This is a genomic window from Nocardioides ginsengisoli (assembly GCF_039537225.1).
Taxonomy (GTDB): Bacteria; Actinomycetota; Actinomycetes; order Propionibacteriales; family Nocardioidaceae; genus Nocardioides; species Nocardioides ginsengisoli.
In genome coordinates this window covers 1-47,799 of the sequence record NZ_BAABAC010000006.1, presented here as the reverse complement: position 1 = coordinate 47,799, position 47,799 = coordinate 1, and the positions used below count along the sequence as shown (strand labels likewise).

The window sequence follows — 47,799 nt, the reverse complement described above, 5'->3', positions numbered from 1 at the left end:
GCGCCGACGCGGTACCGGGTGCTACGTGACGACGAGCTTGTACGTCGGGCTGGTGCTGGCGGCGACCTTGGCGTTGCCGCTGAAGACGACCTTGATCCGGTGGGTCCCGGCCTTGCGCTTGGGCAGGGTGATCGTCAGGCGGCCGCCGTTGGCCGCGGTCAGGGCGACCTTCTTGATCGCCTTGCTGCCGTCGTAGACGGTGAAGCTGCCCGTGAACGCCGCGGCGGGCACGCCGGGCGCGGTGACCTGGGCGGTGATCTTCGGCGCCTTGGTCCGCTTGATCTTCACGGCGGCGAGCCGGCCGGTCGTCGTGGACCGGGCGGCGACGACCTTGACGCTCAGGGCGCCCTGGCTCGCGGCCGCGTCGGCGGTGCCGCTGAAGGCGACGGTCAGCGCGTGCGTCCCCGGCGCCAGCGCCAGCGCGCCGATCGGGATGTCGATGATGCCGTCGGCGTCGAGGGCCTTGGTCGCCAGCGTGGTGGCGCCCGTCTTGACGGCGACCGTGCCGCCCGCGGCACTGACGCCGGTGACGGTGGCGCGGACCGTGAACGCCTTGCCGTACGACGAGGTGGCCGGCGCGGTGCCCGTGGTGTGCGTCGCGGCCGGCTCGACACCGGCCTCCGGCCCGGCGACGACGGCCCAGTCGGCACCGGTCACCTTGACGTAGGCGGAGGCGTAGCGGTCGGACACGCCCTTGCTCGCCGCGCTGGTGCGCAGCCGCAGCTCGTAGACGCCGCCGAAGCTGCCCTGGCCCGAGCTCGAGAAGTCCTGGACGACGTCGGCCAGGCCGTAGCCGCCGGCGGTGCTCACCACGGGATGCCCGGCGAGCGGTGCGGGCACGGTGACGGCGCCCGGTCCGCTGAACCGGTCGGTGCCGGTCGCCTGGACACCGGGCCACGCCCCCGCCGCGGTGCCGGACTGGGCGGCGTGGACGAAGAGCGTGGCGTGGGTGTCGTCGGCGCGGACGGCGCCGTCGGCCGCCGCGAACGCCGGCAGGCCCGCGGCGACCGTGCCGGAGGTGACCACGGCGCCGTCGGCGTCGTAGAGCCGGAGCGGGACGTCACTTCGCGCCGGGTCGGCGACGGTGGCGTTGTCGCCGACGTACCAGTCGAGCGTGGTCGGGTCGCCGGTGAAGCTCGGCGCGGCAGCCGCCAGGCCGCCGATGGCGGAGGCGACGAGCGCCAGTCCGAGGACCGCGCTCCACCTCCTGGGGTGGGTGTTCAACATGTCTGTCTCTCCTAGGTCTGTGCTGACCGAACGGGTCAGGAACCACTGGTGGTGACGGCGCGGTCGACGCCGCGGCAGGACGCGTGGCCGCCCCGGACCAGCTCCCACGAGTCGCCGTCGACCCTGATGTCGGCGGTGTCGTAGTGGTCGGTGGCGCTGCCGTGCGCCGGCGAGCCGAGGATCAGCCGAAGCTGGACGTAGCCGTCGAAGCCGGCCGGGAAGGCGGTGACGAAGTCCTTGATCGACCACGCCTGCGCGGTGACCCGCGCGGCGGGCCGGCTCGGGTCGGCGTACGGCGTGGCCGCGGTGATCGGCGAGCCGCTGTACTCCTCGGGCGAGACGCCCTCGCGGGGCTGGTAGGCGAACAGCGTCGCCACCGCGCCCTCGCGGTCGGCGCCGGCCGGCGCGGTCTCCCCCACCACCACGTCCGCGAAGGGACGGTCGGCGATCCGGCCGCCGGTCACCGCCTTGCCCGTGGCCGAGCAGAGGGTGATCCCGCCCGTGGACGCGGCGTCGACGTACGGCGCCTCGGCCCGGTGGGAGAGCCGCCAGACGACGGCGGCGACGACGACCGCGACGACGAGCACGGCCGCGGGCAGTGCGGCGCCGAGGCGCCGCCGCGAGGTCCGCGGCGCCGACGACGAGGACGCCGAGGGCGTGGTGAGGGTTGCCATGGTGGGTTCCTGATCAGCCGCGCCGTCAGTCGACGGCGATCTCGGCGTTGTCGGTGCCGAACACGTGGTAGTCCGGCGTCACGCCGGCTGCCTCGAGCAGGGCCTGGCCGGCGGGGGTGCGCACGAACGGCAGCGGGCCGTCCGGGTTGTAGAACAGCGCCTGCACCCAGTTGAGCGTGCTGCCGGGCTGCCACGGCTCGTTCGAGGTCAGGTCCGACTCGCGGATGAGCGCGTTGTAGGCGAAGTTGCCGCCGTACGGCGCGGTCGGGGTGTTGTTGTCGGTGTTGCTGTCGCCGTCGAGCAGCTTGATGCCCGCCGCGTTCGCCGCGGTGCGGTGACCGTCCTCGGTGTTGTAGTTGTTGGTCTTCTGGCCGTCGAAGGTCTGCGTGTAGTAGCCCTTGTTGAGCGTGCGGTAGCGACCGCGCGGGAAGGGCACGATGGCGTTCTTGCGCTGGGCGTCGGTGAGCCCGGTGATCGCCGTCGGGTCGTTCTGCTGGACGTTGAACGAGTTGGGGTTGTCGCGGCCCGTGAAGGTGCTGTTGCCCGGGTTCTGGCGCTTGACGTTGGCGAGGAAGGTGTTCCACATGCCCGCGTCCGAGGGCAGGGTCAGCGGGACGATCGTCTCGCTCGGCGCCGGGCCGTCGTAGCCGGGGATCTGGCCCCACGTCGTCCACTGACCGGAGTAGATCTTCAAGATCGCCTCGGCCGTCAGCGTGCTGGGCGCGTTGGTGGTCGTGGCGGTCGCGATCAGCTGCCGGTCGGTCGCGATCTGGACCCGGTAGAGCTTGGTGCCCTGCTTGGCGAAGATCTGGGCCTGGTGGTCGGCGGTGAGCGGGTCGGGGCTGCGGCCCACGTCGATCCAGTCCTGGTCGTCGTTGATGATCGCGTCGCGGCCGCCACCGCCGCCGCCGGTGGGCCGGACGACGAGGTCCTGACCGGCGCGCAGCGCGATGGTCGGGTTGAGCAGCTTGATGTCGCCCTGCTTGACGTACTTCACGCCGTTGTCGCCGACGGTGCCGTTGCCGGTGATGGTCGGCAGCTGGCGCGGGTCGGTGTAGGCGCTTCGCCCCTGCGCGTCGCCGGAGGAGTCGAAGTTGACGAACCGGAAGCGGTTGCCGGCGGTGTTGTAGCCGGGCAGCTCGTGGTAGCCGTCGGCCAGGAAGTTGAACGAGTTCTGGATGATGTCCGACCCGGTCGCGACGACGTCGTGAGGCTGGGGTGCGGGATCGGCGTGGGCCGGGGCGAGGGACAGCGTGAACGCCGCGGCGGTGGCCGCGCCCACGACCGCCAGGGAGGCGGTCTTGCGACGAGTGAGCATCGGGAAAACCTATCTGTAGTAATCCAGTAGAAATACTCCCGAGCGTGCCGAGGACGCTAGGGGAACTGCGGTGCGCGATCGGCCCGGATCTCGGGATGCGAGACCGATGCGCGCCGGTGCAAGGTGAAGCGAGGCGGGGTGCGAGGTCACAGCAGGGCAGGCAGCAGGCGGGACGCGATCGACGACGTGAGCCAGAGCACGGCGACCGCCGCCGGGGCGCCCGCGATCCAGGCCGCGGCACGCGACCAGCGGCTCCACGCCCACACCAGCCCCGCCAGGACCGCCGTCAGGAGCAGCAACGCCAGCGCGATCTCGGCGAGCGTCCCCGCGTCGACGTGGGACGCGAGCAGGGTGGGCTCCGGGTCGGGGGCGGAGCGCGGCCCGGCGGCCACCGCACCCGACGCGAGCGTCGCGTCGACGTACAGCGTCTGCGACGGACGGAGCCGGGCCAGCCGGCTTCCGGTGCCCGCGGCCGTGATCAGCGTGAGCCGCCCCGAGCCCGCGGTCGGTGCGGGCGGCGCCGGGTCGCCGGCACGTCGCAGCCCGGTGACCCGGTACTCGAAGTGACCCTGCGCCGTCGTGACCGAGACCAGTGCCCCGACGCGGATGTCGGGGAGCCGGGCGAACGGCCGGCCGTAGGAAACCGCGCGCCCGGCCACCACGCTCACGCCGAGCTGGCCGGGCAGCACCGTGCCGCGACGGTGTCCCGGGCCGCTCTGCAGCTGGCGTGCGCGCGTCCCCTCGACGACCACCACGGGGTCGAGGTCGAGCGACGGGATGCTGAGCAGGGCGACCGGCGCTCCCGCGTCGATCGGCGCGCCGGTGGGCGCGGTGCCCTCGGCGAGCTCGGTGCGCAGCTCGCCGTACAGCGCGCTCTGGGCGTGGTGCTGCTCGAAGTCGCTTAGCACGAGCAGGTGGAGGAGGCACCAGCCCAGCACCAGCGAGAGCGCCATCAGCGCCCGGCCGCCGGCCACCCGGATGCTCGCCTCGCCACCGCCGGTCGGCGGCGGCGACGCGTCGATCTCGCCGGCATGGAGGATCGTCATCGCGACCTCCTCGGCCGTGCGGTCCAGACCGCGGCGAGGCCGGCGCGCAGTACGTCCAGCCAGCGCAGGACACCGCCCGCGACGGCGCTGAGTGCCGCGAGCAGCACCAGTGTGGGCATGCCCACCCGGCCCAGGGCCGACTGCTCCCCCGCCGTCAGCGTCGTCTGCGCCTCGACGACCGGCGTGCCGGTCGGCGCGGCGACGGCCGGGGCGGCGTCGGGTGCCGCCGCGGGAGGCGCTGCCCCGGGGGCGCCGGCAGGTGCGACCGGCTGCGCGGTCGGCTTCGGCGCCGGGACCGCGGCCTTGGAGAAGTCACAGGCCTTCGTGAGGGACGGCGACGTGGCCGCGGCCGCGTCGACCCGCGGCACGGCGCCGTGCTGGCCCCGCACGGCCACGACCGCGTTCGCGAGGTAGGTCCGCTCGGAGGTGAAGCCGTCGGCGTCGGTCACCGGCAGATAGCCCGCCGGGAGCGAGCCGTTCGCCTGACCCGGACGCTGACCGGCACCACCGGCGTAGCAGAGGAACCGGGCGAGCTTCCCGGCCGTCGCGGCGTCGATGCCACTGGTCGGCAGGACGGCGTAGACGGGCAGCGCACCCGGATAGGCCTGCGCGCCGGCGCCCGTGAGCCCGCGGTAGTCGAGCACCCAGGTCCCCGCCTCGGCGTCCGGCGCCAGTAGCGGCACGGCGGCCTTGAGCCCCGCCGTGTCGGCCGCCGCGAAGGTGCGACCGTCCGCGTTCGCGAAGGTCGCGCCCGGCGCCACGGACGACGTCGTCTGCAGGTCCGCGGTCCGCAGGTTGTAGCGGCGGGCCGCCGAGAGGGAGACCAGGCCGATGACGAACCGGTGGCCGACCGCCTGCCGCCCCTCGGTCCGCAGCGGCAGCGTGGTGTGGTCGAAGCCGTCGTAGCGGCACACGGTCGCGACGGCGGAGTTGGCGAACTGGAGGTTCAGGCTGACCGCGGCGAGCCCGGACAGTGGGTTCGCGACCAGCTGCAGGTACGGCGTCGGGCTGTTGCGGTAACAGGCGTTCTGGTCGATGTACCACTGCGGCGCGACGTACTCGTCGAGCAGCGGCCAGCTCTCGACCGGCAGGTCGATCCCCCGGTAGGCCGGGTTGACCTTCATGCCCCACGGGTCGGGGGTGCCGTCGAGCCAGGCCCGGGCCTCGGGGTCGGCGTCGATCCAGCGGGTCAGGGCCCACACCAGGTCGGAGTTGGCCGAGAAGACCTGCAGCGCCGCCGCCGACTCCAGGGTGGTGCTCTCGGGGATGCCCGGGTTGAGCGCCTGGAACTCGGGGTCGACGGTGAGGTTGTAGGGGTTGCCGGTGAGGCCCGCGTGGCCGCTGCGCACGAAGGACGTCGCCGGGTACGACGCGCTGAGCAGCTTCGCGACCAGTCGGGCGTTCAGCCGCAGCCGTTCCTTGCGCTGCTTGTCCGTGCCGTCGATCGAGAAGGCGATCGCGAACCCGCCGAAGGCGATCGGCGCCTGTACGACGGGTCGCTGGTAGCCGCCGTCCTGGGGCGCGGAGCTGAACGCGCCGGTGATCTCGCCGCGCTCGAGCAGGCTCCGGGCCAGGGACTCCGACTGCTGCACGTGGGTGAAGGAGAAGAGCGACGGGGTCGTGCAGAACGTGGGCCGCCACGACGCGGTGAGCTCGTTGAGCGTCACCGAGCCCATCAGCTCGACCGGAGTCTGGTCCGAGTCGGCGGGACACACCTCCGCCGTCGGCGCGAACGAGAGCGGCACCGAGATCCGGTTGCGCCAGTTGGACGCCGACCACCACAGGTTGCCCCGGACCGCCTGGTCCGAGCTGCGGCTCGTGGCCGGCTCGCCGGGCGCATAGCTGCCGGTACGGCGGCAGGTGGCGTCCGCCGTCGCGAGCTGCGTCGCCGACAGCGGCACGCCCGCCTTGGTGGTCTGCGGCTGCCTGGCCGGCAGCTTGGTGCCGAACGCGTCGCAGCTGACGCCGACGATGGGCACCGCGACGAGCGCGCACGCGACGGTCGCCGAGCAGCCCAGCGAGGCGTTCTCCGCCTTGGTCCAGACCGCGAAGTCGGCGACGCCCTTGCCGTCGGGACCGGTGATCCCGTACGTCGTGTTGCTCGGCACCCCGCCGCGCTCCGCGGAGTCGGACTCGGGCGCCGTGGGGGTGCAGCCCGCGTCGGGGTCGGGGCCGCCGTAGTAGGTGGTGCCGCCGGCCGCGCGGAACGGCAGCCAGCGGGCCGTCGTCGGCTGGGCCAGCTTCGCGCAGGCGTCGGGCAGGTCGGCCGGCTCGCCCACGACGGGCCCGCGGTCGGCGGCGTCGGCGTAGGCGTCGAAGCGCCAGGCCGGCGTGCTCGACGCTGCGGCGACGTAGCGCTCGGGCGAGGTCTGGGTCCAGCAGGTCTCGGGGGTGAGCCGCGCCTGTCCCTTCGGCACCGACGCCGCGTCGACGCCGCGGCACTGGAGCAGCACGAAGGGATACTCCTGGTTGCGGCCCTCGGACGAGTTCGGGTCGGCGACCACGGCACCGGTCGGGGTCGCGCCCTCCCAGGTCACCCGGATCTCCTGACGCCCCCGCAGGTCGGTGTTCTGGGAGACGTGCAGCCGCACGTCGTGGGTGCTCTGCACGGTCTCCGTGCCGTCGGCGTCGACGAAGACCCGCCGTGCGGTGACCGACGCGGTGATGCCCTCGGCGGCGCCCGCAGGCCCCGATCCGGCGGGCAGCACCAGCGCCAGGGTCCCGAACACCAGCGCCAGCGCGAAGAGCACGCGCACCGCCGTGTGCCGCGGCGAGGGCGCGGCGTGCCTGCCCGCGCTCATCGGCGTCCCTTGCTTCGGCCGACGACCTGGGCCACGACCGGCGGAATCACCAGCACGCCGCCGAACAGCCCGATCACCAGGGCGGCCAGCACCGTCGGCGGTCCGCTGCCGGAATCGGGGTCCAAGGTGGCGGCGACGACGGAGACGTCGGTGCTCGTCGTACCGGCTCCGGCGCCGTCGTCCGCCACGGGCGCGCCCGCCGGGGCGGCCGCGTCGGGGACGCCGTCCCCGTCGGTGTCGACGGACGGCGGCGCGCCCGCCGCTCCGGGCGCCGGGGCCCCGGCGCTCGGCTGGCCGGAGGGCTTGGCGCCCGTGCCCTTGTCGCCCGGGTTGAGGTTGAACGAGCCCACGCCCTCGGCGCAGGGGCCCTGGCCCGGCCGGTCGCACGCGGCCGGCATCGGCGCGATCTTGGCGAGGTAGTTCTCCGACGGCTTGCCGGGCACGAACGTCGGGTTGTGGCAGTCCTTGACGTTCTTGATGATCGAGGCGTCGAACTGCACGTTGGGGTCGGCCAGCTTCAGCTTGTTGACCTGGGTGAAGCTCGCCTGGACCAGGTTGACCGGCAGCGGCGAGTAGCCGATCGGGCCGATCGCCGACTGCCCCACGCAGATCGAGTGCTTGAGGAAGTCCACCAGGGCCTGCCGCTTCGCGGTCGTCATCCGCGAGTCGTTCGACGCGGTCGGGATGATCGCGTAGACGTACGACGACAGCGGGTAGGTCCGCTTGTCCGGGTTGACGTAGACGCGGTCGAGCTTCTGCGTGAGGTAGTTCGGGTCCTTGGGATCGTCGTTGATCTCGGCCTGGGTGAGCGCGACCGCGACGTTGTACTGCGTCGGGAGCGTGTAGTAGCCCGCCTTGTTGAGCAGCTTGGCGACCGGGTAGTCGGCGGCCAGCGGGTAGGAGTACTCCTCCATCGCGATCGCGCCGACCGAGCCCTTGGACTTGAGGAAGTTCATCACGCCGTCGGAGCCGGTCTGCGCCCGCTGCTGGCCGCGCGCGGCGCCGCAGTTGAGCGGGAAGTAGTCGGTCGGCACGGCCTTGCCGCCGTTGCAGTCGCGCCAGAGCGTGGCGTACTGGCTGGTCATCCAGGTGCTGAACTGGTTGGTCACGCCGGCGCCGTCGGCGCGCACCACCGGGATGATCGGGATCGACGGCAGCGCCTTGCCGTTGTTGTCGGACGTGATCGCCGGGTCGTTCCAGTTGGTGATCTTGATGGTGAAGATCTTCGCCAGCGTCTCCCCCGACAGCCGCAGGGTGCGCACCTGCTTGCCGCCGACCTGGAGGTTGTAGGGGAAGGCGGTGCCGCCGGCCACGACCGGCAGATAGGCGAACGAGCGTCCCAGTGAGGAGTCGACGGCGCCCGTCGACGGGTCCTTGCCACGGTACGGCGAGTCGGTGACGCCGAAGTCGGTGGACTTGTTGGCGTAGTCCTTGCGGCCCTGGGCGGCGCCGTTGGCGGTGTAGACGACCTTGAGGTCCTTGGCGTCCACCTCGGCCACCCACTGGTTGACGGCGTTGGCCGCCCAGGAGGAGCCCGAGCCCTGGATCAGCGCGTACGTCGGAGCGGCCGCGGTCGCGGCTCCGGGGCCGGAGAGCAGGGCGAGGTAGCCGGCCAGTACGACGACGAACGGGCGGACTCCGCGACGGAGAAGCGGGATCATCGGTTCTTCCTTCCCCTGGCAGCCAGGCGGGCGAGCAGGAACAGCGAGAGCACCACGGCGAGGAGCACCGTCGCGCCGGCATAGGCGCGCTGCTCCATCTGCGGGCTCCCGGTGCTGACCGCCGCGTAGACGAAGAGCGGCAGCGAGTTCATCGGGTTGTGGGTGGGATCGGCGTTGAAGAAGGTCGACGCCCCGGAGGTGAGCAGCAGCGGCGAGGTCTCGCCGACGGCGCGGGCGACGCCGAGGATCAGTGCTGTCGCGAGGCCGGGGCGGGCGGTCGGGAGGACGACCTTCCAGACCGTCTGCCAGCGTCCCGCGCCGAGGGCGTACGACGCCTCGCGCAGGCCGTTCGGCACGACGCGGAGCACGACCTCGCTGGCGCGCGCCATGATCGGCAGCGCCATCACCGCGAGCGCGAGCGCCGCGGCCAGTCCGCTGGTCTCCATGCCGAGGTTGACGATCCAGACGGTGTAGACGAACAGGCCGGCGACGATGGACGGCAGCGCCGTCATCGCCTCGACGACGGTGCGGACGAGGGCGGCGCCCTTGCCCCCGACCTCGGAGATGTAGACCGCGGCCGCCAGGCCCAGGGGCATCGCGATGACGACGGCGATGCAGACCTCGATGACCGTCCCCAGGATGGCGTGCGCGACGCCGCCCCGCGTGAACGGGTCGTCGGCCTTGACCCCGGCCATGTCGTGGGTGAGGAAGCTCAGGTGGCTCAGGGCGGGCAGGCCCTTCCACACCGTCGTCGCGACCGTGCTCAGCAGGGCCATCCCGATCAGCGCGGGCGCCGCCATCACGATCGAGGCGACCACCCGGTCGATGACGATCCGGCGCGGCTGGGTGAGCGCGGTCAGCCCGGCGTAGAAGACCACGAAGGCGGCGTACCAGACGACGAGCAGGCCGATCGTGCTCTGGAAGGCGAGCAGTCGCGCGCAGAGCAGCCAGGCGGTCGCCGCGGAGCCGACGACGGCGCCGGCCAGCGTGAGCAGGTCCTCCCGGGTGCGGTGCCCAGCCCGGCGCAGGGTCTCCTCGGGCGCGGGGCTCGGCGTCGCGAGGTGGCGCGGCGCCTCGGGCGGCGCGGTCGTGACGCTCACAGCTCGGTCACCCCGCCACCGCGCGAGCGGGCCACGACGACGGCGGCCAGGCTGTTGACGACGAGGGTCATCACGAAGAGCACGAAGCCGGCGGTGAGCAGCGCCGAGAGCTGCGCAGGCGAGGCCTCCTTGAAGCCCGAGGCGATGAGCGCCGAGATGGTCGCCGTGCCGGACTCGAGCACGTAGGGCTTGATCTCGAAGGCCTGCGAGATGACCATCACCACCGAGATCGTCTCGCCGAGCGCGCGGCCGAGCGCGAGCATCGTGCCGCCGATCATGCCGCCGCGGCCGAACGGCAGCACCACGGTGCGCACCATCGCCCAGCGGGTCGCGCCCAGCGCGAGCGCGGCCTCCTTCTCCCCCACCGGGGCCTCCGCGAACACCTCGCGCATCACCGAGGTCGCCATCGGGAAGATCATCATCGCCACGGCGAGCGCGGCGATCGCGGCCGAGCCGGCGTACGACGGGTAGCCCGGCGCCTGGTCCCAGATCGGGTAGTCGACGTCCGTGCGCACGTGGAAGAACGGGATCCAGCCGAAGTGCTTGCTGATCCAGTGCGTGACGACCGTCGCGTGCGGCTGGACCACGATGAGCACCCAGAGTCCGAACACGATGCCCGGCACCGCCGCCATCAGGTCGACCAGGCGCACCAGCAGGGGGCGCGCCCACGCCGGCGCCCAGTCGGTGATGAACAGGGCGGTGAGCAGGGCCAGCGGGACCGCCAGGAGCAGCGCGATGACGGCCACCTGCAGCGTGCCCAGCAACACGGCGGCGATCCCGACGACGTCCTGGCTCGGCAGCCAGCGGTACTCGGTGAAGAACGACAGCCCGTAGTGGTGCAGCGTCGGGATCGACTGGTAGCCGAGGAACAGCCCGATGCTCGAGGTGATGGCCAGGACGACGAACGCCAGCGCGCGCACCGCGTGCAGGAAGGTCCGGTCCTGCAGTGAGTAGCGGACGGCGATCGGTCGCGGCTCGTCCTCGACGGCGTCCGGCGGCGGATCCTCCGCGGACGCCTCAGGCGGCAGGACAGCGTGATACGGCATGACAGGGCACCCTCAACCGCTCAGGGCCCCCGATGGCCGATCGACTAGTGGCCAAAGACTAGTAGATCGGCTGTATTAAGTTGTTAGGTGGGGATCAAATGGTGGACGCGCCGCCCTCGGGCTCGTCGTTCGCGGCCTCGGCCTCGTCGTTCGCGGCCTCGGCCTGGACGGCGGGCGCGCGCCCGTCGACGTACACGCTCTCCTCGCGACCCGGCCGGTTCTTGGTCGCCCACGCGAAGTAGGCGGCGGCGAGGACGAAGAGCACGATCGAGGTCCACACGTTGAAGCGCAGGCCGAGGACGTTGTTGAGCTGGACGTCGTCGATGCGCAGGTCCTCGATCCAGCCGCGGCCCAGCGTGTAGGCCATGACGTAGACCGCCATCACCCGGCCGTGCCCGAGGCGGAAGCGCCGCTCGAGCCAGATGATGAGCGCGAAGGCGAGCAGGTTCCAGATGCACTCGTAGAGGAAGGTCGGGTGGAAGGTCGCGAACTCCGGCGCGATGCCGCCGTTGGCCGCCACCGCGTCCTGGTAGGAGTCGCTGGCGAGGTAGGCGCTGCTGAAGTGGGCGCTGTCGATCTTCAGCCCCCACGGCAGGTCGGTCGGGCGGCCGTAGAGCTCCTGGTTGAACCAGTTGCCCCAGCGGCCGATCGCCTGCGCGACGAGGACGCCGGGCGCCAGCGCGTCGAGCAGCGGCAGCAGCCGGATGCCCTTGCGGCGGGCGCCGATCCAGGCGCCGAGCGCGCCCAGGCCGACACCGCCCCAGATGCCGAGGCCGCCGTGCCACACGTAGAGCGCGTCGACCGGATGGCCGCCGGAGCCGAAGTACTTCTCCCAGTCGGTGGCGACGTGGTAGAGCCGGGCGCCGACGACGCCGAAGGGCACCGCCCACACGGCGACGTCCTGCACCTCGCCGATCGTGCCGCCGCGCGCCTGCCAGCGCTTCTCGCCGATCCAGATCGCGACGATGATGCCGAGGATGATGCACAGGGCGTAGCCGCGCAGCGGGAACGGGCCGATGTGCCACACGCCCTGGGCGGGGCTGGGGATGCTCGCGGTGATGATCTGGGGCAGCACGTCGGTCCTCGCTCGGTGGTCTCAGTCGTCGTTCAGCAGCGCGTGGAAGTCGGCGGCGAACTCGATGCTCGACGTCTCCTGGCTCCACAGGGCCACGGCGTGGTCGCCGCGCATGCCCAGCGTGAAGGTGGAGTGGCCGCCGAGGTCGTAGCCGCCGGTGGGGAGCTTCACGCCGTCGTTGACGTAGACGTGGAGCGGCTCACCCGCCTCGATGATGGTGGGCAGCGGGCCGGTCAGGCCGATGAAGTCCTTGCCGTAGCCGTCGAGGTACTTCCGCAGCGTCTTCTCGTCGTCGCGCGCCGGGTCGGTGGTCACGAAGACCACGTCGACCTTGGCCCGGTCGGCGGAGTCGAGCCGGTTGAGCGCCGCGGACAGGTTGTTCATGACCAGCGGGCAGTAGTCGGCGCAGTGGGTGTAGCCGAAGAAGACGATGGTGAGCGGCTTCCTCGAGTCCTTCGCCAGCGAGTACGGCGCGCCCGCGGTGTCGGTGAGCTCGACGTCCGGCGCCGTGTAGGGGTTGTCGAGCCGGGTGCCGGTGAACTTCTCCGGCGTGCTGCCGCAGGCGGCCAGCAGCAGGCCGAGCACGGCCACGACGGCCGCCAGGGTCAGCGGCCGACGGCGCGACTCAGGCACGAACGCCTCCCTTGACCCCCTGCGCGAGGTCCTCGGTGAGCGTGCGCAGCGCGGCCAGCCCGGCGGCCCGATCGCCGGGGTGGTCGAGCAGCGTGCGCACGAAGGCGGAGCCGACGATCACCCCGTCGGCGTACGACGCCAGGTCGGCCGCCTGCGCGCCGGAGCTGACCCCGACGCCGACGCCGACCGGCAGGTCGGTGGTCGCCTTGGTGCGGGCGATCAGCGGGGCCACGCCCGCGGCCGTCGCCTGCTTGGTGCCGGTGACGCCCATGATGCCGGTGGCGTAGACGAAGCCGCGGCAGGCGGCGGTGGTCATCGCGATCCGCTCCTCGGTCGACGAGGGCGCGACCAGGAAGACCTTGTCGAGGTCGTGGCGGTCGGCGGCCTCGATCCACCCGGGCGCGAAGTCGGGCGTCAGGTCGGGCGTGATCAGGCCCGCTCCGCCGGCGTCGGCCAGGTCCTGGGCGAACCGGTCGACACCGTAGCGCTCGACCGGGTTCCAGTAGGTCATCACCAGCGTCGGCGTGCCGGTCGCGGCGACCGCCTCGACCACGCGGAGCACGTCGGTGGTGCGGATGCCGGCGTCGAGCGCCTGCTGGGCGGCGGCCTGGATGATCGGGCCGTCCATGACCGGGTCGCTGTAGGGCAGGCCGATCTCGATGACGTCGCAGCCGGCCTCGACCATGGTCTTCAGCGCGGCGATGCTGCCCTCGACGTCGGGGAAGCCGGCGGGCAGGTAGCCCACCAGGGCGGCGCGGCCCTCGGCCTTCGCCTTCGCGAAGGCGACGCTGCTGCTGGTCACTTGCTCCCCCCCGCCTGGCCCAGACCGAAGTAGTCGAGGGCGGTGCCCATGTCCTTGTCACCGCGGCCCGACAGGTTGACCAGCAGCGTCTGGCCGGGGCGCTCCTTCGCGAGCCGCAGCGTGCCGGCGACGGCGTGCGCGGACTCGACCGCCGGGATGATGCCCTCGGTGCGGGCGAGCAGCGCCATCGCGTCCATCGCCTCGGCGTCGGTGACAGGCAGGTAGGTCGCCCGGCCGGCCGCCGCGAGCGCGGAGTGCTGCGGGCCGACGCCCGGGTAGTCGAGGCCCGCGGAGATCGAGTGGGACTCGATGGTCTGGCCGTCCTCGTCCTGCAGCACGTAGGTGCGCGCGCCGTGCAGGACGCCGATCGAGCCGGCGAAGATGGTGGCCGCGTGGCGACCGGTCTCGACGCCGTCACCGCCGGCCTCGAAGCCGTAGATCGCGACCTCGGGGTCGTCGAGGAAGCCGGCGAACAGGCCGATCGCGTTGGACCCGCCGCCGACGCACGCGGTGACCGCGTCGGGCAGCGCGCCGTACTGCTCGAGGCACTGGCGGCGCGCCTCGTCGCCGATGCCGCGCACGAAGCTCAGCACCAGGCTCGGGAACGGGTGGGGGCCGGCGGCCGTGCCGAAGAGGTAGGCCGTCTCGTCGACCGTCGCGACCCAGTCGCGCAGCGCCTCGTTGATGGCGTCCTTGAGCGTGCGGGAGCCGCTCTTGACCGGGATCACCTCGGCGCCGAGCAGCTGCATCCGCGCGACGTTGAGCGCCTGGCGTTCGGTGTCGACCTCGCCCATGTAGACCGTGCAGTCGAGGCCGAGGTAGGCCGCGGCGGTGGCCGAGGCGACGCCGTGCTGGCCGGCGCCGGTCTCGGCGATCACGCGGGTCTTGCCCATCCGCTTGGTGAGCAGCGCCTGGCCGAGGACGTTGCGGATCTTGTGGGCGCCGGTGTGGTTGAGGTCCTCGCGCTTGAGCAGGATCCGCGCGCCGGCGACCTCGGAGAGCCGGGTGGCGTCGTAGAGCATGCTCGGGACGCCGGCGTAGTCGGTGAGCAGCCGCTCGAACTCGCCCGTGAACGCCGGGTCGGCCATCGCGTCGCGCCACGCCACGTCGAGCTCGTCGAGCGCCGCGATCAGCGCCTCGGGCATGAACCGGCCGCCGAAGGCGCCCGCGCCCCCGAACCAGCCGAGCGGGTCGGCGTCGTACGTGCTCATCGCGTGATTCCTGTCATCCGTCGTACTGCCTCGCGCGGTCCGCCGCTGCCGGACTCGCGCACGAGCGCCTCGCCGACGAGCACCACCCGGGCGCCCTCGCCGACGAACCGCTCGACGTCCTGGGGCCCGAAGATCCCCGACTCGGCGACCTTCACCCGGTCGTCGGGGATGAGGGGCGCGAGCCGGCCGAAGACGTCGAGGTCGACCTCGAGCGTCTTGAGGTTGCGCGCGTTGACGCCGATCAGCTCGGCGCCGACCTCGACCGCGCGGGCCGTCTCGTCCTCGTCGTGCACCTCGAGGAGCACGGTCAGCCCGAGCTCACGGGCGTAGTCGTGGAGCTGCGCCAGCCGCGCGCCCGGCAGCGAGACCGCCATCAGCAGCGCCAGGTCGGCGCCGGCCGCGCGGGCCTCGAGCAGCTGGTACTCGGTGACGATGAAGTCCTTGCGCAGCACCGGGACGTCGACCGCGGCGCGGACCGCGCGCAGGTCGTCGAGGCTGCCGCCGAAGCGGCGCTGCTCGGTGAGGACGCTGATCGCACCGGCCCCGCCGGCGGCGTACTCGCTCGCGAGGAGGGCCGGATCGGGGATGTCGGCGAGCTCGCCCTTGCTGGGGCTCTTGCGCTTCACCTCGGCGATGACGCTCGATCCGGGGCCGCGGAAGTGGGGCATCGGGTCGCGCGGCGGGTCGACGTCGGCGAGGGCGGCCCGCAGGTCCGCCTCCGAGATCGTCGCCTGACGCACGGCGAGATCCTCGAGCACTCCGGCGACGATCCCGTCGAGCACCGTGGGCTGGGGAGCCTGGGGGGCCGACATTGCGCCTCCGTCACGTTTAGCTGTTGGGCAGGGATGGGCATGAGCCGACGGCATCGCAACACACCGACGGAACTGTGTCGAGTGTGGCACGCGGCCGTTAGGGTTCCACACACCGCCCGGAACTCGGCCGGCCGAACGACACCCCGGAAATCCAGGAGGATCCCACGTGAGCTACAACGAGCCGCCCAACTACGGCACTCCTCCCCCACCGCCCACCCCCGGCTTCGGCGCCGGCGGCTACGGCGGTGGCGGTGGCGACCACCCGCAGGGGACGACGATCCTCATCCTGGGCATCCTCAGCATCGTCTGCTGTGGCCCGCTCGGCATCGCCGCCTGGGTCATGGGCAACAAGGCGATCAAGGAGATCGACGCCAACCCGGGCGCCTACAACAACCGCGGCACGGTCAACGCCGGCCGGATCTGCGGCATGATCGGCACGATCCTGCTCATCGTCGGCGTGGTGGCCTACATCATCCTGTTCGCCGTCGCAGGCTCGGTGAACTTCAGCACCAGCTGAGGCCGACCTCCTCAGCACGTCGCGAGGCCCCCTTCCGCAGCCGCGGGAGGGGGCCTCGTCGTTCGCGAGCGTGCGGGCTACGGCGCGAGCCAGGCGCCGAAGGACGTGTTGCGGACGACGGCGAAGGCCACCATCAGCACGAGCATCACCGCCGACCAGCGCGCGACCGTGCGACTGTCGGGATCCCAGGCGCGACCGGTCCAGCGGCCCGCGCTCCAGCGCCAGAAGATCCAGACGAGCAGCGGGATCGAGGCCACGAAGAGCAGATTGCTCGACGCGGCGTCGGCGACGTGCAGGTTGCTGAGGTCGTTGACGGCGCGCAGGCCGCCGCAGCCGGGGCAGTAGATGCCGAGCGCGGCCGACGGGCACAGCCCCCAGCTGCCGTGCTGGTGCGGGTCACGCAGGTGCAGAGCGACCGTCGCGGCGGTGACCCCGCCCACGACGAGGAGCGGCGCCAGCATCCGCCGTCGGCGCGAGGTGGCGCCGGCGTCGCGGACGGCCTGCGCCGCGAGGGTCATCGCAGGACCGGGCTCAGTGGCCCGGCTCGTGGAAGCCCATCTTCGCCATCACGAGGAACACCACGCCGCCGGCCAGGACGATGGCGGTGCCGATCCAGAACAGCGGCCAGTTGAGCGGCGAGAGGGACATGCCGATGGCGCCCACGACGAAGCCGGCCAGCGAGACGAGGACGGCGGTCCAGGCAGCAGGGGTGTTGCCGTGGTTGTCGGCCATGGAAGAGCTCCTCGAAGAGTCAGATGACAGGCGGTTCGGGGTGGTGCGGGTCGATTCTAGGGCCAGCCGACCCTCAGTCGGCGGTGGGGTCGTCGCCCTCGTCGAGGGACTTCCACAGGTCGAGGTTCGACTGCTCCTCCGGCTCCTGGACGGCCGCGGCCGGGCTCGGCCTGGTGCCGGCCGCCGAGCCGCCGACGGTCGGGGCGTCGTAGCGGGCGCCCATCTCGGGCCAGGAGCGGACGTTGCGGACGGCGGCGACGCTCGCGACGAGCGCGAGGACGCTGCCGACGAGCGCGATCCACAGCCAGGCGGTGCGGTCGAGCGGCACCGGCGCACCGCCGAGACCGAGGCGGGTGCTCATGTCGGCGGCGGCGTCGTCGTTCTGGACGAAGCCGCCCAGGACGGCGACAGCGAGCATGCCGGCGGCCGCGACCGCGGACAGCACCGCGACGACCCGTCGTACGACGCCGCGGGTGACGAGCAGGACGCCCCAGCAGGCGAGGGCGACGAGCGCCAGCGCGCCGGCGAGCGGGAACTGCACGCGACTGGAATCCTGCCCGGCGAAGCCGGTGAGACCGGCGGTCGCGAGGTACTTCGGCGAGACCTCGAGCATCGCCCGGTGGCCGGCGACGGCGACCGCGCCGCTGGCCGCGAGGCCGAGCAGCACGACCGGTCCGAAGGTACGGCGAGCGTCGCGCTCAGCCACCGATCAGCCCGTCGTCGAAGCACGTCCGCGCCCCGGTGTGGCAGGCGACGCCGGTCTGGTCGACCTTGACCAGCAGGGTGTCGCCGTCGCAGTCGAGGCGGACCTCCTTGACCTGCTGGGGGTTGCCGGACGTCTCGCCCTTGACCCAGTACTCCTGGCGTGACCGGCTCCAGTAGGTCGCCCGCCCCGTCGTCAGCGTGCGGTGCAGCGCCTCGTCGTCCATCCAGGCGAGCATCAGCACCTCGCCGGTGTCGTACTGCTGGACGACGGCGGGCACCAGCCCGTCGGGGGTGCGCTTGAGGCGCTCGGCGACGTCGGAGGGAAGACTCACGGCTCCATTATCCGTGCTGGGCCACCCACGAGGCGTGCAGCCTCGCGTACGGCGTCCCGGGCTGGGCGACGAGCTCGGCGTGCGGCCCGTGCTGGACGATCCGGCCGCGGTCGACGACGACCACCACGTCGGCGGCCTCGGCGGTCGAGAGCCGGTGGGCGATGGTGACCGACGTCCGGCCGCTCATCAGCCGCTCGAGCGCCCGGCCGATCCGGGTCTCGAGCTGCGGATCGACGGCGCTGGTGGCCTCGTCGAGCACGAGCAGGTCGGGGTCGGCGAGCTGCGCGCGCAGCAGCGCGACCAGTTGCCGCTCCCCCGCCGACAGGGACTCGCCGCGCTGGCCGACGCGCGTCTCGACGCCGTCGGGCAGCCCGGCCACCCAGTCGCCGAGTCCGATCGTCTCGGCGGCGGCGAGGATCTCGGCCTCGGTGGCGCCGAGCCGGCCGTAGCGGACGTTGGCGGCGAGCGTGTCGTCGAAGAGGAAGCCCTCCTGCGGGACCAGGACGACGCTGCTGCGCAGCGCGCTCTCGGCCACCTCGCGCAGGTCGATGCCGTCGAGCAGCACCCGCCCGCGGTCGGGGTCCATGAGCCGGGTGAGGAGCTTGGCGATGGTGGACTTGCCCGACCCGGTCTCGCCCACGACCGCGACCCGCTGCCCGGCGGGGATCACCAGGTCGATGTCGGACAGCACCTCCGCGCCGCCCGGGTAGGCGAAGCCGACCTCCTCGAAGCGGACGTCGATCGCGCCCTTCGGCAGCGACCTCCCTTCGGGGCCCGGGTCGACCAGGTCGGCGGGCGTGTCGAGGATGCCGATGACGCGGCGCCAGCCGGCGATGGCGTTCTGGGCGTCGGTGAGGATCTGGGTGCCCATCTGGACCGGCCCGACGAAGAGCGTGACCAGGAAGGCGAACGCCAGCACCTCGCCGGCCGTGATGCCGTCACCCCAGGCGAAGCCCTGGCCCAGCCAGATGCCGACGATGAGGACGCCCGCATTGGCGAAACCGGCGGAGATGCCGCCGAGGCTGAACGAGAACGCGGTGAACCCCTGCGCCCGCGTGCTGGCGGCCTTGTGGGTGTCGATCGCGACGTCGATGCGCTGCTGGGTGCGGGCCTCGATGGCATAGGACTTGACGACGGCCGCGCCGACCACCGGCTCGGACACGGCGGAGAGCAGGGCGCCGACCTGGCGTCGTACGGTGCCGTAGGCGGCGGCCAGCTTGCGCTGGAAGTAGCGCAGGCTGAGGAAGAGCGGCGCGAAGCAGACCCACACCACGATCGTGAGCTGCCAGCTGTAGCAGACCATCACGATCGTCGCGATGAGCATCTGCCCGATGCTGACCACGAAGATCAGGCCGCCGAACACGAGGAACTGACTGACCTGGTCGACGTCGCTCGTCACCCGCGAGACCAGGGCACCGCGGCGCTCGGTGTTCTGGGTGAGCAGCGGGAGGTCGTGCACGTGGCGGAACGCCTTGATCCGCAGCGTCGCGAGACCGCGCTCGGCGGTCGAGAAGAGCCGCGCCGTCATCGCGTACGACGCCCAGCTGGTCACCACGATCGCCGCGGCCGCCGCCAGGGCGAGCCAGAGCGTGAAGGAGGGATCGGGGCCGCCGGCGCCACGCAGCCCCTTGTCGATGGTCTGCTGGACCGCGATCGGGACGACGACCTGCCCCACCGACGCCAGGACCGCGAGGAAGAGGGTCGTCCCGATGCCCTCGACCAGCTCGGGCGAGTGGCGGATGCCGCGGCGGATGGTCTCCCAGGCGCCGATCTCCTCGCCGGTGCTCAGCCGGGTCTGCTCGGGGGCGCGCAGCGCGGTGCTCATCGGGTCACCTCCGCGGACTCCGTCTCGTAGGCGTTGACCAGCCGCGCATAGGCGGCGTTGCGGGCGACCAGCTCGTCGTGCGGGCCGCGGTCGGCGATGTGTCCGTCGACCAGGAAGAGGACCTCGTCGGCCAGGCCGATCGTCGCCTTCCGGTAGGCGACGACGACCAGGGTGGTCTCCTCGCCGCCGAGCCCGGCCAGGATGCGCGCCTCGACCTCGGGGTCGACCGCGGAGGTGGCGTCGTCGAGGACGAGCAGCCGCGGTCGGCGTACGAGCGCGCGGGCCAGGGACAGCCGCTGCCGCTGCCCGCCGGACAGGGACGTGCCGCGCTCCCCCAGCCGGGTGTCGAGCCCGTCGGGCAGCGCGGCCACGAAGCCGTCGGCCTGCGCGGTGCGGAGCGCGGCCCAGACGTCCTCGTCGGGGACGTCGGCGCCGAGGGTGACATTGCCGCGGACGGTGTCGTCGAAGAGGAAGGCGCTCTGGGGGACGACGGCCAGCAGCTCGGCCAGCGCGCCGTGGCGCAGCTCGCGCAGGTCGGTGCCGTCGACGCGGATCGCGCCGTCGTCGACGTCGACCAGCCGGGCGAGCAGCGTCGTCAGCGTGCTCTTGCCGGACGCGGTCGCGCCGACGAGGGCGACCGTCTTGCCGGGCGCGACGTCGAAGGTGAGGTCGCGCAGGAGCGTGCGGTCGGGGTCGTAGGAGAAGGCGGCGCGCTCGACCTCGAGCCGGGCGCCGCCGGGGGCGGTGGGCGCGGGGCGGTCGCCGTAGTCCATGGCGCCGGAGGCGCTCAGGACCGCCGCGACCCGGCGGTAGCCGACCACGCTGCGCGGGAAGTCGCCCAGCAGCCAGCCGATCGAGCGGATCGGGAAGGCCACCACGGTGAGCAGGTAGGCCACGGTCACCACGTCGCCCGCCACCGTCGCGCCGCTGACGACGCGGTGGACGCCGAGGACCAGCACCACGAGGACGGCGACATTGGGCAGCGCCGCGAGCGTCGGGTCGAAGGCCGCGCGGATCCGGCCGACCTTGATGTTGGCCTCCCGCAGCTCGAACGCCTTGGCCCGGAACCGCTCGGTCTCCTCCGGCTCGCGGCCGAGGGTCTTGACGACGAGGGCGCCGTCGAAGGACTCGTGGGCGATCTCGGACAGCTCGGCGCGCAGCTGCTGCGCCCGCGTCGCCCAGCCCTGGGCCAGGCGCTGGTAGACGACATTGACCCCGATCACGAGCGGGAAGACGAGCAGGCCCACCGCTGCCAGGGCCAGGTCGGTCAGCAGCATCTGGACGACGGCGATCACCATCATCGCCACCGTGCCGACCGCCATCGGCAGCGGCGCGATCGGCCCCCACGCCGCCTCGACGTCGGCATTGGCGTTGGACAGCAGCTCGCCGGTCGGGTGCCTCTGGTGCCAGGCGAGCGGGAGCCGGAGGTACTGACGGGTCACCGCGCGGCGGCTCTGCGCCTGCAGCCGGTACTGCATCACGCCCGCGCCCAGCCGGCGCGCCACGATCCCGACCGCGCGCAGGATCGCCACGCCGGTGAACAGCCCGAGCACCGCCCACAGCAGCCCGGCGCCGATCTCACCGTCGCGGAAGGCGGGGATGACCACGTGGTCGGTCGACCAGCCGAGCACCCACGCGTCGGCCACGGTCAGCGCGCCGAACAGGACGCTGCCGACCGTGGACGCCGCGAAGATCCACGGCTCGCGCTTGATCGCCACCCAGAGGACACCGAACCCGGCGGACGTCGTACCTGTGCCGCTGCTGTCGCTCGCCACGCGCTCCTGCTCTCCACTCCGCTCGAACCTCAGCCCAACCGGGGCCCTGCGGAGCCTATTCCGTGATCGGCCCGGCGCCACCGCGAGCCTCGCGCCGGCCGATAGGCTCGGCACGTGGACGCCGAGACCCTGCTGGCCCACTGCCTGGCCAAGCCGGGCGCGTGGGCCGACAACCCGTGGGACCACGAGCTCCCGGTGATCAAGGTCGGCTCCGGCGAGCGCGGCAAGATCTTCGCCTTCCTCGGCCGCGACGGCGTCGGGGTCAAGGCCGGCGCGAACCGCGAGGTCGCCGACGAGTGGCTGCACCGCTACCCCGACGACGCCAGCGTGATGGCCTACATCGGGCGCTCGGGCTGGAACAACCTCGCCTTCGGCGGCGCGATCCCGGACGACGAGCTGCTCGAGGCCGTGGACGAGTCGTACCGGTCGATCGTGGCGAAGCTCCCGAAGTCGCAGCGCCCCGACGGCTGGGACGCCTGACCGATCGGCCCCGCAGGCTCAATACATCGAGCCTGCGGCTCAACGTATTGGTCGGCGCTCGGCGACCCGGGCGAACAGGGTGGGATGCGTGCCCGCCGCCGACCACCTCCCCGAGTTCGAGGAGAAGTCGAAGCGGTTCGGCGAGAAGGTGCGACGTCGCCGCGACGAGCTCGGCCTGACCGAGCGCGAGCTCATGGAGCGGACCGGCCTGAGCCGCGGCTACATCCAGCTGCTGCTCAACAACCGGGGCGGCCACAAGGACCCGGCGACGGGCACCTACCGGCCGGCGAACCCCACCCTCGACGTGATCTGGCGTCTCGCCGATGCGCTCGAGCTCGACGCGACGTACCTGGTCGACAACGACCGGGACGTCGAGTCGCGCGCCCTGCCCTCGTGACGCCTCGCGGCTTCTCATGACTCAGTCATAGGCCGCCTCCACCTCCCAGCGCCCCCGGAGGTCGGGGCCGACGGCGCACCACCGCAGCAACCAGGCCCGGCCGTCGACGCCGACCATCTGGAAGCGCGCCGCCCGCCCGCCCGCGGCGCCGGTGCCGCGGACCCACCACCCCTCGTCGACCGGCCACGGCCCGGCCCAGGCGGCGACGGGACACCAGCGCCCGCCGATCCGGAACCGCCAGGGCTCGCCGGTGATCATCCCGCGCTCGGTCACCGCGACGCCGACGGAGGCCTCGTCGACGACCTCGGCCTCGAGCGGCTCGGTGAAGACCCGGCTGGGCGCGGGACCGGGCACCCGGCCGGGCCAGGGGCGCTCGACCGGCCGCAGGCCGAGGGCACGCTCGCCCCAGGGCACCAGCGCCTGGCGGTCGGCGGCGCCCCGCCCGCCCTGCAGCACCGGCACCCGTACGGCGTCGTAGCCGACCATCGCCTGCACCCGCGCCACCCCGCGCACGACCTGGTCGTCGGCGCCGCCGCCCCACAGCGTGTCGGCGTGATCGCCCGCCGGCTCGACGGTGTCGGGCAGGAAGCGGACCAGGGTCACCGGCGAGGCGATGCTCTCGCCGGTGGACTTGCGGCTGCGCAGCCCCGAGGTGGCCATGCCGGCCTGGAGCTGCCAGTGGACCCGGTCGACGAGGTCGCGGGAGGTGAAGCAGCGCGGGTGCAGCCAGGTGCGCGCGGAGACCCCCTCCTCGAACTCCGCCTCCACCCGCACGCCGGTCGCCACCAGCTGCCGGTCGCTCAGCCCGGCGATGAAGCGCTCGGCCGTGGTGCGGACGCTGAAGGTGACCGCCTCGGCGGAGTCGAGCGGCGGCTCGAAGGAGATCTCGCAGGCCAGCTCGGGCGGCGGCGTCCGCGACGCGAGCCGGGCCACCTCCTCGCCCTGCACCCGACGCCACACGTCGGCTCCGTAGGTGCCGAACCGGTTGCTCACCTCTCCCGCCCCCAGCCGGGCGAAGTCGCCGAGCAGCACCAGCCCCAGCCGGCGCAGCAGCCCGGCCAGCTCGGCGCCCTCGGGGCCGTCGTCGCCGAGCACGGTCACCGGCAGCCCGCGCAGGAACTCCGCCGAGCGCCCCGGCGGCACGGCGACGCAGCCCTGCTCCGGCGCGCTGCGCGCGGCCCGCTCGGCGGTGTAGAGGTCGTCGGCCGCGCCGAACCGGCTGTCCCACACCCCCGCCTGCACCAGGTGCTCGGCCAGGACGGCGGCCGCGGCCTCCTCACCGTCGATGCCGCCCCGCGCGAAGTAGCGCCCCGGCGCGGGCACCGCGAGCAGCCCCGGCCGCAGCGGCGCCACCCCGGGCCGGACCTCCTCGACCGCGCTGAGCACCGGCTCGAACCAGCGCGCGTCGCGGTCGGGGTTGGCAGGGAGGAGCACCACCTCGGGGCACTTCGCCTGGGCGTCGCGGCGCCGCTGCCCCCGGCGCACCCCCTCGGCGCGGGCGGCGGCATTGCAGACGACCACCCGGTTGGCCGCCACGACGACCGCCGGCGCGGCGACGTCGACCACCGCCCCGCCGCCCGCCCCGCCGCCCGCCCCGCCGTCCTCCCCGCCGTCCTCCACGGCCCCGCCGCGGCGAGCGGCGTCCTGCTGGACGGCGTCGGCCTGCTCGAGCAGCCCGGCCGTCACCGACCAGTCGGGACACCACACCACCATCGTGCGCATCAGGGCAGCACCGCCTCGACCCGGACCGGCGCCCGCCCCGGCCGCCGCGAGACCAGGCTGACCCGCCGCCCCCGGAGCCGCCCGCGACCGGCCGCGAGTCCCTCCCAGGAGACGTGCTCGGCGACGATGCGGGCCTCGCAGCGCGGCCACTCCCCCTGCACCACCAGCACCGCCGAGCGGGCACGCAGCCGGGCCTCGAGGAGGGAGGCGGACTTGGCGTCGACCAGCCCCGGCGGGCGCAGCACGACCACCTTGAGCACGTCGGCGAGCGCTGCGGCGACCTCGAGCCAGTGCTCCCCCGGCGCGGGCACCAGGACCGTGCGGGAGAGCACGATGCCGTGCTGATGGGCCGCCTCGGCGCCGAAGTCGTCCCACCCCGCGAAGCCGACCCACTCTCCGGCCTGCGAGGCCCCGGCGGCCAGCGCCATGCCGAGGGTCGCGGAGTCGACGCCGTAGACCCCGCCGGTGCGCAGCGTGACCAGCCCCTCGAACACCGGCAGCACCGGCACCGTCAGCCGGGTCGGGCCGCCCTGGAGCGCGGCGATGCGCCCGCGCAGCTGGTCGAGGACCTGCTGCGGGTCGGCGATCTCCAAGGGGCGAACACTCACCCCCCTATGTTCGAACACATGTTCGAACAAAAGCAAGCGGCTGCGGCCGCCTGTGGATCAGCGCCGGGCGCCGCGCTTCTCGCGCGGCTGCACCTTGATCTCGATCGGGGTGCCGACGAAGCCGAACTCCTCGCGCAGCCGGCGCTCGATGAAGCGCTCGTAGCCCTGGTCGAGCCTGCCGGTGGTGAACAGCTTGAACACCGGCGGCGCGCTCGACACCTGGCTGCCGAAGAGGATCCGCGGCTGCTTGCCGCCGCGCACCGGGTGCGGGTGCTCGGCGACGATGCGGCCCAGGAAGGCGTTGAGGGCGCCGGTGGAGATGCGCGTCTCCCAGCCCTCGATGGCGCGGTCGAGCGCGGGGACGAGCCGGTCGATGTGCCAGCCGGTGCGCGCGGTGATGTTGATCCGCGGCGCCCACTGCACCTGCACCAGGTCGCGCTCGATCTCGCGGTCGAGGTAGTAGCGGCGCTCGGCGTCGACGAGGTCCCACTTGTTGAAGGCGATGACGAGCGCCTTGCCGGCCTCGCGCACCTCCTGCAGGATCCGCATGTCCTGCTCGGCGATCGACTCGTTGCCGGCCAGGACGATGACGCACACCTCGGCGCGCTCGATGGCGGTGGAGGTCCGAAGCCACGCGTAGTACTCGTGGCCCGAGGCCTCCTTGACCCGCTTGCGGATGCCGGCGGTGTCGATGAAGCGCCAGGTCTGGCCGCCCAGCTCGACCAGCTCGTCGACCGGGTCGACCGTCGTACCGGCGACATTGTCGACGACGACGCGCTCCTCGCCCGCGAGCTTGTTGAGCAGCGAGGACTTGCCGACATTGGGGCGACCGACGATGGCGATCCGGCGGGGGCCGCCGATCTCGCGCTCCTGCTCGGGAGCCTCCGGCAGCACCTCCAGGACGGCGTCGAGCAGGTCGCCCGAGCCGCGGCCGTGCAGCGCGGAGACGACGTGGGGCTCGCCCAGGCCGAGGTTCCACAGGGCGAAGGCCTCGGCCTCGGCGCGCTCGTCGTCGACCTTGTTGGCCGCCAGCACGACCGGCTTGCCGGACTTGCGCAGCACCCGCACCACGGCCTCGTCGGCGTCGGTGATGCCGATGGCCGCGTCGACGACGAAGAGCACCGCGTCGGCGAGGCTGACCGCGATCTCGGCCTGGACCCGGATCCGCTCGGCCATGCCGCGCGCGTCGGGGTCCCAGCCGCCGGTGTCGACGAGCGTGAACGCCCGGCCGTTCCACTCCGCGTCGTAGGAGACCCGGTCGCGGGTCACGCCGGGGATGTCCTCGACGACCGCCTCGCGGCGGCCGAGGATCCGGTTCACCAGCGTCGACTTGCCGACGTTGGGGCGGCCCACGACCGCCAGCACGGGCAGCGCGTCATTCATCTGTGTCTCCTTGCGGGAGCGGGCCGGGCAGGCGCCGCCCCGTCTCCTCGAGGGCAGCGGCGAGCCCCGCGCGCATGTGAGCGTGCAGGGCGGCCGAAGTCAGACGGACATTCTCGCGCGTCCGGGGCCAGGACACCGCATCGACGGGCATCGGCTCGCCGACGACGATCCGCACCTGCGCCCGCTTCGGCGGCAGCGAGTTGCTCCGGCCGCCGGGCAGGCGGGTGCCCAGGAACGTCAGCGGTACGACGGGCGCCCCGGTCACCATCGCCAGGTACGCCGCGCCCGGGTGGAGGCGCTGCAGGTCGCCCGGCCCGCGCGTACCCTCGGGGAAGACGCCGACGCAGTGTCCCTCGCGCAGCACGCCGATCGCCGTACGGATCGCGCGGGTGTCGGTGTGGAAGCGGTCGAGCGGGATCTGCCCCGACCACCGCAGGAAGGCGCCGAGCGGCCCGGAGAACATCTCCTCCTTGGTCAGCGCGTGCACCGGCCGCGGCGCGAAGATCGCCATCAGCGGCCCGTCGACGAAGCCGACGTGATTGCCGGCGACGACCACCGGGCCGGTCGCCGGGAAGCGCTCGGGATGCAGCACCTCGACGTCCCAGCGGCGGCGGATCAGCCAGCGCGACGTACGACGTCCGCGCACCAGCAGCCCGCGCGCCGGCGTCCGTACGACGTCGCTGCGCGGCTGCTGGACGTGGGCGCTCACACCCGCTCCATCACCAGGCCCACCACCAGGTCGACGACCTCCTCGAGGGAGAGCTCGGTGGAGTCGACGTGGATCGCCCCGTCGGCCATGGTCAGCGGCGCGACCGCGCGGCCGGAGTCGATCTTGTCGCGGGCGAGCAGCGACTCCTGGGTGGCGCTGAGGTCGGCGCCGCCGTTCTCGAGCGCGCGCCGCGCGGCGCGGGCCGACGGGTCGGCGGTCAGGTACACCTTGAGCTGCGCGTCGGGCCACACGACGGAGCCGATGTCGCGGCCCTCGACGACGATGCCGCCGTCGCCGATGAGCGTGCGCTGCAGCGCGACGAGGCGGGCGCGCACCGCGGGGACCGCGCTGACCGGCGAGACGGCCGCGTTGACCTCGTCGCTGCGGATCTGGACCGAGACGTCGTCGCCGTCGACGGTGATCGTGGGCGCGAGCGGGTCGGTGCCGGACACCAGGACGGGCGCCTCGGCGTGGGCGGCGACGGCGTCCGCGTCGTGCACGTCGATGCCGTTGCGCAGCATCCACCAGGTGATCGCGCGGTACTGCGCGCCGGTGTCGAGATAGCGCATCCCGAGCCGGTCGGCGACCGCGCGGCAGGTGCTCGACTTCCCGGAGCCAGAGGTCCCGTCGACTGCGACCACCACGTTCTCGGGCACGTTCACCTGCTCATCCACGGCCCGTAGATTACCGGTGGGTCACCCAGCCCTTCGACTCCAGTGCGACCCGCAGCTCCTCGGCACGGTCGGCGACGACGTCGATCTCGACCTGACCGACCGGCCGGCCGGGGTCGTGGTCGATGCGGACGTCCTCGATGTTGACCCCGCTCGCGCCCGCGTCGGCGAACAGCCGGGCGAGCCCGCCGGGCTGGTCCGGCAGGGCCACGCGGACGGCGGCCATCTCCTGCGGCGCGGCGCCGTGCTTGCCCGGGATCGCCCGGGTGCCGGCCTGGCCGTAGGCGAGCAGCGACTCCAGTCCGGCCCGGTCGTCGCCCGCGATCGCCTCGAGCGCGAGGTCGAGCCGCTCGCGGACCTCGGTGAGCAGCGCGGCGACGGCGGCGGCGTTGCCGCCGATGATCTGGCTGTAGAGCCGGGGGTCTCCCCCGGCGACGCGCGTCACGTCGCGCACGCCGGTGCCCGACAGCGCGAGGTGGTCGGCCGGCGCGCCCGCGAGTGTGCCGGCCACGAGGGACGCCATCAGGTGCGGGACGTGGGAGGTCCGGGCCACCGCCCGGTCGTGCTCGTACGGCGACAGCCGCACCGGCACGGCGCCGCACAGCACCACCAGCGCCTCGACCAGGCGGGCGGCCGACGCCGTCGCGTCGGGGCCGGGCGTGACCGCCCAGGGGCGGCCGTCGAAGAGCTCGGCGTTGGCCGTGAGCGGGCCGGAGTGCTCGGTGCCGGCCATCGGGTGGCTGCCGACGTACCGGCTGACGGCCGGGTGACCCGCCACCGCGTCCAGCGGAGCGGCCTTGACGCTGCCGACGTCGGTCACGACCGTCTCGGGGCCGGCGGTGTCGAGCGCGTCGCGGATCGCCTTGCCCAGCGCGTCCGGCGGCACGGCGACCACCACCAGCTGCGGCTCGTCGTCGTCGGTCCGCGGGCGGCCGGCGCCGAGACCGGTCGCCGTACGGACATGGTCGGGGTCGCGGTCGGTCAGCAGCACCTCGAGCCCGGCGCGCCGGCAGGCGAGCGCGATGGAGGTGCCGATCAGGCCGGTCCCGACGATCTCGACCGGCCCTGCGAGGCGCGCGCTCGTCCCAGACACGCAGGAAAGGCTAGGACATCGGCTCAGGCGGGATCGCCCGCGCCCGGTTGGTAGGACCCGAACGACCAGTGGTTGCCCTCCGGGTCGCGCACGCTGCCGCCGCGCCCGCCGTAGTCCTGGTCGACCATCGCGCGCTCGACGCTCGCGCCGGCCGCGACCGCCGCGGCGAAGACGGCGTCCGGGTCGCTCGTCACCAGATAGGCCGCGCCGGAGCCCACCGGCTGCAGCGGACCGTCGTCGCGCACCGCGCCGAACATGATCCCGCCGCCGCCGGGCCACAGCCACTCGGCATGGACCACCGTCCCGCTGTCGTCGCGATAGGTGGCGTGCTCGACGAAGCCGATCGCCCGGAGCCAGGCGGTCATCGCGTCGGCGTCGCGGAACTGGAGGGCGGGCCAGAGGCCCACGTGTGCTGCCTGCTCATCGGTCATGTCCCGAGCCTCCTCCCCCGGCCCCGTCGTGGTCTTGAACGAACGGGAACACGTACGGGGGCTCCGCCCCCGTAGACCCCCGCATCTCCTGCTCCTCGCGCAGCCAGGTCGTCGGCGTACACCCGGCCAGCGCGCTCCACTCGCGGCTGAGGTGCGCCTGGTCGCTGTAGCCGCACGCCGTGGCGACCTCGGCGAGCGGACGTCGTCCGAGCACCCGGCGGGCGGCCTCGAAGCGCGCGATCCGTTGGAACGCCTTCGGCGCCAGCCCGCACTCGGCCCGCACCAGGGTGCCCAGCCGGCGCCGGCTGTAGCCGACCTCGTCGGCGACCGCGTGGACCGGAGCGCCGGAGGTGAGCAGGGCCAGCGCGTGCGCCACCTCGGCCCGCGGTCGCGGATCGCCGGCCCGGGCGGCGAGCGCGGCCAGCGTCCGGTCGACGAGCGCGACCCGCGCCGCCCAGGTGGGCAGCTCGTGCAGCCGGGCGGGCAGCTCGCGCAACGCCCGGGGTACGGCGTCCGCCTCGTCGAGGTCGGTGAGCGCGCCGGCCAGGTCGGCGGCCGGGCGCCCGAGCAGCACCCGCGCCCCCTCGATCGTGAGCGCCAGCTGGACGCCGCGCTGCGCGCCGTCGTGGTGGATCGCCGCCGGCGCCGGGTGCAGCCCGGACAGCGACGCCCAGCCCGTGTGCAGCGACCCCGGCACGCCGGCCCACGACACCCGCAACGGCTCCTCGAGCGGCAGCACCAGCGTGATCGTCGTCGACGGCAGCCCGCGGTGGACGCCGGGCGCGCCGAAGTCGACGTCGTAGGGGAACCGTCCGACGACGTGGCGCCGCAGCGCCGCGGGCACCGGTGGGGCCGGGATCACCCGACCACGGTAGAGCCCCCGGCGCTCCTCAGAGCCCGACGAGCTCCAGGAGCTGGCCGAGCTCGTCGTCGGAGAGCTCGCGCATCGCCCCGCTGCGCAGCGTGCCGAGCTCGATCGGGCCGAACTTCGTCCGGCTCAGCTGGCGCACCGGGTGGCCGACCTGGTCGAGCAGCCGGCGCACGATCCGGTTGCGGCCCTCGTGGATGACCAGCTCGATGATCGAGCGGTCGGCGGACGTGTCGATGATCCGCGCCCGTCGCACCTCCACCGGGCCGTCGTCGAGCGTCACGCCGGCGAGCAGGTCGGCCAGGACCGCCTTGGTGAGCTTGCCGGCGACCTCGGCGACGTAGGTCTTCTCGACCTCGAACGACGGGTGCGCCATCCGGTGCGCGAAGTCGCCGTCGTTGGTGAGCAGCAGCAGTCCGGACGTGTCGGTGTCGAGCCGGCCGACGTGGAACAGCCGTTCGTCGCGGTCGGCGACCAGGTCGGTGAGCGTGGGCCGGCCCTGCGGGTCGGACATGGTCGAGACCACGCCACGCGGCTTGTTGAGCACCAGGTAGACGTGGTCGGACACCGGCGGCAGTCGCTTGCCGGAGACCTTGATGACCGCCGTGCGGGGGTCGACCTTGGTGCCGAGCCGGGTGACGATCTCGCCGTCGACCTCGACCTTGCCCTCGAGCATCAGCTCCTCGCAGCGGCGCCGCGAGGCGACGCCGGACTGGGCGAGCAGCTTCTGCAGCCGGATCTGGCCGTCCTCGTCGACCGCGATCTCACGCGTCATCGTCCGCCTCCTCAGGCGCGTCGGGCTCAGACAGCTCGGGCTCAGACAACTCGGGCTCGCCCGCCTCGGGCTCGGGCGTCGGCGCGAGCTCCTCCTCCATCTCCGCCAGGTCGGGCAGGTGCGGCGCGAGGTCGGGCAGCTCGTCGAGCGAGACGATGCCGATCCGCTCCAGGAAGTACGACGTCGTCCGGTACAGCGTCGCACCGTGCTCGCCGTCCTGGCCGGCCTCCTCGACCAGCCCGCGGCTGATCAGGGTCCGCATCACGCCGTCGACATTGACGCCGCGGACCGCGGAGACCCGCGCCCGCGAGACCGGCTGCTGGTAGGCGACGACCGCGAGCGTCTCGAGCGCGGCCTGGGTGAGCCGGGCCTGCTGGCCCTCGAGGACGAAGGCCTCGACCACCGACGCGTACTCCTCGCGCGTGTAGAAGCGCCAGCCCCCGGCGACATTGCGCAGCTCGAAGCCACGGCCCTGCTCGTCGTACTCGCCGGCGAGGGCGGCCAGCGCCGCGGCCACGTCGGGCTCGGGGTGGCCGACGGCGCTCGCCAGGGCGACCTGGTCGAGCGGCTGGTCGGCGACCATCAGCACCGCCTCCAGGGCGGGCCGCAGTTCCACGAGAGGCAGCGCCTCCTCGTTCTCAGCGGTCTCCGCGGTCGGCTCGGTCGCCTCGGTCTCGGTTTGCTCAGTCATCGTTCTCAGTCATCGTTCTCAGCCATCGTGGTCGTCTCCTCCGCGGGCGGCGCGTCGTCGGGCGGCGCGTCGTCGGGCGGCGCGTCGTCGGTCGGCGCCGCGCCGTCGAACTCGTCGGTGATCAGGTCGTCGACGTCGACGACCTCGTCGCCGGTCCAGCGCACGGTCAGCTCGCCCAACGGGGTGACCTGGTCGAACGCCACCGCCCCCTCGCGGAAGAGCTCGAGCAGCGACAGGAACCGGGCCACCGTGGTCAGCGTGTCGGGCGAGTCGCCGCACAGCGCGCGGAAGGTCATCGTCCCGCTGCGCCGCAGCCGGTCGACGACGATCGCCGCCTGCTCACGGACGCTCACCGTCGGCGCGTGGATGTGGTGCAGGGTCAGCTGCAGCTCGGGCTTCGGCGTCATCGCCTTGGCCGCGAGCGCCGCGAACTGCTCCAGGCCGATGCCGATGAGCACCTCCGGCAGCAGCCCCGCGAACCGCTCCTCGAGCCCCACCGCGCGCGGGAACCGCTTCGCCTCCGCCTGCAGCCGCCCGTCGAACACCGCCGCGACCTGCTTGTAGGCCTTGTACTGCAGCAGCCGCGCGAAGAGCAGGTCGCGCGCCTCCAGCAGCGCCAGGTCCTCCTCGTCCTCGACGTCGCCCGCGGGCAGCAGCCGCGCGGCCTTGAGGTCGAGGAGGGTGGCGGCGACCAGGAGGAAGTTGGTGGTCTCCTCCAGGTCGCCGTCCGGCAGCGTCTTGATGTGGGCGATGAACTCGTCGGTGACCTTCGAGAGCGCGATCTCGGTGACGTCGAGCTTGTGCTTGGAGATCAGGCTCAGCAGCAGGTCGAAGGGGCCCTCGAAGTTGGCCAGCCGCACGGCGAAGCCGCCGTGCGTCTCCTCGGCCCCGGCCTCAGCCTCCGCGACAGCCTCGGCTCCCGGCTCGACCTCGCTCACGCCTGCATCATGACTCACGCAGGCGCCTGACCAGCGCGGAGCCCTCCCCCTCGGCCTCGAGCTCGGCGAGGACCAGGTGCAGCGCCTCCCGGACCAACCGGCCGCGGTCGACCGCCAGCCCGTGCTGACCGCGCAGGGTCAGGCGTGCCTGCTCCAGCTCCATCAGCTCGGCGGCGGTGACGTAGACGGTGATCTTCTCGTCGTGGCGGATCCGGCCGCTCGGGCCCTTCTGCGGCTCGGGCGCCGCGACCTGCTCGGGCGCGTCGGGTACGGCGCGGACCTTCCCCCGGCGCGCCGTCCCGGCGTCGGCCTCCGCGGTCGGCCGGAAGAGGTCGTCCGCGGTCGGCATGCTCACACGTCGTGACACCGCAGCGCCACCTCCTTCGCGAGCTGGCGGTACGCCTCCGCCCCGCTCGACGCCGAGGCGTACGACGTGATCGGCTCGCCGGCGACGGTGGAGTCGGAGAACTTCACGGTCCGGCGGATCACGGTGTGGAAGACCTGGTCGCCCCACGCCTGGACCAGGCGCTCGAGGACCTCGCGGCCGTGCAGGGTGCGGCCGTCGTACATGGTGCCGAGGACACCGTCGACCTCGAGGGCCGGGTTGAGCCGCTGCTTGACCTTGTCGATGGTCGCCTTGAGCAGCGCCACGCCGCGCAGCGCGAAGTACTCGCACTCCAGCGGCACGATGACGCCGTGGGCCGCGGTGAGCGCGTTGACCGTCAGCAGGCCGAGCGAGGGCTGGCAGTCGATGAGGATCACGTCGTACTCGGCGATGGCGGGGGCCAGCACGCGCTGCAGGGTCTGCTCGCGCGCGACCTCGTGCACCAGCTGCACCTCGGCGGCGGAGAGGTCGATATTCGACGGCAGCAGGTCCATGCCGGGCACGCCCGAGGGGACGACGACCTCGTCGAGGCGCGTCTCGGGGTCCATCAGCAGGTTGTAGACCGTCAGGTCCATCTCGTGCGGGTTGAGCCCGAGGCCCACCGAGAGCGAGCCCTGCGGGTCGAAGTCGACGAGCAGCACCTTGCGGCCGAACTCGGCGAGTGCGGCGCCGAGGTTGATCGTGGTGGTGGTCTTGCCGACGCCACCCTTCTGGTTGCACATGGCGATCACGCGCGCGTTGCCGTGCTCGGTGATCGGCCGCGGGTCGGGCAGCACCGGCATCGGACGGCCGGTCGGGCCGAGGTCGCCGGACACCGTCGGCTTCGGGGCGCGCTCGGGCTCCGGCTCGGGCACCGGGAACTGCAGGGTCATGCCGTCCTCCGTTCCGAGCGGAATCTGGCTGCCGGGCGCCGGGATGGGCATCCGCGGCGGCATGTCGGGCGCGCTGGATCCTCCGTAGATTCCGCCGACCATCGTCGTTCACCTCGCGTGTGTTGTGGTCGGGCTCCTTCCCCAGAGCCCGTGACCCCTCCATCCAACAATGTCGACACGGCGACATTGGGCAGGCGCGCCGAGGGCGCGTCGACTGAGCGCGAGAGTCAATCGGTCAGGCAGGTCACGCGCAGCGTGCGAACGACGGCCTCCCCGGCCTCGTCGCTGGCCGGGAGGTCGACCTCGGCGACGATCACCCAGTCGTGGTCGCCCTCCGGGTCGTGCAGCGTCTGCGTCGCCTCCCACACGTCGGGCCGCTTGTCGATCGAGAGCAGCGCCGGGCCACGGGCGTCGGCGTCGACGAGCAGCCGGGCGTGCTCGGCGTAGTAGTCCTCGAGCGCCTGGTCCCAGTCAGCAGCGCCCCACTGCTTCTCGCCGCCACGTGATTCGCCGCCCTCGTCGAGCGCGGCCAGCGCCGGGACGTCGTCGCGCGCGAACAGCTCGACGCGGCGCCACATCGCGTTGCGCACCATCACGTCGAAGACCCGGCCCTGCTGGCTGAGCGGCCGCGGCGGGGGCGGCGGCGCGTGGTGGCTGACCTCGCGCGAGGCGTGGTCAGGGTCGTTGAGCGCCTCCCACTCGTCGAGCAGCGAGGAGTCGACCTGGCGGACCGTCTCGCCCAGCCAGTCGACGAGCAGCTCCAGCTCCTCGGTCCGGTACGACGCGGGGACCGTCTGCCGCAGCGCCCGGTAGGCGTCGGTGAGGTAGCGCAGCACCAGCCCCTCCGAGCGTGCGACCTGGTAGCGCGCGACGAGGTCGGTGAACCCCATCCCCTGCTCCCACATCTGCCGGACGACGGACTTGGGCGCCAGCGCGTCGGGCGCGAGCCAGGGATGCCGCTCGCGGTAGGTCTCGAAGAGCGGCTCGAGCAGCTCGCCGAGCGGCTCGGGCCAGGTGATGTCCTCGACGAGCGCCATCCGCTCGTCGTACTCGACGCCGTCGGCCTTGAGCGCCGCGATCGCATCGCCGCGGGCGGCATGGCGCTGCGCGAGGAGCAGCGGGCGGGGCGCCTCGAGGGTCGCCTCGACGACCGACACCACGTCGAGCATGAAGCTCTCGCTGTCGGGGTCGAGGACGTCGAGCACCGCCAGCGCGAAGTGCGAGAGCGGCTGGTTGAGCGCGAAGTCCTCGGGCAGCGCCTCGGTGAGGACATAGCGGCGGCCGAAGCCGTCGACCTCGTCGAGCCGGGTCAGCACCTCGGAGGTCACCAGGCTGCGGGCCAGCCGGACCGCCCGCTTCGCCAGCCGGAGCTGGCTGCGCCGGTCTTCGTGGTTGTCCATGAGCAGGCGGCGCATCACCGGGAAGGCGTCCTCCTCGCGGGAGACGACGTTGACGAGCATCGCGTTGTCGACCTTCATCTGCGACTTCAGCGGCTCGGGGCGGCCGTCCACCAGCTTGTCGAAGGTCTTCTCGGTCCAGACGACGGTGCCGGCGGGCGGCTTCTTCAGCTGTGCCTTGGACGCGCGCTTGGCGCGCTGCTGCTCGCTCATCGCGGCGTTCTTGGCGGCCGCCTTGGCCTTGGCCTTCTCGTTCTCGATGACGTGCTCGGGCGCCTGGACGACGACGTACCCGGCCGTGTCGAAGCCGGCGCGGCCCGCGCGGCCCGCGATCTGCAGGAACTCCCGCGTCCGCAGCACCCGCTGCCGGCTGCCGTCGAACTTCGCGAGCCCGGTGAAGAGGACCGTGCGGATCGGCACGTTGATGCCGACGCCGAGGGTGTCGGTGCCGCAGATGACGGTCAGCAGACCGGCCTGCGCCAGCTGCTCGACGAGGCGGCGGTAGCGCGGCAGCATGCCGGCGTGGTGGACGCCGATCCCCTGCCGCAGCAGCTTGTTGAGCGTCTTGCCGAAGCCGGCGGCGAAGCGGACGCCGGCGATCCGCTCGGCGCTCTGCTCCTTGCGATCCTTGGGCAGCACCGTGTCGAGCCGGCCCGGTCCGCTCAGCAGCGAGACGGCGTGCTCGACGGCGGCAGCCTGGGTGAAGTGCACGACGTACACGGGGCCCTGACCGGTGGTGACCAGCTCCGCAAGCTTGTCCCCCATCGGCTCCAGCGACCAGGTGAAGTCGAGCGGCACCGGGCGCTCGGCCTTGTCGACGACCGCCGTGGCGCGGCCGTTGCGCCGGGTCAGGTCGGCGGCCAGGTCGGTGGTGTCACCGAGGGTCGCCGACATCAGCAGGAACTGCGCGCCCGTGAGCTCGATGAGCGGCACCTGCCACGCCCAGCCGCGCCCCGGCTCGCCGTAGAAGTGGAACTCGTCCATCACGACCATGCCCACGTCGGCGCCCGCACCCTCGCGCAGCGCGATATTGGCGAGCACCTCCGCAGTGCAGGCGATGATCGGGGCGTCGGCGTTGACCGCGACGTCGCCGGTGAGCATGCCGACGTCGGCGGCGCCGAAGATCTCGACCAGGTCGAAGAACTTCTCGCTCACCAGCGCCTTGATGGGCGCGGTGTAGAAGGTGACCCGGTCGTCGGCGAGCGCGGCCATCGCGGCCGCCATCGCGACGAGCGACTTCCCGGAGCCGGTCGGCGTCGCGAGGACCACGTTGTCGCCGGCCAGCAGCGAGAGGATCGCGTCCTCCTGGTGCGGGTAGAGCGCGAGCCCGCGCCCCTCGGCGTACTCCAGGATCCGGTCGTAGGCGTCAACCATGGCGTGCCCTCGGGTGCGCGGTGGCGAAGACCTCGCGCAGGTTGTCGACGGTGACGAGCGTGTAGACCTGGGTGGTCGTGACCGACGCGTGCCCGAGCAGCTCCTGGACGACGCGGACGTCGGCGCCGCCGTCGAGCAGGTGGGTCGCGAACGAGTGGCGCAGCGTGTGCGGCGAGACGTCGCGGGTGACGCCCGCGCGCTCGGCGGCCTTGACCAGCACCGCCCACGCCGACTGGCGCGAGAGCCGGCCGCCGCGCGAGTTGAGGAAGAGCCCGGGCGTCGCGGCGGCGGCGAGCGCCGGCCGCCCCCGCACCAGGTACGCCGACAGCGCGGCGCGCGCGTACGAGCCGACCGGGACCAGCCGTTCCTTGCCGCCCTTGCCGCGCAGCAGGACGGTCGCGTCGGCGGGATCGAGGTCCGGCTCGACCAGGTGGCTGACGTCGTCGACGTCGAGCCCGACCGCCTCGGAGATGCGCGCGCCGGTGCCGTAGAGGATCTCCAGCAACGCCCGGTCACGCAGCGCGAGCGGTGTGTCCGGGGCGCCGGCCGCCTCGAGGATCGCCTCGACGTCCGAGAGCGGCAGTGCCTTCGGCAGCCGCTTGGCCGGGCTGGGCGGCTTGACGCCGGCCGCCGGATCCACCCGCGCGAGCCCGTCGGCGACCGCGAACCTGTGGAAGCCGCGCACCGCCACCACCGTCCGCGCCGCGCTCGACGCGCTCAGCGGCGGGTGGTCGGCGTCGCCCTCGCGCAGCCTCATGAGGAACTCGGTGACCGTCGTCTCGGTCACCGCGTCGAGGTCCTCGATGCCGGCTGCCGCGAGGTGCGCGCGATAGCGCCGGAGGTCGCGGCGGTAGGACAGCAGCGTGTTCGCCGCCAGCCCCTTCTCCACCGCCAGGTGGTCCAGGTACGTGCGGACCGCCCGGTCCACCGCACCCGTGCCACTCACCCGGTCAGGCTAGCGCCTCCGCGATCGGCGTCGACGCGATGCCCGTGGCCTCGCCCACCGGGACGTTGGTCAGCAGGCCGGCGTGGGTGTTGAGACCCAGGGCCAGGCTGGCGTCGGCGCGGCACGCCTCGGCCCAGCCCTTGTCGGCCAGCGCGACGGCGTACGGGAGGGTGGCGTTGGTCAGCGCGTACGTCGACGTGTTCGGCACCGCGCCCGGCATGTTGGCGACGCAGTAGAAGGTCGAGTTGTGCACCTGGTACGTCGGGTCGGCGTGCGTGGTCGGCCGGGTGTCCTCGAAGCAGCCACCCTGGTCGACGGCGATGTCGACGAGCACCGAGCCCGGCTTCATCCGCGAGACCAGCTCGTTGGAGACCAGCTTGGGGGCCGCCGCGCCGGGGATGAGGACCGCGCCGATGACCAGGTCGGCCTCGGTCACCTGCTGCTCGATCGCCAGCTTGGACGACGCCAGGCCGTGCACCCGGTTGTTGTAGCGCCAAAACGACATCCGCAGCTTGTCGAGGTCGGTGTCGAGCAGGGTCACGTCGGCGCCCATGCCGAGGGCGATGTTCGCCGCGTTCTGGCCCGCGACGCCGGCGCCGATGACGACGACCTTGGCGTTGGCGACACCGCCGACGCCGCCCATGAGCACGCCGCGGCCGCCCTGGGCCTTCATCAGCGAGTAGGCGCCGACCTGGGGCGCCAGGCAGCCGGCGACCTCGGACATCGGGTAGAGCAGCGGCAGCGCGCCGGAGGGCAGCTGGACCGTCTCGTAGGCGATCGCGGTGACCTTGCGGGCCATCAGCTCCTCGGTGAGCGCCTTGTCGGCGGCGAGGTGGAGGTAGGTGAAGAGCACCTGGCCCTCGCGCATCCGGTGGTACTCCTCCGCGATGGGCTCCTTGACCTTGAGCACCATGTCGGCCGTGCCCCAGACGGCGTCCGCGTCGGGAAGGATCGTCGCGCCCGCGGCGACGTAGTCCTCGTCGCTGACCTGCGAGCCGACGCCCGCACCGGTCTCGATGACGACCTCGTGACCATGGGCGACCAGCTCGTGCACGCCGATCGGCGTGATGGCCACCCGGTACTCGTTGTTCTTGACTTCCTTCGGCACGCCGACGCGCATGGGCAACCCTTCCGTCTGTGGAATCCGTCGCGGATTCCCTCCTGAAGAGAAATCATGAAGATCACTCGACCCGGCCCGCTAGAGGCGTCAGCGATAATTCGGGGCCGGCGCGGAAAGTCCGATCGGATCGTCGGCGCTCAGGCGGGTGACGGACGCCGCACCGAAGCCTGTTCGGCGGGTCGGCCGCGCAGGTGCTCGAAGATCAGGCTGGTCTCGGTCATCGCCACGTCGCGGGTGCCGCTGAGGTGGTCGAGGACGAACTCGCGCAGCTCCTCCGAGCCGGCCGTCGCGACGTGGATCAGGAAGTCGTCGGCGCCGGCCAGGAAGTAGACGTTGAGGACCTCCGGCAGCGCTGCCATGGTCTGCGCGAAGGCGCTCAGCTCGCCGCGCGCGTGCGGGCGCAGCCGGACCGAGATCATCGCCTGCAGCGGCCGGCCGATGCTGGCCTGGTCGACCTCGGCGTGTGCGCCGCGGATCACCCCACGCTCGAAGAGCGCGCGGACCCGGCCGTGGCAGGTGGACGGCGCGATGCCGACCCGCGCCGCCAGCACGTTGTTGGCCAGCCGGGCGTCGTCCTGCAGCTCGCGGACGATCGCGGCGTCGATCGGGTCGAGCTCAACCACGCGCCGACTCCCGGTCGCGTCGTACCTGGACGGCGAGGATCGCCTGGACGACGGGACCGTCGGCCACGTCGCCGCGCAGGACGGCGTCGACGAGCTCGGCGAACGGGATCCGGAGCGTCTCCATGTCGGCCTCCTCGTGGCGCAGCTCGAAGTCGCCGCGGTCGGCCGCGGAGAGCCCCTCGGCGAGGTAGTAGTGGATCACCTCGGCCGAGTAGCCCGGCGAGCTCCACGTCGAGAGCAGGTGGGTCCAGCGCTCGGCCTGCAGCGCCACCTCCTCGCGCAGCTCGCGCCGCGCGACCTGCTCGGGGTCCTCGCCCGGGTGGTCGCAGACGCCGGCCGGCAGCTCGACCAGCCGGTGCTGGGCGGCATGGCGGTACTGGCGGATGCACAGCACCCGGTCGTCGTCGTCGATCGCGAGGACGACGGCCGCGCCCGGGTGCTCGACCACGAGCCGCCGGAACGGCTCCTCGTGGTCGGCGCCCGGACGGCGGATCCGGTCGGAGCGGAAGGCGACGACCCACCCGTCCCGGTGCAGGTCGACGCTGTCCTCGACCGGCCAGGACTCTGGGACGTCGCGCAGCACCTTCACGGCCTGAGGCTCACGCTGGGTCACTCCGTGTCGTCGGTGCGCTCGGCGTGCAGGTTGGTGTCGTCGATCTCGAGACGGGTCTCGCGCTGGCGCTTGATGGCCGCGCCGACCAGGCCCGCGAACAGCGGGTGCGGGCGGGTCGGCCGCGAGCGCAGCTCGGGGTGGGCCTGGGTGCCGACGTAGTAGGGGTGGACGTCGCGCGGCAGCTCGACGAACTCGACCAGGTCGAGCTCGTCGTTGAGACCGGAGAAGACCAGACCGGCCTCCTCGAGCTGGGCGCGGTAGGCGTTGTTGACCTCGTAGCGGTGCCGGTGGCGCTCCTCGATCACCTCGGCGCCGTAGACCTCGCGCGCGATCGTGCCCGCCTTGAGGTGCGCCGGGTAGAGGCCCAGGCGCATGGTGCCGCCCAGGTCGCCCGCGCCCTCGACGATGGACTTCTGCTCCTCCATCGTGGCGATGACCGGCTCGGGGGTATCGGGGTCGAACTCCGTCGAGCCGGCCTTGGTCAGGCCGAGCTCGGTACGGGCGTACTCGATCACCATCGACTGCAGGCCCAGGCACAGGCCCAGGGTCGGGATCTTGTTGTGGCGGGCGTAGGTGAGCGCGCCGAGCTTGCCCTCGAGGCCGCGGATGCCGAAGCCGCCCGGGACGCAGATCGCGTCGACGTCGGAGAGGTGCTTGGTCGCGCCGGCCGGAGTCTCGCACTCGTCGGAGGCGACCCAGCGCAGGTGGACCTTGGCCTCGTGGGCGAAGCCACCGGCGCGCAGCGCCTCGGTGACCGAGAGGTAGGCGTCGTGCAGGTCGATGTACTTGCCGACCAGCGCGATGGTGACGTCCTCCTTCGGGTGGTGCACCCGGCGGAGCAGGTCGTCCCAGACCGTCCAGTCGACGTCGCGGAAGGGCAGGTTGAGCCGGCGCACGACGTAGGCGTCGAGACCCTGGCGGTGCAGCACCTTGGGGATGTCGTAGATCGACGGCGCGTCGGCCGCGGTGACGACGGCGTCCTGGTCGACGTCGCACATCAGCGAGATCTTCTTCTTGATGCTCTCCGGCAGCTCGCGGTCGGCGCGGCAGACCACGGCGTCGGGCTGGATGCCGACCTGGCGCAGTGCGGCGACGGAGTGCTGGGTGGGCTTGGTCTTCAACTCGCCCGAGGGCCCGATGAAGGGCACCAGCGAGACGTGCAGGAAGAAGCAGTTGTCGCGGCCGATGTCGTGGCGCACCTGGCGCGCGGCCTCGAGGAAGGGCAGCGACTCGATGTCGCCGACCGTGCCGCCGATCTCGGTGATCACCACGTCGACCGGCTCGTCACCGTGGCCCATCGCGAGGATCCGGTCCTTGATCTCGTTGGTGATGTGCGGGATCACCTGGACCGTGTCGCCGAGGTACTCGCCCTTGCGCTCCTTGGCGATCACCGACGAGTAGACCTGGCCGGTGGTGACGTTCGCGATCTGGTTGAGATCGGTGTCGAGGAAGCGCTCGTAGTGACCGATGTCGAGGTCGGTCTCGGCGCCGTCGTTGGTGACGAAGACCTCACCGTGCTGGAACGGGTTCATCGTTCCCGGGTCGACGTTGAGATAGGGGTCGAGCTTCTGCATCGTGACCCGGAGGCCGCGCGAGCGCAGCAGTCGGCCGAGGCTGGACGCCGTGAGGCCCTTGCCCAGAGAGGAGGCGACGCCTCCGGTGACGAAGACGTGCTTTGCCTGACGATTCGATCCGCTACCAGGGGCCATGTTCACGGGATTCCATCCTACTACGTCTCCGCCCTCAACCGTTCTTTCGCCGCGCCAGGTCGAGCAGCTCGCGGGCGTGGGCGAGCGCCGTGTCGGACTCGGCGAGGCCGGCCAGCATCCGCGACAGCTCGCGCTCGCGCGCGGCGTCGTCGAGCGTGACCAGTCCCGAGCTGGTGACCGTGCCGTCACTGGACTTCTCGACGAGCACGTGCCGGTCTGCGAAAGCGGCCACCTGCGGCAGGTGGGTGACCACCAGGACCTGCGCCTCGTCGGCGAGCTTGGCCAGCCGGCGTCCGATCTCGACCGCGGCCGCGCCGCCGACGCCGGAGTCGACCTCGTCGAACACGAACGTCGGGACCGGGCTGGTGCCCGCCAGGCAGACCTCGACCGCGAGCATCACCCGCGAGAGCTCACCGCCGGACGCGCCTTTGTGGAGCGGACGGGGCTCGGACCCGGTGTTGGCCGCGAGCAGGAACTCGACCTCGTCGAGCCCGCTGCGCCCGAACCGGACCCACCGCTCCCCCACCTGCAGCACGTCGGCCGGCGGGTGCGCGGGGTCGGCGGGCGCCTCGGCGGCGCGCGGCGAGACCTTGATGGTGACCACGGCGTGCGGCATCGCGAGCAGGGTGAGCTCGTCGGAGACCGCCGTGCCGAGCCGGGCGGCCGCCTTGACCCGCGCCTCGCTCAGCTTGGTGCCGGCCTCGGCCAGGTCGACCCGCAGCGCGGCGGCCTGGGCCGCGAGCTCACGGATCCGGTCGTCGGTCGAGTCGAGGTCGAGCAGGCGCATCGCCGACGTCTCGGCCCACGCGAGGACCTCGTCGACCGTGTCGCCGTACTTGCGGGTGAGGGCGATGAGCGCCGCCCGCCGCTCGGACACCGCCGCGAGGCGGTGGGGATCGGTGTCGATGCGCGCGGCGTAGGACGCGACGTCGGCCGCCACGTCGGACAGCAGGTAGCTCACCTCGGCCACCCGGTCGGCCAGCGTCGCCGCCTCGGGATCGTGGTCGCGGACGCCGTCGAGCAGCCCCCGCGCCGCGGCGACCGCGCCCATCGCGTCGGGCGATCCGTGCTCGCTGGAGAGCGCCTCACGGGCCTGCTCGGCCGCTCCGCGCAGGGTGTCGGCGTGCCCGAGCCGGGCCTCCTCGGCGGCCAGCTCGGCATCCTCGCCGGGCTGCGGCGCGACGGCCGCCACCTCGTCGACCCCGAACCGGAGCAGGTCGGCCTCGCGCGCCCGCTCGCGCGCGGTCGCGGTGACCTCGGCGAGCTCGCGCTCGGTGGCGACCAGCCGGTCGTAGACGGCGGCGTACGTCGCCTGCAGCTTCTCCAGCGCCCCGAACCGGTCGAGCGCGTGGCGCTGCGTCTGCGGCTTGAGCAGCCGGTGCTGGTCGGACTGCCCGTGGACGGCGACCAGCGGCTCGGCGATCTCGGCCAGGGTCGCGATCGGGACCGACGCCCCGCCCGCGAAGGCCCGCGAGCGCCCCTCGGCGCTCACGTTGCGGGCCAGGACCACGCCGTTGTCCTCGACCTCGCCGCCGGCGTCCTCGATCGCGCTGACCAGGCCGGGCAGCGCCTTCGCCGCCACCAGGCCCTCGACCCGCGCCTGCTTGGCGCCGGCCCGGACCGCGCCGCTGTCGGCGCGCCCGCCCAGCAGGAGGCCGAGCGCGGTGACGACCATGGTCTTGCCCGCGCCGGTCTCACCGGTGATGACGGTCAGGCCGGGGCCGAGCTCCAGCGTGGAGGAGTCGATGACTCCCAGGGAGCTGATCCGCAGCTCCTCGATCATGGCGTCTCTCCTCGTGCTCGCGCCTGGCGCCGCTCCTCGGCGGCGCCGCGCCATCCCTCCACCGACAGTCCGAACTTGGCCACCAGCCGGTCGGTGAACGGCGCCTGGTGGAGCCGGACCAGCCGGACCGGCCGCAGCCCCCGGCTCACCTCGATCCGCGCCCCCGGCGGCAGGTCGACGCTGCGCCGGCCGTCGCACCACAGGACGCCGTTGCCCTGGTTGCCCGCGAGCACCTCGATCGCGATCACCGACGACGGCGCGACCACCATCGGTCGGGCGAACAGCGCGTGGGCGCTCAGCGGGACGATGCACAGCGCCTCGACCTGCGGCCACACGATCGGCCCGCCGGCGCTGAAGTTGTAGGCGGTCGACCCGGTCGGCGTCGCGCACACCACGCCGTCGCAGGCCCAGCGGGACAGGGGCCGGCTGTCGATCTCGACGACCACCTCGAGCATCCGCTCGCGCGCGCCCTTCTCGACGCTGGCCTCGTTGACCGCGAACGTCGAGTAGACCAGCTCGCCCTGGACGAACGCCCGGACGTCGAGCGTCAGCCGGTCCTCGGTCGTGTAGTGCTGCTGGACGATCGCCTCGATCGTGGCCACCACGTCCTCGTGCTCGGCCTCGGCCAGGAAGCCGACGTGGCCGAGGTTGACGCCCAGGACCGGCGTGAGCCGCTGGTGGGTCACCTCCGCCGCGCGCAGGATGCTGCCGTCGCCGCCGATCACCACCGTCAGCTCGCAGCCGTGGCTGGCGTCGGTCTCGGAGTCGGTCAGCTCGACCGCGGGGACGTAGTCGTCGGGCGCGAGCTCGAGGTCGTCGGCCTCGTGCCGAAGCAGCCGGACGACGATGCCGTGGCCGGTCAGCTCCTTGACGAACGCGCGCGCCACGTCGCGGGCCTCGGGCCGCCCGGTATGGGCGAGGACGAGGACCCGCCGGGGCGTCGTCGCGGTGGTCATGGACTCACCCTCTCATCCACCCCCGACGTTCCGCGCCGGACGACGGCCGCGATGGACTCGTCGTCCTGCGTCGCCGGTCCCTTGCGCAGCCACAGGAAGAACTCCACGTTGCCCGAGGGCCCCGGCAGCGGACTCACCGTCACCGCCCGCGCGCCCCAGCCGCGCTCCGCGGCCGCGTGCGCCACCCCGAGGACGGTCTCGACCCACAGCTCCGGGTCGCGGACCACGCCACCCTTGCCCAGCCGGTCCTTGCCGACCTCGAACTGCGGCTTCACCATCAGCGCGAGGTCGCCGTCGTCGGCGGTCACGCCGAGCAGCGCGTCGAGGACGAGCGTCAGCGAGATGAAGGAGAGGTCGCCCACCACCACGTCGACCGGATCGCCGATGTCGTCGCGGGTCAGCGTCCGGACGTTGGTCCGGTCGTGGACCGTCACCCGCTCGTCCTGCTGCAGCGACCAGTGCAGCTGCCCGTAGCCCACGTCGACGGCCACCACCTCGCCCGCCCCCGCGCGGAGCAGGACGTCGGTGAACCCGCCCGTCGACGCCCCCGCGTCGAGGCAGCGGCGTCCGGACACCTCCAGCCCGAGCGGGCCGAACGCCGTCAGCGCCCCCAGCAGCTTGTGCGCTCCCCGGGACACGTAGTCGGGACCGTTGTCGCCCTCGCGGACCACGATCGCCACGTCGGTGGTCACTCCCGTCGCCGCCTTGGTGGCGACGGCGCCCGCGACCTTCACCCGGCCGTCCGCGATCAGCTGCGCGGCGCGCTCCCGCGACGACGCCAGCCCGCGACGAACCAGCTCCGCGTCCAGGCGGAGTCGGCGCGGCGGCACTACGGCGCGGGCGGGTCGTCGAGCGTGCGGCGGAGCTCCGCGTGCGCCTCCTCGAGGGCACCCGCGTGCTCCTCGAGCGGCCGGCTGTCGAGGCCGGCGACGAGGTCGAGCACACGGTCGACGGCGTCGATGCCGGTCGGCGTGGGCGCCGGAACTGGTACCTCGGTCATGGCGTGAGGCTACCGCCCCGCGCCCTCAGCGCCATGGACCTCGCCCTCACGCGTCCACCGCGTCCGCGCCTTCCCCAGCGTCCGCAACGTCCGGGACGTCGACCCCCGTCACGTCCGCCGGCTCCCCCGTCGCGTCCAGGTGGCTCCAGGCGGCGGTCGCGACCACCCGCCACCAGTCGCCCGCCGCGGGCTCGGCGCCGTCGCCCCCGCCCGCCGCGACGCGGCGCACCACGAGCCGCCCCCCGTCGCAGGTGGCGGACCAGCCGCCCAGCACCCACGCCCCGTCCCTCCGCTCCGGCGCCTGGTGCGCGACGCACAGCCCGCCCAGGTCCGTCGCCAGGTAGGTCGGGCGGAGCTCGTCGCGCGCTGCCACCAGCTCTGCCAGCCCGGTCACCCCCGTCAGCACCAGCAGCGAGTCGAAGCCGGCCTTGCGGGCACCCTCGATGTCGGTGTCGAGCCGGTCGCCGACCATCAGCGGCCGCTCGCCCCCGATCCGTCGTACCGTCTCGTCGAGCAGCGGGCGCTCCGGCTTGCCGGCGACGTCGGGGGTCACCGCGGAGAACCGGGACAGCATCTCCACCTGGACACCGTGCCCCGGCGCCACGCCGTACGCGGTCGGCATCGAGTAGTCGGTGTTGCTCGCCACCCACGGCAGCCCGTCGCGGATCCGCACCGCCACCCGGGTCAGGTCGTGCCACACGACGTCCGGCCCGTAGCCGGTCACCACCGCGACCGCCTCGTCCGCGGCGCCGACCGGCTCCAGGCCCGCCTCGCGCAGCGCCGTCCACAGCCCGGGGCCGCCGACCGCTACCACCCGCGCCCCGGCGCCCCAGCGATCGCGCGCCAGCCGCGCCGCCGCCTGGGCACTGGTGACCACGTCGTGCGCCTGCGCCGGGACACCGAGCTCGGTGAGATGCGCGGCGACCGCGTCGGGTGAGCGTGCGGCGTTGTTGGTGATGAAGGCGACCCGCATCCCGGCCTCCCGCGCCGCCGCGATGCCCTCGGCGGCACCGTCGACGGCGTGCGGACCGACGTACACGACCCCGTCGAGATCGAGCATCGCCAGGTCGTAGGCACGGGTCAGTGGGGCGGAGGATGTGACCAACACGTGCTCCACCTTGCCAGTCAGCTCCACCCCCTGCTCCGTACGATGCGCAGATGGACGCAACGACACTGGTGACCCCGCCTTATGTGGCGGGCCCGTTGCGCCTCGAGCCCTTCGCCGCGCTGATGCTGGCCCCTGCCCGCGTCGGCAACCCGACCACCGGCCGCGCCTTCGCACGTCCGTACAAGGACGTCTCGGCCCGCCTCATGCGCTGGAAGGCCCGCGGCTTCGTCCGCGCCGACGCCGAGCCCGCCCTCTATCTGCACGAGTACACCTCCGCGGGGATGACCGTGCGTGGCCTCGTCGGCGCCCTCGACGTCTCGCGCCGCGCCGCCCGCCCCGAAGACCGTGCCGTCCTCCCCCACGAGGGGATCCACCCCGCGCAGGCGGACGACCTGGCCGACCGGATGGAGGAGATGCAGCTCAACCCGGCGCCGATCCTCCTGGTGCACCAGGGGACCGTGCGCCTGCGCACCCTCCTCGCGACGGTCGTCACCGGCGAGCCGGACCACGCGTTCACCGACCGCGGAGGCCAGCAGCACCGCATCTGGGCGATCCGCGACACCGAGCTCCTCACCCCGATCAGCGAGGAGCTCGCCGACAGTCAGGCACTCATCGCCGACGGACACCACCGCTATGCGGCTTACCTCCGTCTGCAGCGCCGCGGCGCCCACGAGACGCACGAGCCGCGCCCGGCCACCGACTTCGGCCTGGCGATGCTGGTCGACCAGGACGCCACTCCCCTGTTCCTCGGACCGATCCACCGGACGCTGAGCGGCACCTCGCTCGACGACCTGCGCGACGCCGCGGAGACGCTCGGCCTCGAGTACACCGTGCACGAGCAGGCCGACGCCGTCCACGCGCTGTCGTCGGTGCGTCTGGCGGCCACCGACGGGGAGCGCTGGGCCACGGTCACCCTCGACGTGGGGCAGGACGAGGCGGCCGTCGAGGTACTCCACCGCCGGATCGTCCCGGCGCTGGCGCACGGACCGGCGTCGATCGCCTATCACCACACGGTCGAGGACGCCCTGGGCGGCGCACGACCGGACGCCATCGCCGTCCTCATGCCGGCTCCGTCGGTGGACCTGGTGCTGCGCGTCGCCGCCGCGGACCGGCTGCTGCCCGAGAAGGCCACCTCCTTCCAGCCGAAGCCGAGCCTCGGCGTGCTCATCCGGTCGCTCCGCGACGAATCCGACGCCCCGAGCTGACCTCGACCTCGACCCGGGACTCGGTGCGGCCGCCGAGCCGGAAGAAGCGCCGCCGCAGCGCGCCCTCGATGGCTACCTCGTCGCCGATCCGCCAGCTCACCATCGAGCGTCGCGCACGCCCCGTCCACGCGACCAGATCGACGACGTCGACGGTCGGACCGCGCCGGCTGCCGTTGCGGCGCTCCGCCTCCGTCCGCGGCACCACGAGCCGGCAGGTGGCCATCAGGTCGCCGCTGGGCAGCTCGCGCACGGCCGGATCGGCGGCCACGCGCCCGTAGAGGCGGACCACGTTCGCGGGCTCTGCCGATGCGATGTCGACCGCCATGACGCCACCTGCTTCCGAGTTCCGGTGACAGGCGCTCTCGCCCGTCTCGAACTCGATCCTGCCTCCGGCCCCCGCCACTGCCCAGCAGCATGCTCTCGGCTGTGGAGAGGCGGCGCCTCTCACCGCCCCTGTGGACGATTCATGGTCATCGACGCGACCGATGAGACGCACGGACGGGCTCTCACGAGTCCGCCAGGCAGGAAAGGAGGCCAAAAAGAACTCAGGGCCAGCACACGAAGTGCTGGCCCTGAGCCAATGTATGTCCGGCGGCGTCCTACTCTCCCACATCCTCTCGGTTGCAGTACCATCGGCGCTGGCAGGCTTA

Annotated in this window: 48 protein-coding genes; 4 read left to right on the top strand and 44 right to left on the bottom strand. The window is 73.1% G+C overall.

Translation table 11 applies throughout. The features are described 5' to 3' along the window. Positions 1-21: 21 nt before the first annotated feature. From AB4880_RS03860 to trpC, 13 genes are all read right to left on the bottom strand, one after another. On the bottom strand, positions 22-1,227 hold the full coding sequence (locus AB4880_RS03860; protein ID WP_367917883.1) for an Ig-like domain-containing protein: 1,206 nt from the start codon (positions 1,225-1,227) through the stop codon (positions 22-24). 35 nt (positions 1,228-1,262) lie between these two features. Then, positions 1,263-1,901: a hypothetical protein gene (locus tag AB4880_RS03855; RefSeq protein ID WP_367917882.1), complete on the bottom strand. Its 639-nt coding sequence runs from the start codon at positions 1,899-1,901 to the stop codon at positions 1,263-1,265. Positions 1,902-1,926: 25 nt separating this feature from the next. Further along, the gene (locus tag AB4880_RS03850) at positions 1,927-3,219 is read right to left on the bottom strand and encodes a substrate-binding domain-containing protein (RefSeq protein ID WP_367917881.1); all 1,293 of its coding nucleotides are present in this window, start codon (positions 3,217-3,219) and stop codon (positions 1,927-1,929) included. A gap of 146 nt (positions 3,220-3,365) precedes the next feature. Continuing rightward, on the bottom strand, positions 3,366-4,265 hold the full coding sequence (locus AB4880_RS03845; RefSeq protein ID WP_367917880.1) for a sortase: 900 nt from the start codon (positions 4,263-4,265) through the stop codon (positions 3,366-3,368). Further along, positions 4,262-7,066, bottom strand: a complete 2,805-nt coding sequence (locus AB4880_RS03840) for a hypothetical protein (protein WP_367917879.1) — start codon at positions 7,064-7,066, stop codon at positions 4,262-4,264. The genes AB4880_RS03845 and AB4880_RS03840 overlap by 4 nt, the downstream gene beginning before the upstream one ends. Then, complete coding sequence (locus tag AB4880_RS03835; RefSeq protein ID WP_367917878.1) at positions 7,063-8,727, bottom strand: substrate-binding domain-containing protein; 1,665 nt, start codon at positions 8,725-8,727, stop codon at positions 7,063-7,065. Before AB4880_RS03835 ends, AB4880_RS03840 begins: the two co-directional genes overlap by 4 nt. Beyond that, positions 8,724-9,827, bottom strand: a complete 1,104-nt coding sequence (pstA, locus tag AB4880_RS03830; RefSeq protein WP_367917877.1) for a phosphate ABC transporter permease PstA — start codon at positions 9,825-9,827, stop codon at positions 8,724-8,726. The genes AB4880_RS03835 and pstA overlap by 4 nt, the downstream gene beginning before the upstream one ends. Beyond that, positions 9,824-10,873, bottom strand: a complete 1,050-nt coding sequence (gene pstC / locus AB4880_RS03825; protein WP_367917876.1) for a phosphate ABC transporter permease subunit PstC — start codon at positions 10,871-10,873, stop codon at positions 9,824-9,826. Before pstC ends, pstA begins: the two co-directional genes overlap by 4 nt. A gap of 94 nt (positions 10,874-10,967) precedes the next feature. Further along, positions 10,968-11,948 (bottom strand): prolipoprotein diacylglyceryl transferase, encoded by a 981-nt coding sequence (gene lgt / locus AB4880_RS03820; RefSeq protein WP_367917875.1) that lies wholly within the window; start codon positions 11,946-11,948, stop codon positions 10,968-10,970. A 21-nt stretch (positions 11,949-11,969) separates the two neighbouring features. Beyond that, entirely contained in the window at positions 11,970-12,581 is a 612-nt protein-coding gene (locus AB4880_RS03815; protein WP_367917874.1) for an SCO family protein, read from the bottom strand. Further along, positions 12,574-13,383, bottom strand: a complete 810-nt coding sequence (gene trpA / locus AB4880_RS03810; RefSeq protein ID WP_367917873.1) for a tryptophan synthase subunit alpha — start codon at positions 13,381-13,383, stop codon at positions 12,574-12,576. The genes AB4880_RS03815 and trpA overlap by 8 nt, the downstream gene beginning before the upstream one ends. Then, positions 13,380-14,594 carry a tryptophan synthase subunit beta gene (trpB, locus tag AB4880_RS03805; RefSeq protein WP_367917872.1) on the bottom strand — a complete coding sequence of 405 codons (1,215 nt, stop codon included), beginning with the start codon at positions 14,592-14,594 and terminating at the stop codon, positions 13,380-13,382. Before trpB ends, trpA begins: the two co-directional genes overlap by 4 nt. After that, positions 14,591-15,406, bottom strand: coding sequence for an indole-3-glycerol phosphate synthase TrpC (trpC, locus tag AB4880_RS03800; RefSeq protein ID WP_367917871.1), 816 nt, complete (start codon positions 15,404-15,406; stop codon positions 14,591-14,593). The genes trpB and trpC overlap by 4 nt, the downstream gene beginning before the upstream one ends. Before the next feature lie 166 nt (positions 15,407-15,572). Between trpC and AB4880_RS03795 the strand changes: the two genes are divergently transcribed. Further along, the gene (locus AB4880_RS03795; protein ID WP_367917870.1) at positions 15,573-15,923 is read left to right on the top strand and encodes a DUF4190 domain-containing protein; all 351 of its coding nucleotides are present in this window, start codon (positions 15,573-15,575) and stop codon (positions 15,921-15,923) included. Positions 15,924-16,000: 77 nt separating this feature from the next. Here the strand turns inward: AB4880_RS03795 and AB4880_RS03790 are convergent, their stop codons facing one another. From AB4880_RS03790 to AB4880_RS03765, 6 genes are all read right to left on the bottom strand, one after another. After that, a complete protein-coding gene (locus AB4880_RS03790; protein ID WP_367917869.1) occupies positions 16,001-16,441 on the bottom strand; it encodes a DUF2752 domain-containing protein in 441 nt (146 codons plus the stop codon). A gap of 13 nt (positions 16,442-16,454) precedes the next feature. Next, a complete protein-coding gene (locus tag AB4880_RS03785; protein ID WP_367917868.1) occupies positions 16,455-16,655 on the bottom strand; it encodes an HGxxPAAW family protein in 201 nt (66 codons plus the stop codon). Between the two features lie 73 nt (positions 16,656-16,728). Further along, entirely contained in the window at positions 16,729-17,361 is a 633-nt protein-coding gene (locus tag AB4880_RS03780) for a Trp biosynthesis-associated membrane protein (RefSeq protein WP_367917867.1), read from the bottom strand. Beyond that, positions 17,354-17,692, bottom strand: a complete 339-nt coding sequence (hisI, locus tag AB4880_RS03775; RefSeq protein ID WP_367917866.1) for a phosphoribosyl-AMP cyclohydrolase — start codon at positions 17,690-17,692, stop codon at positions 17,354-17,356. Before hisI ends, AB4880_RS03780 begins: the two co-directional genes overlap by 8 nt. A gap of 7 nt (positions 17,693-17,699) precedes the next feature. Continuing rightward, a complete protein-coding gene (locus AB4880_RS03770; RefSeq protein ID WP_367917865.1) occupies positions 17,700-19,517 on the bottom strand; it encodes an ABC transporter ATP-binding protein in 1,818 nt (605 codons plus the stop codon). Continuing rightward, positions 19,514-21,292 carry an ABC transporter ATP-binding protein gene (locus AB4880_RS03765; protein ID WP_367917864.1) on the bottom strand — a complete coding sequence of 593 codons (1,779 nt, stop codon included), beginning with the start codon at positions 21,290-21,292 and terminating at the stop codon, positions 19,514-19,516. The genes AB4880_RS03770 and AB4880_RS03765 overlap by 4 nt, the downstream gene beginning before the upstream one ends. 114 nt (positions 21,293-21,406) lie before the next feature. On the opposite strand from AB4880_RS03765, the gene AB4880_RS03760 reads away from it, so the two are divergent. Together AB4880_RS03760 and AB4880_RS03755 are read left to right on the top strand one after the other, a co-directional pair. Next, the gene (locus AB4880_RS03760; RefSeq protein ID WP_367917863.1) at positions 21,407-21,772 is read left to right on the top strand and encodes an MmcQ/YjbR family DNA-binding protein; all 366 of its coding nucleotides are present in this window, start codon (positions 21,407-21,409) and stop codon (positions 21,770-21,772) included. An 88-nt stretch (positions 21,773-21,860) separates the two neighbouring features. Next, positions 21,861-22,169, top strand: a complete 309-nt coding sequence (locus AB4880_RS03755; RefSeq protein WP_367917862.1) for a helix-turn-helix domain-containing protein — start codon at positions 21,861-21,863, stop codon at positions 22,167-22,169. Positions 22,170-22,190: 21 nt separating this feature from the next. On the opposite strand, the gene AB4880_RS03750 is transcribed toward AB4880_RS03755, so the two are convergent. From AB4880_RS03750 to AB4880_RS03635, 24 genes are all read right to left on the bottom strand, one after another. Then, positions 22,191-23,891, bottom strand: a complete 1,701-nt coding sequence (locus AB4880_RS03750; protein ID WP_367917861.1) for a DNA polymerase Y family protein — start codon at positions 23,889-23,891, stop codon at positions 22,191-22,193. Beyond that, on the bottom strand, positions 23,891-24,499 hold the full coding sequence (imuA', locus tag AB4880_RS03745) for a DnaE2-dependent mutagenesis accessory factor ImuA' (protein ID WP_367917860.1): 609 nt from the start codon (positions 24,497-24,499) through the stop codon (positions 23,891-23,893). Before imuA' ends, AB4880_RS03750 begins: the two co-directional genes overlap by 1 nt. A gap of 57 nt (positions 24,500-24,556) precedes the next feature. Further along, the gene (der, locus tag AB4880_RS03740; protein ID WP_367917859.1) at positions 24,557-25,882 is read right to left on the bottom strand and encodes a ribosome biogenesis GTPase Der; all 1,326 of its coding nucleotides are present in this window, start codon (positions 25,880-25,882) and stop codon (positions 24,557-24,559) included. Beyond that, positions 25,875-26,591 carry a lysophospholipid acyltransferase family protein gene (locus AB4880_RS03735; RefSeq protein WP_367917858.1) on the bottom strand — a complete coding sequence of 239 codons (717 nt, stop codon included), beginning with the start codon at positions 26,589-26,591 and terminating at the stop codon, positions 25,875-25,877. The genes der and AB4880_RS03735 overlap by 8 nt, the downstream gene beginning before the upstream one ends. Then, positions 26,588-27,265, bottom strand: a complete 678-nt coding sequence (gene cmk / locus AB4880_RS03730; RefSeq protein WP_367917857.1) for a (d)CMP kinase — start codon at positions 27,263-27,265, stop codon at positions 26,588-26,590. The genes AB4880_RS03735 and cmk overlap by 4 nt, the downstream gene beginning before the upstream one ends. 10 nt (positions 27,266-27,275) lie before the next feature. Next, positions 27,276-28,355: a prephenate dehydrogenase gene (locus AB4880_RS03725; protein ID WP_367917856.1), complete on the bottom strand. Its 1,080-nt coding sequence runs from the start codon at positions 28,353-28,355 to the stop codon at positions 27,276-27,278. Positions 28,356-28,378: 23 nt separating this feature from the next. Next, complete coding sequence (locus tag AB4880_RS03720; protein ID WP_367917855.1) at positions 28,379-28,786, bottom strand: VOC family protein; 408 nt, start codon at positions 28,784-28,786, stop codon at positions 28,379-28,381. Then, the gene (locus AB4880_RS03715; protein WP_367917854.1) at positions 28,776-29,648 is read right to left on the bottom strand and encodes a helix-turn-helix domain-containing protein; all 873 of its coding nucleotides are present in this window, start codon (positions 29,646-29,648) and stop codon (positions 28,776-28,778) included. Before AB4880_RS03715 ends, AB4880_RS03720 begins: the two co-directional genes overlap by 11 nt. A 28-nt stretch (positions 29,649-29,676) precedes the next feature. Continuing rightward, complete coding sequence (locus AB4880_RS03710) at positions 29,677-30,429, bottom strand: pseudouridine synthase (RefSeq protein ID WP_367917853.1); 753 nt, start codon at positions 30,427-30,429, stop codon at positions 29,677-29,679. After that, entirely contained in the window at positions 30,419-31,120 is a 702-nt protein-coding gene (scpB, locus tag AB4880_RS03705) for an SMC-Scp complex subunit ScpB (RefSeq protein WP_367917852.1), read from the bottom strand. Before scpB ends, AB4880_RS03710 begins: the two co-directional genes overlap by 11 nt. 5 nt (positions 31,121-31,125) lie before the next feature. Next, positions 31,126-32,058, bottom strand: coding sequence for a segregation and condensation protein A (locus tag AB4880_RS03700; protein ID WP_379228591.1), 933 nt, complete (start codon positions 32,056-32,058; stop codon positions 31,126-31,128). A gap of 7 nt (positions 32,059-32,065) precedes the next feature. Next, positions 32,066-32,407: a hypothetical protein gene (locus AB4880_RS03695; RefSeq protein WP_367917851.1), complete on the bottom strand. Its 342-nt coding sequence runs from the start codon at positions 32,405-32,407 to the stop codon at positions 32,066-32,068. A 2-nt stretch (positions 32,408-32,409) separates the two neighbouring features. Then, entirely contained in the window at positions 32,410-33,315 is a 906-nt protein-coding gene (locus AB4880_RS03690; RefSeq protein ID WP_379228589.1) for a ParA family protein, read from the bottom strand. Between the two features lie 227 nt (positions 33,316-33,542). Then, positions 33,543-36,086: a DEAD/DEAH box helicase gene (locus AB4880_RS03685; RefSeq protein ID WP_367917850.1), complete on the bottom strand. Its 2,544-nt coding sequence runs from the start codon at positions 36,084-36,086 to the stop codon at positions 33,543-33,545. Beyond that, the gene (locus tag AB4880_RS03680; RefSeq protein WP_367917849.1) at positions 36,079-37,032 is read right to left on the bottom strand and encodes a site-specific tyrosine recombinase XerD; all 954 of its coding nucleotides are present in this window, start codon (positions 37,030-37,032) and stop codon (positions 36,079-36,081) included. Before AB4880_RS03680 ends, AB4880_RS03685 begins: the two co-directional genes overlap by 8 nt. Positions 37,033-37,036: 4 nt before the next feature. Next, on the bottom strand, positions 37,037-38,152 hold the full coding sequence (gene ald, locus AB4880_RS03675) for an alanine dehydrogenase (RefSeq protein ID WP_367917848.1): 1,116 nt from the start codon (positions 38,150-38,152) through the stop codon (positions 37,037-37,039). Between the two features lie 137 nt (positions 38,153-38,289). Further along, a complete protein-coding gene (locus AB4880_RS03670) occupies positions 38,290-38,775 on the bottom strand; it encodes an Lrp/AsnC family transcriptional regulator (protein ID WP_367917847.1) in 486 nt (161 codons plus the stop codon). Next, the gene (locus AB4880_RS03665; protein ID WP_367917846.1) at positions 38,768-39,364 is read right to left on the bottom strand and encodes an NUDIX domain-containing protein; all 597 of its coding nucleotides are present in this window, start codon (positions 39,362-39,364) and stop codon (positions 38,768-38,770) included. Before AB4880_RS03665 ends, AB4880_RS03670 begins: the two co-directional genes overlap by 8 nt. 20 nt (positions 39,365-39,384) lie before the next feature. Further along, positions 39,385-41,097, bottom strand: a complete 1,713-nt coding sequence (gene pyrG / locus AB4880_RS03660) for a CTP synthase (RefSeq protein ID WP_367918112.1) — start codon at positions 41,095-41,097, stop codon at positions 39,385-39,387. A 34-nt stretch (positions 41,098-41,131) separates the two neighbouring features. Then, positions 41,132-42,880 (bottom strand): DNA repair protein RecN, encoded by a 1,749-nt coding sequence (recN, locus tag AB4880_RS03655; protein ID WP_367917845.1) that lies wholly within the window; start codon positions 42,878-42,880, stop codon positions 41,132-41,134. Further along, a complete protein-coding gene (locus AB4880_RS03650) occupies positions 42,877-43,836 on the bottom strand; it encodes an NAD kinase (protein WP_367917844.1) in 960 nt (319 codons plus the stop codon). Before AB4880_RS03650 ends, recN begins: the two co-directional genes overlap by 4 nt. Then, complete coding sequence (locus AB4880_RS03645) at positions 43,833-44,666, bottom strand: TlyA family RNA methyltransferase (RefSeq protein WP_367917843.1); 834 nt, start codon at positions 44,664-44,666, stop codon at positions 43,833-43,835. Before AB4880_RS03645 ends, AB4880_RS03650 begins: the two co-directional genes overlap by 4 nt. Beyond that, on the bottom strand, positions 44,666-44,836 hold the full coding sequence (locus AB4880_RS03640; protein WP_367917842.1) for a hypothetical protein: 171 nt from the start codon (positions 44,834-44,836) through the stop codon (positions 44,666-44,668). Before AB4880_RS03640 ends, AB4880_RS03645 begins: the two co-directional genes overlap by 1 nt. A gap of 46 nt (positions 44,837-44,882) precedes the next feature. Then, positions 44,883-45,944 carry an HAD-IIA family hydrolase gene (locus AB4880_RS03635; protein ID WP_367917841.1) on the bottom strand — a complete coding sequence of 354 codons (1,062 nt, stop codon included), beginning with the start codon at positions 45,942-45,944 and terminating at the stop codon, positions 44,883-44,885. A 50-nt stretch (positions 45,945-45,994) separates the two neighbouring features. Here AB4880_RS03635 and AB4880_RS03630 point away from each other — a divergent pair, with 50 nt between their 5' ends. Further along, a complete protein-coding gene (locus AB4880_RS03630) occupies positions 45,995-47,149 on the top strand; it encodes a DUF1015 family protein (protein WP_367917840.1) in 1,155 nt (384 codons plus the stop codon). Here the strand turns inward: AB4880_RS03630 and AB4880_RS03625 are convergent. Continuing rightward, positions 47,109-47,474 (bottom strand): single-stranded DNA-binding protein, encoded by a 366-nt coding sequence (locus AB4880_RS03625; RefSeq protein ID WP_367917839.1) that lies wholly within the window; start codon positions 47,472-47,474, stop codon positions 47,109-47,111. The genes AB4880_RS03630 and AB4880_RS03625 overlap by 41 nt on opposite strands. Between the last annotated feature and the right edge of the window lie 325 nt (positions 47,475-47,799).

Excerpts from the sequence above, each read along its gene's own strand:
- AB4880_RS03860 (WP_367917883.1), bottom strand. The coding sequence starts at position 1,227 with ATGTTGAACACCCACCCCAGGAGGTGGAGCGCGGTCCTCGGACTGGCG.
- AB4880_RS03855 (WP_367917882.1), bottom strand. The coding sequence starts at position 1,901 with ATGGCAACCCTCACCACGCCCTCGGCGTCCTCGTCGTCGGCGCCGCGG.
- AB4880_RS03850 (WP_367917881.1), bottom strand. The coding sequence starts at position 3,219 with ATGCTCACTCGTCGCAAGACCGCCTCCCTGGCGGTCGTGGGCGCGGCC.
- AB4880_RS03845 (WP_367917880.1), bottom strand. The coding sequence starts at position 4,265 with ATGACGATCCTCCATGCCGGCGAGATCGACGCGTCGCCGCCGCCGACC.
- AB4880_RS03840 (WP_367917879.1), bottom strand. The coding sequence starts at position 7,066 with ATGAGCGCGGGCAGGCACGCCGCGCCCTCGCCGCGGCACACGGCGGTG.
- AB4880_RS03835 (WP_367917878.1), bottom strand. The coding sequence starts at position 8,727 with ATGATCCCGCTTCTCCGTCGCGGAGTCCGCCCGTTCGTCGTCGTACTG.
- pstC (WP_367917876.1), bottom strand. The coding sequence starts at position 10,873 with ATGCCGTATCACGCTGTCCTGCCGCCTGAGGCGTCCGCGGAGGATCCG.
- trpB (WP_367917872.1), bottom strand. The coding sequence starts at position 14,594 with ATGAGCACGTACGACGCCGACCCGCTCGGCTGGTTCGGGGGCGCGGGC.
- trpC (WP_367917871.1), bottom strand. The coding sequence starts at position 15,406 with ATGTCGGCCCCCCAGGCTCCCCAGCCCACGGTGCTCGACGGGATCGTC.
- AB4880_RS03790 (WP_367917869.1), bottom strand. The coding sequence starts at position 16,441 with ATGACCCTCGCGGCGCAGGCCGTCCGCGACGCCGGCGCCACCTCGCGC.
- AB4880_RS03785 (WP_367917868.1), bottom strand. The coding sequence starts at position 16,655 with ATGGCCGACAACCACGGCAACACCCCTGCTGCCTGGACCGCCGTCCTC.
- AB4880_RS03770 (WP_367917865.1), bottom strand. The coding sequence starts at position 19,517 with ATGAGCACCGCGCTGCGCGCCCCCGAGCAGACCCGGCTGAGCACCGGC.
- AB4880_RS03750 (WP_367917861.1), bottom strand. The coding sequence starts at position 23,891 with ATGCGCACGATGGTGGTGTGGTGTCCCGACTGGTCGGTGACGGCCGGG.
- der (WP_367917859.1), bottom strand. The coding sequence starts at position 25,882 with ATGAATGACGCGCTGCCCGTGCTGGCGGTCGTGGGCCGCCCCAACGTC.
- AB4880_RS03720 (WP_367917855.1), bottom strand. The coding sequence starts at position 28,786 with ATGACCGATGAGCAGGCAGCACACGTGGGCCTCTGGCCCGCCCTCCAG.
- AB4880_RS03710 (WP_367917853.1), bottom strand. The coding sequence starts at position 30,429 with ATGACGCGTGAGATCGCGGTCGACGAGGACGGCCAGATCCGGCTGCAG.
- scpB (WP_367917852.1), bottom strand. The coding sequence starts at position 31,120 with ATGACTGAGCAAACCGAGACCGAGGCGACCGAGCCGACCGCGGAGACC.
- AB4880_RS03695 (WP_367917851.1), bottom strand. The coding sequence starts at position 32,407 with ATGCCGACCGCGGACGACCTCTTCCGGCCGACCGCGGAGGCCGACGCC.
- AB4880_RS03690 (WP_379228589.1), bottom strand. The coding sequence starts at position 33,315 with ATGACCCTGCAGTTCCCGGTGCCCGAGCCGGAGCCCGAGCGCGCCCCG.
- AB4880_RS03685 (WP_367917850.1), bottom strand. The coding sequence starts at position 36,086 with ATGGTTGACGCCTACGACCGGATCCTGGAGTACGCCGAGGGGCGCGGG.
- ald (WP_367917848.1), bottom strand. The coding sequence starts at position 38,152 with ATGCGCGTCGGCGTGCCGAAGGAAGTCAAGAACAACGAGTACCGGGTG.
- pyrG (WP_367918112.1), bottom strand. The coding sequence starts at position 41,097 with ATGGCCCCTGGTAGCGGATCGAATCGTCAGGCAAAGCACGTCTTCGTC.
- recN (WP_367917845.1), bottom strand. The coding sequence starts at position 42,880 with ATGATCGAGGAGCTGCGGATCAGCTCCCTGGGAGTCATCGACTCCTCC.
- AB4880_RS03650 (WP_367917844.1), bottom strand. The coding sequence starts at position 43,836 with ATGACCACCGCGACGACGCCCCGGCGGGTCCTCGTCCTCGCCCATACC.
- AB4880_RS03640 (WP_367917842.1), bottom strand. The coding sequence starts at position 44,836 with ATGACCGAGGTACCAGTTCCGGCGCCCACGCCGACCGGCATCGACGCC.
- AB4880_RS03630 (WP_367917840.1), top strand. The coding sequence starts at position 45,995 with ATGGACGCAACGACACTGGTGACCCCGCCTTATGTGGCGGGCCCGTTG.
- AB4880_RS03625 (WP_367917839.1), bottom strand. The coding sequence starts at position 47,474 with ATGGCGGTCGACATCGCATCGGCAGAGCCCGCGAACGTGGTCCGCCTC.